The organism is Devosia sp. Root436, from assembly GCF_001426345.1.
GTDB lineage: Bacteria > Pseudomonadota > Alphaproteobacteria > Rhizobiales > Devosiaceae > Devosia.
This window is the reverse complement of record NZ_LMEM01000016.1, coordinates 1-57,671: the sequence shown is the minus strand read 5'-3', so window position 1 is coordinate 57,671 and position 57,671 is coordinate 1. Positions and strand designations below refer to the sequence as shown.

Annotated in this window: 42 protein-coding genes and 2 pseudogenes (1 of these 44 running past the window's edge); 12 read left to right on the top strand and 32 right to left on the bottom strand. The window is 61.0% G+C overall.

Annotated elements, in window-relative coordinates; genetic code table 11:
- The 6 genes from ASD04_RS18460 to ASD04_RS18435 all read right to left on the bottom strand — a co-directional run.
- Positions 1-173, bottom strand: partial view of a hypothetical protein gene (locus tag ASD04_RS18460; protein ID WP_056260188.1) — the 5' portion only. Its footprint begins 82 nt before the window's first position; 173 of the gene's 255 nt are visible here — the first part of the coding sequence; it begins with the start codon at positions 171-173; the stop codon falls past the left edge of the window.
- Complete coding sequence (parA, locus tag ASD04_RS18455; protein ID WP_056260186.1) at positions 170-823, bottom strand: ParA family partition ATPase; 654 nt, start codon at positions 821-823, stop codon at positions 170-172. The genes ASD04_RS18460 and parA overlap by 4 nt, the downstream gene beginning before the upstream one ends.
- Positions 820-1,875: a replication initiator protein A gene (locus ASD04_RS18450; protein WP_056260184.1), complete on the bottom strand. Its 1,056-nt coding sequence runs from the start codon at positions 1,873-1,875 to the stop codon at positions 820-822. Before ASD04_RS18450 ends, parA begins: the two co-directional genes overlap by 4 nt.
- A 12-nt stretch (positions 1,876-1,887) precedes the next feature.
- Complete coding sequence (locus ASD04_RS18445; protein ID WP_056260181.1) at positions 1,888-2,142, bottom strand: helix-turn-helix domain-containing protein; 255 nt, start codon at positions 2,140-2,142, stop codon at positions 1,888-1,890.
- A 137-nt stretch (positions 2,143-2,279) separates the two neighbouring features.
- Positions 2,280-2,786, bottom strand: a complete 507-nt coding sequence (locus ASD04_RS18440) for a DUF2285 domain-containing protein (RefSeq protein WP_056260404.1) — start codon at positions 2,784-2,786, stop codon at positions 2,280-2,282.
- A 356-nt stretch (positions 2,787-3,142) separates the two neighbouring features.
- Positions 3,143-3,406, bottom strand: a complete 264-nt coding sequence (locus tag ASD04_RS18435) for a DUF2285 domain-containing protein (protein WP_056260180.1) — start codon at positions 3,404-3,406, stop codon at positions 3,143-3,145.
- A 152-nt stretch (positions 3,407-3,558) separates the two neighbouring features.
- On the opposite strand from ASD04_RS18435, the gene ASD04_RS18430 reads away from it, so the two are divergent.
- Entirely contained in the window at positions 3,559-3,780 is a 222-nt protein-coding gene (locus ASD04_RS18430) for a helix-turn-helix transcriptional regulator (protein WP_056260178.1), read from the top strand.
- A gap of 110 nt (positions 3,781-3,890) precedes the next feature.
- On the opposite strand, the gene ASD04_RS18425 is transcribed toward ASD04_RS18430, so the two are convergent.
- The 6 genes and pseudogenes from ASD04_RS18425 to ASD04_RS18400 form a co-directional block, all read right to left on the bottom strand.
- Positions 3,891-4,217 carry a DUF736 domain-containing protein gene (locus ASD04_RS18425; protein WP_056260176.1) on the bottom strand — a complete coding sequence of 109 codons (327 nt, stop codon included), beginning with the start codon at positions 4,215-4,217 and terminating at the stop codon, positions 3,891-3,893.
- Between the two features lie 572 nt (positions 4,218-4,789).
- Complete coding sequence (locus tag ASD04_RS18420) at positions 4,790-5,350, bottom strand: hypothetical protein (protein ID WP_348271033.1); 561 nt, start codon at positions 5,348-5,350, stop codon at positions 4,790-4,792.
- 28 nt (positions 5,351-5,378) lie between these two features.
- Positions 5,379-6,311: a DUF2493 domain-containing protein gene (locus ASD04_RS18415; RefSeq protein WP_056260174.1), complete on the bottom strand. Its 933-nt coding sequence runs from the start codon at positions 6,309-6,311 to the stop codon at positions 5,379-5,381.
- 316 nt (positions 6,312-6,627) lie between these two features.
- A complete protein-coding gene (locus ASD04_RS18410) occupies positions 6,628-7,665 on the bottom strand; it encodes a toprim domain-containing protein (protein ID WP_056260172.1) in 1,038 nt (345 codons plus the stop codon).
- Between the two features lie 62 nt (positions 7,666-7,727).
- Positions 7,728-9,833: a ParB/RepB/Spo0J family partition protein gene (locus ASD04_RS18405; RefSeq protein ID WP_056260170.1), complete on the bottom strand. Its 2,106-nt coding sequence runs from the start codon at positions 9,831-9,833 to the stop codon at positions 7,728-7,730.
- Positions 9,834-9,997: 164 nt separating this feature from the next.
- A pseudogene (locus tag ASD04_RS18400) lies at positions 9,998-11,193 on the bottom strand (DUF932 domain-containing protein).
- Between the two features lie 432 nt (positions 11,194-11,625).
- On the opposite strand from ASD04_RS18400, the gene ASD04_RS18395 reads away from it, so the two are divergent.
- Both ASD04_RS18395 and ASD04_RS18390 read left to right on the top strand, forming a co-directional pair.
- Complete coding sequence (locus tag ASD04_RS18395) at positions 11,626-12,279, top strand: hypothetical protein (RefSeq protein ID WP_056260168.1); 654 nt, start codon at positions 11,626-11,628, stop codon at positions 12,277-12,279.
- Entirely contained in the window at positions 12,279-13,358 is a 1,080-nt protein-coding gene (locus ASD04_RS18390; protein WP_056260166.1) for an ImmA/IrrE family metallo-endopeptidase, read from the top strand. The genes ASD04_RS18395 and ASD04_RS18390 overlap by 1 nt, the downstream gene beginning before the upstream one ends.
- Positions 13,359-13,428: 70 nt before the next feature.
- Here ASD04_RS18390 and ASD04_RS18385 read toward each other — a convergent pair whose 3' ends face one another.
- The 3 genes from ASD04_RS18385 to ASD04_RS18375 all read right to left on the bottom strand — a co-directional run bounded on the left by ASD04_RS18385 (position 13,429) and on the right by ASD04_RS18375 (position 21,458).
- Positions 13,429-16,221, bottom strand: a complete 2,793-nt coding sequence (locus ASD04_RS18385) for a DEAD/DEAH box helicase family protein (RefSeq protein ID WP_056260164.1) — start codon at positions 16,219-16,221, stop codon at positions 13,429-13,431.
- A 4-nt stretch (positions 16,222-16,225) separates the two neighbouring features.
- Positions 16,226-19,471 (bottom strand): site-specific DNA-methyltransferase, encoded by a 3,246-nt coding sequence (locus ASD04_RS18380; RefSeq protein ID WP_056260163.1) that lies wholly within the window; start codon positions 19,469-19,471, stop codon positions 16,226-16,228.
- Between the two features lie 277 nt (positions 19,472-19,748).
- Entirely contained in the window at positions 19,749-21,458 is a 1,710-nt protein-coding gene (locus ASD04_RS18375) for an RNA-directed DNA polymerase (RefSeq protein WP_056260161.1), read from the bottom strand.
- Positions 21,459-21,664: 206 nt separating this feature from the next.
- Between ASD04_RS18375 and ASD04_RS18370 the strand changes: the two genes are divergently transcribed.
- Together ASD04_RS18370 and ASD04_RS18365 are read left to right on the top strand one after the other, a co-directional pair.
- The gene (locus ASD04_RS18370) at positions 21,665-24,277 is read left to right on the top strand and encodes a PD-(D/E)XK nuclease family protein (RefSeq protein ID WP_056260400.1); all 2,613 of its coding nucleotides are present in this window, start codon (positions 21,665-21,667) and stop codon (positions 24,275-24,277) included.
- Positions 24,274-27,624 (top strand): UvrD-helicase domain-containing protein, encoded by a 3,351-nt coding sequence (locus ASD04_RS18365; RefSeq protein ID WP_244488362.1) that lies wholly within the window; start codon positions 24,274-24,276, stop codon positions 27,622-27,624. The genes ASD04_RS18370 and ASD04_RS18365 overlap by 4 nt, the downstream gene beginning before the upstream one ends.
- On the opposite strand, the gene ASD04_RS18360 is transcribed toward ASD04_RS18365, so the two are convergent.
- The 6 genes from ASD04_RS18360 to ASD04_RS18335 all read right to left on the bottom strand — a co-directional run bounded on the left by ASD04_RS18360 (position 27,603) and on the right by ASD04_RS18335 (position 35,814).
- The gene (locus tag ASD04_RS18360) at positions 27,603-29,396 is read right to left on the bottom strand and encodes an ATP-dependent helicase (RefSeq protein ID WP_056260160.1); all 1,794 of its coding nucleotides are present in this window, start codon (positions 29,394-29,396) and stop codon (positions 27,603-27,605) included. The genes ASD04_RS18365 and ASD04_RS18360 overlap by 22 nt on opposite strands.
- Positions 29,393-31,528 carry an AAA family ATPase gene (locus tag ASD04_RS18355; protein ID WP_056260157.1) on the bottom strand — a complete coding sequence of 712 codons (2,136 nt, stop codon included), beginning with the start codon at positions 31,526-31,528 and terminating at the stop codon, positions 29,393-29,395. Before ASD04_RS18355 ends, ASD04_RS18360 begins: the two co-directional genes overlap by 4 nt.
- Before the next feature lie 276 nt (positions 31,529-31,804).
- On the bottom strand, positions 31,805-32,929 hold the full coding sequence (locus ASD04_RS18350; protein WP_156461334.1) for a hypothetical protein: 1,125 nt from the start codon (positions 32,927-32,929) through the stop codon (positions 31,805-31,807).
- The gene (locus ASD04_RS18345; protein WP_056260156.1) at positions 32,926-34,173 is read right to left on the bottom strand and encodes a HipA domain-containing protein; all 1,248 of its coding nucleotides are present in this window, start codon (positions 34,171-34,173) and stop codon (positions 32,926-32,928) included. Before ASD04_RS18345 ends, ASD04_RS18350 begins: the two co-directional genes overlap by 4 nt.
- Positions 34,166-34,501 carry a helix-turn-helix transcriptional regulator gene (locus tag ASD04_RS18340; protein WP_056260153.1) on the bottom strand — a complete coding sequence of 112 codons (336 nt, stop codon included), beginning with the start codon at positions 34,499-34,501 and terminating at the stop codon, positions 34,166-34,168. The genes ASD04_RS18345 and ASD04_RS18340 overlap by 8 nt, the downstream gene beginning before the upstream one ends.
- 242 nt (positions 34,502-34,743) lie before the next feature.
- Positions 34,744-35,814: a site-specific integrase gene (locus ASD04_RS18335; RefSeq protein WP_056260151.1), complete on the bottom strand. Its 1,071-nt coding sequence runs from the start codon at positions 35,812-35,814 to the stop codon at positions 34,744-34,746.
- A 1,212-nt stretch (positions 35,815-37,026) separates the two neighbouring features.
- Between ASD04_RS18335 and ASD04_RS18330 the strand changes: the two genes are divergently transcribed.
- Positions 37,027-38,178: an MFS transporter gene (locus tag ASD04_RS18330; protein WP_162245161.1), complete on the top strand. Its 1,152-nt coding sequence runs from the start codon at positions 37,027-37,029 to the stop codon at positions 38,176-38,178.
- Positions 38,179-38,468: 290 nt separating this feature from the next.
- On the opposite strand, the gene ASD04_RS18325 is transcribed toward ASD04_RS18330, so the two are convergent.
- The 8 genes from ASD04_RS18325 to bhcR form a co-directional block, all read right to left on the bottom strand.
- Complete coding sequence (locus tag ASD04_RS18325) at positions 38,469-40,748, bottom strand: NADP-dependent malic enzyme (RefSeq protein WP_056260147.1); 2,280 nt, start codon at positions 40,746-40,748, stop codon at positions 38,469-38,471.
- 440 nt (positions 40,749-41,188) lie between these two features.
- On the bottom strand, positions 41,189-41,632 hold the full coding sequence (gene ribH / locus ASD04_RS18320) for a 6,7-dimethyl-8-ribityllumazine synthase (protein ID WP_056260145.1): 444 nt from the start codon (positions 41,630-41,632) through the stop codon (positions 41,189-41,191).
- Positions 41,625-42,587, bottom strand: coding sequence for a GTP cyclohydrolase II (gene ribA / locus ASD04_RS18315; protein ID WP_082531346.1), 963 nt, complete (start codon positions 42,585-42,587; stop codon positions 41,625-41,627). Before ribA ends, ribH begins: the two co-directional genes overlap by 8 nt.
- A 580-nt stretch (positions 42,588-43,167) precedes the next feature.
- Positions 43,168-44,370 carry an IS256 family transposase gene (locus ASD04_RS18310; protein WP_056260141.1) on the bottom strand — a complete coding sequence of 401 codons (1,203 nt, stop codon included), beginning with the start codon at positions 44,368-44,370 and terminating at the stop codon, positions 43,168-43,170.
- 185 nt (positions 44,371-44,555) lie between these two features.
- A complete protein-coding gene (locus tag ASD04_RS18305) occupies positions 44,556-45,413 on the bottom strand; it encodes a GNAT family N-acetyltransferase (protein ID WP_200940298.1) in 858 nt (285 codons plus the stop codon).
- Complete coding sequence (locus ASD04_RS18300; protein WP_056260136.1) at positions 45,410-45,817, bottom strand: RidA family protein; 408 nt, start codon at positions 45,815-45,817, stop codon at positions 45,410-45,412. Before ASD04_RS18300 ends, ASD04_RS18305 begins: the two co-directional genes overlap by 4 nt.
- A 534-nt stretch (positions 45,818-46,351) precedes the next feature.
- Positions 46,352-47,224, bottom strand: a complete 873-nt coding sequence (locus tag ASD04_RS18295; RefSeq protein WP_056260134.1) for a GNAT family N-acetyltransferase — start codon at positions 47,222-47,224, stop codon at positions 46,352-46,354.
- Positions 47,225-47,606: 382 nt separating this feature from the next.
- Positions 47,607-48,419: an HTH-type transcriptional regulator BhcR gene (gene bhcR, locus ASD04_RS18290; protein ID WP_056260132.1), complete on the bottom strand. Its 813-nt coding sequence runs from the start codon at positions 48,417-48,419 to the stop codon at positions 47,607-47,609.
- A 292-nt stretch (positions 48,420-48,711) separates the two neighbouring features.
- Between bhcR and bhcB the strand changes: the two genes are divergently transcribed.
- The 4 genes from bhcB (at position 48,712) to ASD04_RS18270 (ending at position 53,140) form a co-directional block, all read left to right on the top strand.
- Positions 48,712-49,659, top strand: coding sequence for a beta-hydroxyaspartate dehydratase BhcB (gene bhcB, locus ASD04_RS18285; RefSeq protein WP_056260131.1), 948 nt, complete (start codon positions 48,712-48,714; stop codon positions 49,657-49,659).
- Between the two features lie 11 nt (positions 49,660-49,670).
- Positions 49,671-50,834, top strand: a complete 1,164-nt coding sequence (bhcC, locus tag ASD04_RS18280) for a 3-hydroxy-D-aspartate aldolase BhcC (protein WP_056260129.1) — start codon at positions 49,671-49,673, stop codon at positions 50,832-50,834.
- Between the two features lie 412 nt (positions 50,835-51,246).
- On the top strand, positions 51,247-52,356 hold the full coding sequence (locus ASD04_RS18275) for an aldo/keto reductase (RefSeq protein ID WP_082531345.1): 1,110 nt from the start codon (positions 51,247-51,249) through the stop codon (positions 52,354-52,356).
- Between the two features lie 307 nt (positions 52,357-52,663).
- Positions 52,664-53,140 (top strand): Lrp/AsnC family transcriptional regulator, encoded by a 477-nt coding sequence (locus tag ASD04_RS18270; RefSeq protein ID WP_056260394.1) that lies wholly within the window; start codon positions 52,664-52,666, stop codon positions 53,138-53,140.
- A gap of 46 nt (positions 53,141-53,186) precedes the next feature.
- Here ASD04_RS18270 and ASD04_RS18265 read toward each other — a convergent pair whose 3' ends face one another.
- From ASD04_RS18265 to ASD04_RS18255, 3 genes are all read right to left on the bottom strand, one after another.
- Complete coding sequence (locus ASD04_RS18265; RefSeq protein ID WP_082531344.1) at positions 53,187-54,164, bottom strand: glyoxylate/hydroxypyruvate reductase A; 978 nt, start codon at positions 54,162-54,164, stop codon at positions 53,187-53,189.
- Positions 54,165-54,180: 16 nt separating this feature from the next.
- Positions 54,181-55,008 (bottom strand): GNAT family N-acetyltransferase, encoded by an 828-nt coding sequence (locus ASD04_RS18260; protein ID WP_056260127.1) that lies wholly within the window; start codon positions 55,006-55,008, stop codon positions 54,181-54,183.
- Positions 55,009-55,470: 462 nt separating this feature from the next.
- Positions 55,471-55,824, bottom strand: coding sequence for a cupin domain-containing protein (locus ASD04_RS18255; protein ID WP_056260124.1), 354 nt, complete (start codon positions 55,822-55,824; stop codon positions 55,471-55,473).
- A gap of 737 nt (positions 55,825-56,561) precedes the next feature.
- Between ASD04_RS18255 and ASD04_RS19930 the strand changes: the two are divergent.
- Together ASD04_RS19930 and ASD04_RS19925 are read left to right on the top strand one after the other, a co-directional pair.
- Positions 56,562-57,008 (top strand): annotated as a pseudogene (locus ASD04_RS19930) (ATP-binding cassette domain-containing protein); the annotation flags it as partial.
- A 1-nt stretch (position 57,009) separates the two neighbouring features.
- Positions 57,010-57,671 (top strand): ATP-binding cassette domain-containing protein (locus tag ASD04_RS19925; protein ID WP_244488361.1); only part of this gene is annotated, 662 nt, incomplete at both ends.

Sequence of the window (57,671 nt, the reverse complement as noted above, 5' to 3'; positions counted from 1 at the left end):
AAGGCGACCACCTTGATGCGGCCACGCAGTTCCGGCGTGACATCGATGGTGAGGCGCGCGGTGAAGCCGGATGCGGCTTGCCCTCGCGCTGCAGACCCATCGGCGGATTTGATCCACCGATCGGGATCGCCGGGGCGGGCGGCGAAGCTCTGCTTCGTGCTCGGCCCACTCATGGCAACACCGTTTCGATGCGCAGCCGCTCGATCTCGGTGACGAGCGCCGCGATCTCGCGCGCTGCCGGGCTGTCGTCATCCAACTCGCCAGCGAGCCGGCCGGTCTGTGCCGCCTCGGCGAAGACCACACGCTGGCCGATGGTCGTGGCAAGTACGCTCGGATCGTGGTCGGCGAGGGTTTCGGCGGTCTCCCGCGCAATAACCGTTCGGGCGCCACAGCGGTTGAGGACAAAGCGCGCGGCGAGCTGCGGGCGATAGATGCGCGCTTCGTTCAGCAGCGCCAGCATCTCAGCCGAGGCCCAACCGTCGAGCGGCGACGGTTGCACGGGGATCAGCACCAGGTCGGCGGCGAGCAGCGCGGAACGCATGAGCCCCGCAACACGTGGCGGTCCGTCGATGACGAGGTGATCGACATCACGGGCAAGCTCGGGCGCTTCGCGATGCAGCGTATCTCGGGCGAGGCCGACGACGCCAAACAGACGCGGCGCGCCACTTCGGCTGCGCTGCTGCGACCAATCGAGCGCCGACCCTTGGGGATCGGCATCGATCAGCGTGACGCGCTTGCCCCGGCGGGCCCATTCCCCGGCGAGGTGCAGTGCCAGCGTCGTCTTGCCGACGCCGCCCTTTTGGTTGAGGAGCGCGACGATCATCGGGCTTTCTCCCGGCGGGAGGGGCCGAGAAGGGATGAGTTATCCCCGGAACGCGCTTCCAAATAATAAGATTTAGATTCTTCTTTAGAGTCTTTACGGGAGCGATTCCGCTCGTCGGACCAAAGGCTTAACTGCGATCCGTGCGCCTGATGTACAGTTAGGTTTGCGCCTGATGTACGGATATCGTTTGCGCCTGATGTACGGATGTCTGGCGAAGTTACGCACAGGTTTTCCACAGGGCGGATGTGGACAAGTTCGGCAGCATCCACGCCGCGTTCGATGGCGAGCAGGTAGCCGGGAATCGGCTGACGCCGTGCGATGGCGCGTACGTCGATGGCAAAGTCTGAGTATCGCGCTTGCGAGCCGCTCTTGGCATGGAGGTGCCGCAGCTCAAACCGCCAACCGTGCCTCTGGCGCCCCGCATGCTTGCGCGCGATGCGGTAGAGCCAGCGCTCGATGCCACCGGTGAGGCGGAAGTAGTCAGGATCGATCGCGAGGACCAGGCGACGGTCGATGATGCCCTGGTAGAGCCATTCGGGCAGGACGAACTCCATGCCTTCGACACGGCCGCTGCGCGCGGCGAGCTCTTCCCACTCGTTGATCCAGGAGAACTGTTGGCGCCGCCAGTGCTCGCCGTGCCGGATATTGGTGCGGATGACGGTCGACTGGAGCCGGGTGAGGGCGCCCTTGATGAGGAAGTAGCTGCGCGCGCCGGTGCTGCGGCCGATGGCGTTGAGGAGCTGATAGGGCGTGAAACGGAAGAAGCGCGAGGTAGGAAGGCCGCGGTCCTGGGCGGCGAGAATCTGGCTGGCTGCCCAGATCAGGACGTCGGCGTCCCAGATGGTGGCCATGCCGTGTTCGGCGACGGCATAGACCTGCAATTCGACGTCACCGGCCTTGTAGTGGATCGGCGCAACCCGGCGCGACTTGGAGAGGGAAAAGAAGGGGTGCGCCATCAGATCCCGCTGGTCGCGGTGCGGCACGAAGCCGCTGATCGCATGAAACGGATCGAGTTGGGCGCGTTCGCCACGTTGGTGCGGTGATGTGGTCATGGGGCTCACCGGTCAGCGCGCAATCAGACGGCGGGCGGGATGGACGGTCCCGACGCCCGGGTCAGAGGTCGAGGTCTTGGTGCCCCGGTCGGCCCAGGCCTGGAGGTCTTCGAGGGAATAGACGACGCGCCCGCCGAGCTTTCGGTAGGCGGGACCGGTGCCATAGGTGCGGTGCTTTTCGAGCGTTCGATCTGACAGGCCGAGGAAGCGTGCAGCCTCGGGGGTTCTGAGGTAGCGCGGCGGCAAGCCGGCGGTATTGGAAGTCATGGTCGGGCCTCCGGACCTTCATTGGGGCCGCCGGATGCTGGCGGCGAATGAAGATCACGGTGGCGAAGATTGGAGATCGGAGTGGATGGGGAATTCCGGGTGGCCGAAATCCCCACCCCAAGCCGAGCTGTATTCGGCTATCTTTGCCGGCGATGACGCAGCAATTGACGATAGCCGCCGGCGATCATGGCAAGGCCGCCCTCCACGAGGCCAATGACGCTGTCGCGCAGGGCAGAGGTTTTCCAATGCTCGGCGCGAATGCGCTCAATGCCGTAAAGGACATCGGCGATTTGGCGATAGGAGGCGCCGTTCAGATGTCCATCGGTCGCCTGGAGCATGTGGCGATGGCGCCGCTTCTGCTGTTGCGTCAAACGGCGATCAGCCGGCATCGTTCGCCCCTGCAAGGCGCGCAGAAGACGGTCGATGGCGTCGATTCTGCCGTGCCCATTGGGGTCAAGCGGCACGAGCGCGGCGAGTGGGATGTCGGCTGCGACGCCAGCAAGCCGCACCAGACGAATTGTCTGGCCGCCGGCTTTGAGCAGGAAATGCACGCCTTGCTCGTCCGAGAGCGCGGTTGTTTCGCGCAACTCGGTGAAGAGGTTGTCGGCCGTCGGCAGAATGGTTGGCGCGTGCGTAAGCAGCACGGTGCTGGTATCCGCCTCGGCAGACCACAACACAGTATGCTCGCCAGCACTCAACGACGGCGAGACGAAAAAACTGCAAGCCCCATTTCCGATGGAGCTCGTGCTTCAGGGGAGGACTGTCGGCATGCTCCCAATCCGCCTGGTATTCGGGGTTGCGCCTGAGCCATTCCCAGGCGAGATCGGGAGAGTCGAGGGCGTCCAGATAGTCGTAAGCCTCCGAGGACCGCCAGCGGGAGGTGTCGGGCGTCATCTTTGTTTCCTCGTGCCGCAACGTGGGGTGACAACGTCCCCAAGAATCAACCGGCTGGGAAGACCTTGCGGAGACGCCAGGCGATGCTTCTGGCGCATTGCCCGTGCTAGCGGCGACCTTCGTGGAGGAGGTGGCGATAGCCGTGTTCGGCCATCCAGCGGGCGCGGGCAAGATGGCTGTCGTGAACACGCCGGGCCCGTTCGGGGTCGGTGCTGGGGTCGATTTCAAAAATCACCGCGACGGCTTCGCGCCAATCTGCGCCATCGGTCGCCGCGTCGAGCACGCGCATGTAGAGCTTCATATGCTCATGATCGTAGTCTGACAGCTCTCGGCTGTCCGGCGGAGCGTCTAGAAAATCCGATGGCGCCATCTTCGTATCCCCTAACAGCGGACATATATCGACAGGTCAGGGCCTTGTTAATCTCGAACGTGCCGATGAGAGCCGGACAAATATCACATGTTCGAACGAATCGGAACGATCGTTCCTAGAACGATCGTTCCGACATTGGTTCGGATGCCGTCATGGACCTCAAGGAGGTCATGGCGGTCAATCTGCGTCGGCTGCGCCATGACAAGCAAATGACGCAGGAAGATCTGGCGGAGCGCTCGGGCCTAAGTGCGCGCTATATCGGCGCGATCGAGCGCGCCGACGTAGCTGCCAGCGTGACGGTGTTGGGACAGATTGCCGAAGCGCTTGACGTTGAACCGGGGGAGCTTTTGGTGAAGCAAGTCCCAGAGGTTTGAATCTCGTCGCAGCAACGGGACGCGACCGCCCTCCGTCACCATCGCGATAAGGACATGCAGAGAGGCGAAGGCCCCGCCCGGACCAGCCGGGCGGAGCGCTTGCGGTTGCTTCAGTCGCCGTTGCGGCGGGTTGGGCGGGACCAGATCAGGCTGTAGCCCTCGCCTTCCTCATCGTCGAAGAGGTTGGCGTAGATCGGGGCGGTGAGGCTCGGGTCGTCGAGCTTGAGGCCCAGGTAGGCGCGGCCCTCGTTGGACTGCTTGGCCCAGGCGGCGCCGATCTCGATGCGGCCGACGAAGACGCGGTGGCTGGGGGCGTTCTCGCCGGTGGCGCGGGTGTCCACAGCAATGCGGACGTTCTTGGCTTGGAGGGAAAGGGTGACGATCTCGCCGGTGAATTCGTTGGTGCCGGACTTCTTGAAGGTGCCGATGGTGGCCATGGTAGTTCTCCTTGGTTTCTGGTTCGAGCCCGCACCATTGCGGCCTCGATGGCGATCGGTAAGCCGAAGGCGATCGACGGCGCACCCCGCAGGGGTCCACAGCAAGGAGGACTATCTTGTCTCGCGAGGAACCCGGCCTTGGCCGGGAGGGGAAGATAGTTTTGACGGCGCTGTTGCGCCTTAGGCGATCGAGGCGAAGCCGGTCTTCGGACAGATCAAGCCAAGAGAGAGGCCGTATTGGAGCGGGCTTGCACCCGCTTGAAACCGGGAAGAACGTGGCCATCGCGCACGCTGCACGGCCGGCTGACAGGCTAAGATGACAACCCGCTTCTCAACCGAGGGATCCGACGGTTGCGCGCTCCGATACCCCAGGGAAGAGGTCAACACCCCTGTCATTCGTCTCCGCCCAATATTGAGATCAGCTCTGACGCGGGGCAGGGCACAACGCCGGACACTCGCTCTTCCCGGCACGCTCCACACCGCGGTTCCTCGCCGCCGTCTTCTTGCCAACCACTACGAGGAAGGGGACTTGTGGTGTCCTGCCTCTGGTCCGCTCGGCCAGTGTTTGCAGGTTAGGACGCCCGCGCGATGCCCTGCTCGGCGGGTCCGGGCGGGACCATCAAAGTCAGGCGCATGAACGCCGTGATGCCGACGGCGATGGCGCCCGCCATAGCAAAGACCACCTGCCAGGTTTCGGACGGCATGGTCAGCTTCACGATGCCGAAGGTGGCGTGGTAGCCGGCGACAACCGCGGGTGCCACGAACACGAGCAGGATGAGCAGCTTCAGCCAGGCGGGCCGAACGAACAGGAGCAGGAGCTGGAACAGGCCGAAGGTCACGGCCGCAGCAAAAGCGCCGACAATGACTCCACCGAGTATGCCGGCCCCGGTGCCATGGGCCCAAAGGCCGAGGGTAACGCCGGCGAAGAACGGCAACGCAAATACTGCAAGCGTGAAGAGCAACCAGCACAGGACGGCGATGGCGCCTAGCGATGCGACAATAGCGAGAATGATCATGGTGATGGTCTCCGTGACAATGTCGGACGGTTGCGCCTCCACCACCACCACGGCGCGGGTGCTAGAATAGCGCAAGTCGTGGGCGCAAGGAATCGTGATTTCGGCGCAGTGGTTCACCGGAGCCTCAATGGCGTCGGACGGCGCCCTAGGCGCCGCTCCGATTGCGGAAATCGTAGGCATTGATGCCGAGCTTCCTGGCCTTGTCGGCGAAGTTGTCCTGGATGCCCGTGCCCGGAAACACGATGACCCCGATGGGTAGCAGGTCCAGCATGGCGTCGTTTCGCTTGAAGGGTGCGGACCGGCCGTGCTTGTCCCAGTTCGGGGCGAAGCCGACCTGAGGAACCTTGCGGCTGTCGGCCCATTTGGCCGCGATCAATTCGGCACCTTTGGGCGACTTCCCGTGGATCAGCACCATGTCACTGTGCTTGGCGTGGACCTTGTCGAGTGCGTCCCAGATCAGGTTGTGATCGTTGAAGTCCAGCCCACCCGTCAGGGCGATCTTCGGACCGGCGGGCAACATTACCTCGGTGTCGGCCTTGCGCCGGGCGGCGAGGAAATCGCGGCTATCGATCATCGCGGCGGTGAGATGGCGGTGGTTGACCATTGATCCGGTGCGCGGGCGCCATGCTGATCCGGTGTGCTGCTCGTAGTGTTCGGCGGACTGGTCGCGCATCAGCTCGAAAGCGTCGCGCCGCTCGATCATGGTCTGGCCCTGGGCGGTGAGGTTTTCGAGTTCCACCGCCTTGATCTCGCTGCCGTCCTGTTCCCGCTGCAGACGGCGCTGGGCCTGCTCATTGTCATCCAGTTGCCGCTCGATCCGCAGCACGGCGCGGTGGAAGACATTGGTGACGGACCAGAGCAGATCATCGAGGTCGGGTTCGAGGCGCGTGTCGCCCAGGGTGGCAATGAGGGCGTCGAAGATGTCAGCCACTGCGCCGGCAACGTGGACGCCCTCGGGAAGTGGCCGCGGATCGGGTTCGTCGGCATAGGGGCGCCAGCCATAGAGCTGAAGTTCGGTCAGGACGTGCTCGGTTGGAGATGCGGCGTGGTGCGGCTCGGTATCGTTATGCTCGCTCATGGGATGCTCCCGTCATTTGGACCGCGACCCTCGCGGCCTTCGTGGCGACGAAAGCCCACGGGCGGGACGGCTCGACACCCGGAGCGAAGCAGAGGGTCGGAGCGGAAGCGGAGGATGGCAGAGGCCGACCATTTTGCCTCGCGATGGAAAGGCGGCGCGGCCGCCGCCGGAAAATAGTCGGACGTCGCCATTGTCTGGCCGGCGCGTTTGTGGGCCCGATCGCCCTCTCGAAGACAGGGTCGCGGCTCTCTCGGAGGGGTCACGCCACCTGTGCGGATGCAGACGACACCGAACGGCCCTCACCACCACTTCCGGCTCAGGCCGCCAGCTTCAGATAGCGGACGCGATCCCGTCGAAGAAGTTGATCCGCGATCGATGTGCGAAGCGGTTCCAGGCCGAGATAGTGGAGATCCTCGTTGAAGTCCTCCATCCTCGGCGACAGGACAATTGCCTCGATCCCGGCCTCTATCGCCCGCTCGAACAGCCTGTCACGCGCACCGTCACCAGCCGGATCGTTGTCGTGGATGATATAGAGCCGTCGTAATGTCGGTGGGAACAGAATGGCGGCGAGATGGGCGGCGGATAGGGCTGCCGCCATCGCCATACCGGGCAGGGCACATCGTAGCGAGAGCGTGGTCTCGATACCTTCTCCAGCCGCCATGACGCTGCAGGGGACACCGAAACGGACGGCGTTGCCCAACAGATCGCCCATGGCCCGTCGCGGAGTGTCTATGGGCGCCTTTCCCGTGCCGTCCTGCGCGAGCCAGGTGCGGTGCACTCCGGTCAATCGGCCTCCTAGATCAGTGACTGCGGCGATCAATGCCGGCCAGGTTTCGGTCGGTCCAAGATCGTCGGGTCGATAGTAGCAACGCGGGTGGAAGCGCAGTGCTCCGGTTCCGTGCAAACTCGTAATGCCGCGTCCGCGCAGATAAGTTTCCACGACGGTTCCGTTGATCGGCTGCGACATGCGGAAAAGCCGACGCCCCGCCCCAATCGACCCGGCTGGGGCGCGTGTTCTGAGATGGACCGGAGTAGGGGAGCGCACTTCTATATGCGGCGCGCCAAGGAAGGCTCGGGCCTCTTTCGCGACATCTCCAAATGCGATGAGGCCAAGCGCCTCGCGCACGACATCGAGTAGATCGCCATGCTCGCCAGTTGCAGCGTCGGTCCAGCGGCCTGCTGAGCCCTTTGCGGTATCCTTGAGCCGGACGAACATGGAGCGACCGGGCGTGTTGCGCACATCGCCGACCATCCAATAATTGCCCTGGCGCCGACCGTTGGAGAGATAGTGCCGACACACTGCCTCTGCTCGATCCGCGAGACGGCGTGCCAGGTCATGCGGCGGTTCTGCCATGTTGGTCTCCTGCAAAGGAAAAGGCCCGCCGTTGCCGGCGGGCCAGTTGGGGTCATGGGAGGCTATTCGGCCGCGATGGTCATTGCCGCCACGGCCGTATCGTCATCATCGGTGACGCCGTCATCTTCGGCCACGGCCGTTTCTCCCTCTGCGCCCGCCGTTTCTTCGACAGCAGGGGCGGAATCGACGGCGACCTCGGCGGCCGTCTGACCCGGCCTGCGGAGCGGGTCGGGCAGCCAGCCGGTATCGACCAGCAGCGTCTCGGCTTCTGTCGCCATCTCGCCCTTCTTGAGGTGGGCGATGCGGTCGGCGGCACGCTGGCCCTTTGCCTCGCCAACCGCCTGCAGGATGCGAGCCTTGGTCACCCGGCCAAGGAAGGTATCGACGGTGGGCTTCCAGCGCGGGGCCATGTCGAGGTCGACGGCATCGGCCAGCTGATCGGCATGGACGAGGGCCCGTGGGCGCCGGTTCCAGGCCTCATGGACCGCGTTGACCGACAGGCTGACGACATGGGCGAAGAGCGCCCCACGGCTGTCGCTGTCCCAGTCACCCAGCGCGTCCCAAAGGTCAGCCGAGTCTTTTGGCAGCGCCTTGGCCCAGCTTTCGTGGCGTGCGCGGATCGCCTCGGCAGAGAGACTGTCGTTGAGGCCCGGCGCCTGAGCCCCGAAGCTGACAGTCTTTAGGTCCAGTTCGAGGCAGCTATCCGAGCCGTAGTGATAGAAGACCTTGAGCGTCAAAGCGTGCAGCGCCGCGCGGAAGGCAACATCGGGATGTTCGCCCAGGGCGTGCCGAAGTCCGAGTGTCCGATGCGCCGTCAACTCCGTCATCAGCCGGTCCGAGATGGGCGAAAGACCTTCGTCCTCCTCGGAATCGGTGGTGGCATCACCAGCGGGAACATCGACGCCTGAGACGTGGTCCTCGCCCGCCGACGCTTCTCCGCCAGTGGCTTCGCCATCCGACGCCTCGGCCTCCGGCTCGACCGACGCTTCATCCTCGGGCCGGACATAGCCCCGATCGACGCGCAGGCAACCGTTCCCGGCGATGCTGATGAAGGCGCCGGCGCGGGCGATTTCTTCGGCATCGAAGGACAGCGGCCGTTCCACGAAAGCCTCGAGCGCGGTCTCAAGCTCGCCGAGCCGCTCGTCGACCGCGTCCGGAAGCTCGTCAGCGCTTTCGTGCTGCTCCTCCAGACGGTCGAACTCGGCCTTGAGGGCGTCGCGGGTAGCTTCCTCCTCGGCGGTGAGTGGCACGGGTTCACCGCGCAACTGGCGGAGACCATATGTATGGCCATAGGCGAAGTCGGGCGCCACCTCGGTCCATTTCCAGCCTTCGGCGGCGATGGCCTTGGATTCGGCCGTCAGCTTGTCGGCCAGCATCTGGTCGACTAGGGCGACATCCCGCAGCCACCCGCCATCGTCACCCTCGAACAGGTCACGCAGCACGGTGCCGCCGGCTTCGACATAGGCGTCGACGCCGATGAACTGCGCCCGCTTGTCGGAGGCGCGAACGGCGCCTTCGGTCAGCATGCGCCGGATGGCATAGGCCGACTTGTCGTAGGACGCCCCGAGGCGTTCGAACACCTGCTCTTGGCGGGCGTGGTCGCCCGAGACGGTGAAGGCCTCAAGTTGGGCGAGCGTCATGCCGTCTTCGGCATAGATATCGAGCAGCACCGGAGACACGGATGCGAGCTTCAGGCGCTGCTTGACCACATTGACCGAGATGAAGAACGTCGCGGCGATTTCCTCCTCGGCCTGCCCCTTCTCCCGCAGCGTGAGGAAGGCCCGGAACTGATCGAGCGGATGCAGCGGCGCGCGCTGAACGTTCTCGGCCAGCGAGTCTTCCTCGGCGATGCCACCCTCGCGGACAACGCAGGGGACTGGCGCGGTCCTGGCCAGGCGCTTCTGCTTGACGAGCAGCTCCAGCGCTCGGAAACGCCTGCCGCCGGCTGGCACCTCGAACATGCTGGTCTCCTTGCCACTTTCATCAATGACAGGGCGGACGGTGAGGCCCTGAAGGATGCCGCGGCGGGCAATGTCCTCGGCCAGTTCTTCAACCGAGACCCCGGCCTTGATGCGCCGGACGTTCGACTGGCTCAGCACGAGCTGGTTGAAAGGAATGTCGCGCGATGGCGACAGGACGATGGTGGGCTTCTTCTTTGCAGTAGCCATGGGATTTACTCCGCGACGGGCGGCCGAGAGCCTCTCTCTCGACCTCCAACCCGTCACAAAGATGGGCGCCGCCCTCTCACTCTGAGGACGGCGCCGCGCACCCGGCCATCCGGAAAGGCACAGAGCCGGCGACACGGAAATCCGTATCGCCGACTTTGCGGAACTCAGGCTGCCCGATCGAGCAGCTTCTTGGCCTTGGCCTCAAGGTCCGGCCGCGCGTCCTGATGCGGTTTGTTGCGGGCCACGGCGGTGATGCCCTGGACGAAGTCGAAAACGCTTTCGGGCTTGTGACCCTCTTCGGTCAGCACGATGTCGATGATCTTCGCCGTCTCAGTCTTGGAAAATCCGCGCTTGCGCAGGAAGTCCGTCCGATCGTCATCGGTGCGGGCGACGATCTTCTCCCGCGCCGCTCGGATGCCGTTGACGAAGGGCAGGGGTGAGGAATTGGCGAAGCGGGTCAGGGCCGGCGCTACCTGGTGCGCGAAGCGCGAGGCAGCGTATTTGAATGCCGGATAGTAATCTCCTCGAAGTCCTCGACGCCCCAGAGATTGCGGTTCTGGCACACAGCGCGCAGATAGAAGCTTGCGATGCCGAGCGTCTTCGCGCCGACCTCGGAATTCCAGCAATAGAAGCCGCGGAAATAGAGGTCGGGCGAACCGTCCGGCAGCCGACCGGCCTCAATGGGATTGAGATCGTCGACCAGGAAGAGGAAGACGTCCCGATCAGAGGCGTACAGCGTGGTGGTGTCTGACGTGATGTCGACACGCGGATTGTACATGCCGGTCGACCAGTCGAGCACGCCTGGGATCTTCCAACGTGTGTCGCCGGTGCCATTGCCGGCGATCTTCTGCACAGCGGCAACCAGTTCATGGTCATAGATGCGGCCATAGTCTGGACCGGTGACGGCACGCAGCTCGACGCGCCCATTCTCGCTTTCGAGCGTCTTTACTTGTTCGGCACGGTGCGAGCTGAGGCCATATTGCAGGTTGATGCCGGCGAGCGGTGCCGGAAGTTGGCGCAGGTATGTGGCCGGCGCGCCGACGATGCTCGCGAGTTGGCCAAAACTCCAATGTGTCGGCGCGACGGGCCTGTCGGCACTAGGCAGAACAAGGGTTAGCCGCTCTGCATCGTCGCGGCTTGCCTCCACCCGGATCGCGGCGCTCTCCACGGTACGGGTTCGGCTGCGTTCGGCCCGGCTTTGTACGGACGCCATGAGGTCCGATAGGGACAGGTAGCGCTCGTCAGCCGGGCGGTTGAACCACTCCGACGACACGCGGCCGACCCGCTGGCCTCGGCTGGCATCCACCTTGTAGCCACTGCGTCCGTTGTGGCCTGCATCGATCGTCACTGCATTGGTCATGGGATTTCTCCATGACGGGCGCCTGGAGCCTCTCTCCCTGACTTCAACCCGTCATAGCCCCCAAACCGCCCTCTCACTCTCGCCACGGGGCAGACCGACACGGAGGAGCGTCGGCGCGGGCAGGGCTCTCACCGCGTCAGGGATCGAAGCCCACAGGGTGAAGACGCGCGCAGCGGGGCTTCGGCGAGAGCCGAGAGCCGGGCCCGAAGGGCGACGCCCACCTCGAATCGGATCCGTTTCGGGATAAGCTGACGCATGTGCAACGCCTGCGAACAGCAGGTGAAGTGGGTCGCGTACGTCAAGATGATGAAGGCGTTGGAGTTGAACAGTCCGACGCAGCAGACCGAGTGTAGTACCGGTGTGAGGAAGCGGGGTGGACTTCATTTTTGTTACCTGCTAGAAGGTTAAAAAAATGAAGTTGAGCGGTGTGCCATGACGATGTCGGCGACTATTGTCCATCAGCATCCATTCGACGCGAAGCGCCGACTGGCTGAGTTGAACGTCTCGGTGGAGGCCGTGACGAGAGCGGTCCTAGCCGGCCACACGGCCAGGCTCAACTGTACGGATAATGATCCACCGTTCATTCCGGGCACCGAGGCCTGGCGGTTTGTGGTGCGTACCCTGCGTGACGAGTTGTTGCCTCTGGGGTGGCGCAAGGATGATCCAAGCAACTACTCACTGGTGATCAATGATTCTACACAAATTAACATCGTCGTTGCCAGTGCAGATGGTCTGACTTGTTCCCCGTTTGGGTCACCGAGGACTAAGTCCCTAAAGGGACTTTTCACGGAAGCGGCTGTTCTCAAAAACAACCTCGAAACAGACATGTTCCCAGAGACCATCGAGGCGGAACTCCGTAAGGCGGCCACGATATTGAGCTACCCCACCTGGATGTTATTAATTCATATCGATGATGAGGACTGCCGTGCGGAGCTTTCGCTGCCATCGGCCTATGATGAACGCAACATAACTGACTGGGCAGAGCGCATCTTCATTCCCTTGCCCGGAGTGGATGGTGGGGTGCCGGTCGAAGAGCCGATGGAAAACGCGGATATCGATGTGCCGGTGAAGCGCAAGGCGGCATAATGTTTAATCGATCACGGCTTACCGTGGCTCGTCAGCGTGCCGGGCTGACGATGAAGGAGCTCGCTGCAAAGACAGGTATCGAGCCACGTACGGTCACGGGCTATGAAGCTGGCGAGTATCTTCCCAGCGATGATGTCGCCAAGAAGCTTGCTCGCACCTTGGGGTTTCCGCTTTCCTTTTTTCTGTCTGACGACGTGGATATTCCGCGGGCCGAAGGTGTCAGCTTCCGATCGATGAGCAAAATGACGGCGCGCCAGCGAGACGGGGCGATCGCCGCAGGGGCAATCGCGTTCTTGATGTCTGATTGGTTGGACAGCGAGTTTGATCTGCCCGCCTCCGTTGTACCCGATATGCGAGAGGATACCCCTCAAAGCGCTGCGGCTGGCCTTCGCGATTTTTGGGGCATTGGCAACCGGCCCATCAAGAACATGGTTCATCTTCTGGAGTTGAAGGGTGTTCGCGTCTTTTCCTTAGGCGAGGATGGAAAGGAGGTTGACGCCTTTTCAGTCTGGCGCGGACAGAGACCTTACGCATTTCTCAATTCGCAAAAGTCTGCCGAGCGAAGCCGTTTCGACGCTGCTCATGAGTTGGGGCATCTCGTCCTGCATAAGCACGCGGCGCCAAATGGTCTTGAGGCCGAAAAGCAAGCAAACGAGTTCGCCGCCGCCTTCCTTATGCCAGAAGCTCCTCTACGGGCGGTTGGCCGCATCACCGGCCTGCCGAAAGTTGTCGAACTTAAGCGAGCGTGGTCGGTTTCGGTGGCGGCAATGACCTATCGGCTTCATGAGCTGGGTTTGGTGTCGAAATGGACCTATCAGCAGTTGTTTATGGAGATTTCTCGGCGGGGTTGGCGAACGGATGAACCAACGCCGATGCGCCGTGAGCAGTCGCAGGTGTGGAAGAAGGTCCTTGACGATCTCCGTCAGAACGGCGCCGGTCTGGAGCGAATTTCGGCTATCCTGTCAGTTCCTGAATCAGAAGCTGTGAAACTTCTTTTCGGCCTTGTGACTGTGGGCGTGCCATCAACGCCAAATGCTTTGACAACTCCCCGAAGGGGAAATTTGCGTCTGGTGAAATGAGGCGGTCATCTCAGTAGGGCAGCCATCGTCGTGGCGGCTGTTCGGCGATGCGGCAGGGGCACCGCGTGCGTTAAGCAACCGTGACAGAATTGGCGTGCTTAGAGACAATGTCCTGCAGCTCGCCGGGCTTGAAGGCGACGTCCCAGGCCCATTGGCCAAAACCGCCGGCCCCATTGACTGCCGCCACCCATTCGCCCAGTGCGTCGCGCTTGGCCTTGTTCTGCGGGCTATCCGTTCCTTTGATTTCGAGCGCGAGCATCTTGCCGCTCGACAGTCGTACAAGGAAATCCGGCACGTATCGGCGACGCGAACCGGCCCACATGTACTGAATCTGGAAGCCCAGATGATCGTTTTTGGCATAGGCTACGACATCGTCACGGCTCTCGAAGACATTCGCCGCGTGACCTTCCCATGAGGAATCGCCAACGAGGTGGCTGATGTGCGACTTGATCGCCGGAAAACACGGTTTGGTCGTGTACCAGGTGCGCATTTGACCGGTAGCCCCTATTGGGTTTTCTTCATCGAAGACCGGCGTGAGGCGCTCCGTATTGTGCTCGCTGACGTAGCGCATGACATGTTGAACAATGAGATCGATGTTCAATGCGATGAGGATCCGTCGACGAAGAGGGTCGGAATGGAAGAGCGACGGAATATCCAGCAACTTTGACTTCAGGAAGTGCTCGACTATGCGAACCAATTGCGCGGCAAGATACTCTTCCGTTCCCGAGAAGCTGTGGCGCAGTTCAGCAAAGCCCTTGCGGGCGGCCTGAAAGATCAATCTCTGCAGCCGGAAGCCATCCGGAAGGCGTTCGAGATCGATCGCGGTGACCATGCCCATGTCCGTTGCACCACCCAGGGCGGGCGCCAGTTCGGCGCTGATGGGGGTCGAGGCTGGGTCAAGCACCAAGGCTGGTACCTCGTCCCATGCGATGGCTAACTGAGGCTTCACCACCGTTTCGATGCGCAACACGTTGGGCCACTTTGTTTCCAAGTGTGCCCTTTCAGGGATGACTTCAATCTGAGTGGTTGGCCTGGGAGGCGGAGGCGCGTCCCCACTTTCTCCCGTCTCGGAAATGGACAGCGGAACCCCAAAGACGTTCACATACTCCGGCAGGAATAGACCATTCTCATCGGTGTCGTAGGAAACCCTGCGCAGCCCACGGCCGACGACCTGCTCACACAGCAACTGCGAGGTGAACGCGCGTAAACCCATGATGTGGGTTACGTTCTTGGCATCCCAGCCCTCGGACAACATTGCGACGGAGATGACGTTCTGCAGGTCTTGGCCCGCTGCCCCGCGCTTGCCGACATTATCCACGATCTCCCGAAGCAGCGCTTCCTTCTTCATGTCGAGAAGCTGCTGCTTTCGGGTCTCCGGTAGGTTCGTCGCCTCGATGATGCTCTTCAGCCTGGCCTCATAGTCCTTGTCGGATGTGGCGGCTTCGCCGATCTCCGCCTTCTCAAGCACTTTTGAATCAACGCGCAACGTCTTGTTCGGGGCGTGCAGCTCGGGCCAATGCGAGTCGCCCTTGTTGAAATAGTGCTCGACCCGCGCGGCCGTCTCGGTGCGGTTGCAGACCGTCAGCATCACCGGCGGGGTATGATGCCCGGCATCTCGCCACTGCCTCTGCGTCTCGCGCCAGTCGGCGCCGAGAAGCGTATAGGCGTCCTGCACCAGTTTCGGCAGCGCCTCGTGCGGCTCGGCCTTGGCCCTGTTCAGATCCTCGGACACCGATGGATCTCGGTAGATGTGATAGAGTTTTGACCGCAGCGTCCGGGCGTCTGGCAGGGCATCGTCCCGAACCACGACGCGCGGCGTCTTGACCAGCCCGGCCTCGATCGCATCGTTTAGCCCGAAATCGGAGATGATCCAGTCGAACAGCGCCGTATCCGTGCTCTTTTTGCCGGTCGGGGCAAAGGGCGTGGCCGAAAGGTCGAAGCAGCGCTGAATGCGCCGTGTTTTGTGGATACGGTCTAGCCCGTCGATCCAGCGCGTCGCCTCGTCGAGATCGATCCCCTGTTCAGCCGCCTGCTTCTTGCTGATCTTCACCTCGGGCGGTTTGCGGTAGGCATGATGTGCCTCGTCGTTGATGACGGTGATATCCTTGTGCGCGGCCAGCTTGCCCAGAACGCGGCGTGTGAACGCCTCGTCCGACTCCCGGCCCTTCTTCACCACGGACCGCTCCTGTTCCTTAAGCGGCATCAGTGTGTGCCAGTTTTCAATCAACACTTCGGCCTGGTTCAGTTTCTGCCTCAGGGCCTCCGAGGGGCAGAGATTGAACTCATCGTAGTAGCTGCCTTCGCTGGGCAGCAGCACTTGCAGGCGTTCTTTCACTGTTAGGCCGGGCGCCACGATGAACACGGCGCGGCTGAAATCCTTGTTCCGCTTCGGGTAGGTCAGCGCGTTCAGCACCTGCCAGGTGATGATCATCGCCATCACCGTTGTCTTGCCGGCACCCGTCGCCATCTTGTTGCAGAGCCGTTCCCAGGTCCCGCCGTCGCCGGGGATCGAGATACCCTGTCTGAAGGCCTCGGTCCCTTCGACCCACCAGATCAGGGTCTCGATCGCCTCGAGTTGGCAGAAGTAGAACGGATGCTGCCGCGCGTCGCGGTCATGCCAATGTTCCAGCAGCTTGCGGGTGACAATTGTTACGCCGGGCCAACCAGCCTCGCGCCAAGCATCGACGCGTGTCCGAATCGTATTTACGAGACCCAGCACCTCGGTGCGCTTTGTGTTGTTGCGGGCGTCGAAGACTTCGTAGCTCGCCGGGCGACGCTCTGGCTTGATCTCGAGCTTGCCGCCCTTGCCTTCGACCCAATGCTGGGCCGGGCAGACGAACGGTGTATTGATGATGAGGGACATGGGCTCAGTCCTCAAGCGGCATGATCTTGAGGGATTCGATCCCCCGATCATCAACGATTTTCACCGCAATCCGCCGGTTGTCACCTGCCGGGAAGGGCAGCGACACCGTTCCGTGGAACTGCTCCAACAAGTTATCGTCGAGTTCGGAGCGCACCGTTGCCCTCAGTCGGTTCCAACCACCCTTGGCGTCAGCCATTGGGAAGAAAACCTGGTGTGGCATGAGTGATCGCTGGTCATAATCGACGTCAAGCGACCACATAGCGATCTGTTTCTTGCCGCCGGACACGAGGTCGCCGACCTTGGGATCGAAATAGTCGAAGCCATTGACCTCGACCTCCCACATCCCGTCGTCAAGTTTTCGCAGCTCTACATCGGGCTGGCCCATCAGCCAGAAGGATTGGTTGGATGACCGCGCCTTTTTTAGATCTTCGGTTAAAAGGTCGGTGTTCATCTGGGCCTTGAGTAGGGTCACACCAGGCCAGTTCACCTCATCTATGTCTTTGGCCGCCTCTGGATCGAAGGCAAAAGCACAGAACAGGATGTACTTTGGCGCCGGACGCAAAGTTTCTGCTTCAGAGAGAGCTAGTTCGACCTGGCGCTGTTCCAGAGCCGCATGCTCTGGGCCAAAGCTAACGACGACCCGTTCGCCCGTCTCGGCCAGTGAGCCGCTCCCATGTATGAATTTCAGGCCCGGCAGGGTCTCGAATTCCGCGAAAGTGAGCATTGCGCCGCCCTTGCCGCGGACGCCGGTCTTCAAGAGCTCATCGCGCCAAAGGGATTGGCGCGAGGTCTCTCCCGACCGGGCAACACTGTCGTCCGCCTCGGCGAGGGGGAGGCTATCGTCGAGTGACAGGACCGTTGCCGCCGGTACCGCCTCTACCGAGAACGGACCGGTAATCCGCAGGCGATTCTTATCAATGCGAGGCTTGTCGTAGAGCGTTTCCGGCTCGGCATGGTCGGCGATGGATTGGTCTATGCGGCGCTGCTTGGTTTGACGGGCAGTGTGGAAGGCATCGAAGTCCGCGCGCGCGGTTTGGGGCCACGTCTCGGGCCAGTCGAACGGCACTTCCCATTCTTGCAAAGCGCCGCCGTTGCGGAAACTGACGACTTGGCCCTTGCGCACACCTTGGCTGGGCTTGAAGGATGCCACGGGCGCGTTTGTCAGAGCAGAGTTCAGGGATACCAACGACGCTTGAATCTTTGGGTGAACCTCGTCGTAGATCGAGTCGATGTCTGGGTTGTTGGCAATGCTCTTCAGGGTGATGTGCGGCACTGTTTCGTAGTCGAAGCCGCCCTTCAGACCCTCATGCGGGTAACGCAGCGCGTAATAGTCGAAACTCGCGGTCATCAGCCGTTGCTTAGCCAATGTAATGGCGACGCGGGAGGTGTCGCACGTGACCCAGCGGCGCCCCCATTTCTCGGCAACGAAGGCAGTGGTACCCGAGCCGCAGGTCGGGTCGAGCACTAGGTCGCCGGGATCGGTGGTCATAAGGAGGCAGCGTTCGAGGACTTTTGTGTTGGTCTGAACGACGTAGTCCTTGCTTGCGGTAAACGCTCCAGTTTGCGTATCCCCCCAGACATTGGAAAGACCGACAAACGGAAAGTCGTCTATGAACCGAACATAGTTGACTGAATCGGGTGTGGGCGCAGCCAAACGCCATGCGCGATCCAGCCTTACGATGCCGGTTGGGTTACTCTTCCAGAAGCCTTTTCCAGGTCTGAACTCCATTCCTTGATGAGCAATGGGAAATTCAGCTGCTTCCGACCCGCTTTGCGATTTTAAGTTGTCGTGCCGATATACCCTTGCGCCCTGGGGCAACGCCTCGGGATTGGACTTCTCAGCCTTTGACATTGGTCGCCGGAAGAAGCCTGGGAGCTCACATCGGGTGTACCGACCGCCAACATCATCTTCGATCCCTCGGGATGAAAAAAGGTCGTGAGATTTGGTCTTGGCCTTTTCGCGCCCATACCACAGCAAATAGTCAAAGCTTTTGCCAATGAAGTCACCGCCCAAACTGGACGTCGTGCGGAAGGCAATCTCAGATATGAAGTTCGCTCCGCCAAAAATCTCGTCCAGGATTTCGCGGACATGATGCACATTGTCGTCGGAAATCTGTACGAACACCGACCCGCTCTCGTGGAGCAAGTCTCTCGCCAGCATCAAACGATCGCGCAAATAGGTGAGGTAGGAGTGGATGCCCAGCTCCCAAGTGTCCCGGAACGCCTTAATCATTTCGGGTTCCTGGGTCAGGTCCGCATCTGACCGATCCTTGACGTCGCGCTTGTTTGTAAATGGCTGGAAGTTCGACCCATACTTGATGCCATAGGGCGGGTCGATGTAGATCATCTGCACCTTTCCCGCCATGCTCTCCTTGGTCAGGAGCGAGTTCATCACCAGCAGGCTGTCGCCCGCCACCAAGCGATTCGACCAGCCTTTCTCATGGCTGTAGAAATCGAGTGCTTGCCGCAGCGGAAGGTTCTCGAATGGCGCAGCGAAGAGGTCCGGCTGCCGCCATTGCGTGCCCGCGTCCTTGCCCTTCAGCCGTTTGGCCGCGTTGGCCAGGATCGTCGCGGGGTCGACCCGCTCATGGACATGAAGGGAGACAGTGTCTATTTCGAGAGACGTCCGCTCAGCTTTGCCCGTCCAGTTGAGATACGGCTGCTGAAGCCGCTTGAGCTCGGTCAGAGCGTCCTTCATGCGCTGCGGGTCTTCACTGGATAGCGCGTCGTCGATCAGCTTTTCGATCCCTCTGCGAGCGCTGTCGAAGTTTAGTACGGGGTCCAGATGCGGGTCATATGCCCACGCAGTCTTGTCGCCGTCAGGGTCCGTCCCAGCATGGACCATCCCGACCTCTGGATTGTTTACCCGCATCTCGCGATGTCGGTAGCTGAGCACCTGGATTGGTTCTCCAGACCTACGAGCGCTCTTTTTCGTGGATTTCGTCTTTTGCGTTGATATGGATTCCACGGTGGGGATCAGCTCGAACCCGTCCTCGTCGCCATCCAAATCTTCCGCACCATCCTCATTTTCATCCAACGCCTGTTCGACGATCCGGAATATTGATCCACCGCGCCCGCGCCCTCGGCCGAGGATACCTTCGTCTAGTAGAAGATCGCGCGCGCCGACATAGTCATTCTCCGACAAGCTCGGCATGTGCTCGCGCAGCAGGGCCAACATTGCACCATTGCCGATGGATGACCCGTCTTCGGGTGTCAACGTCAGGATCAGGTCGGCCAGGCTGTCGGACATGCGCGACTCATCAGGATTGGCGGAAACAGCTTGTTTTTCATGACCCTATCGCGCGAGTCTTGTGTTTGCACGCTCGAATATCCCGTCATACTCAGCTGCGCTGAACCAAGCTCGCCAGACCATACCGTTCGATCAGAGAGGCGTCGCTTCTTCGCCATGGCACGTCTAGCTCTGGCAGCTCCGAAGGCAGGTGATGTCACGATCCGTCGACGGGACTGGACAACTCTGGTTGGGGCAGGCGGAACGTTCCAGCTTGGTTTTGCGAGGTCTGTAGACATCAATAGAAGTCAAATGCACCGTCTGGCTCGCCTTCGCTCGCATCCTCGAAATCAACGAACTCGTCGGCAAGGTCCTCCTGAACCGCTGCTTGCTGCAGCTGCTGACGTACCCGCTCAAGGCGCAACCTCAAGAGAAACGTGCCTCGATTCAAATGGGACGAACCCGATCGGTAGAACTCAACATCCTGGGCGAGCAGGGGGCCAAAGTATGGGTCCGATGTGACGTGGGCCGTGGTCCCGGCCGCGTTCAGGCCCTTCAGCGCGCTCTCGTATGAATAGAGCCACATTGAACTGCGCAGGCCCTCCTTAGTCAGGCTGGCGTCCCAGGTGCGTTGATCGATCGCGCCTTGTACTAAGCCGAGCCGCTTGGCGTCGGCTATCAGGATAGCAACGGCGCTGTCCTCGGCTGCGAACAGTTCGGCGATTGCCGCGCTTCGAATCGATGTCTGAAGGCAAATGCAGAGATAGAGGAGCCAGCAGACTTCTCCCCGCTTTTGCAGAAGGGCCAGTGCTGCAAATCGGGCGGAGACAAAGGAGCTGATGCGCTCGATGGCGACGTCTTTTCGGTCGAGGTGTCGCAAGATCAGTATCTCGACCACCGTCGGAAGAACCGCGGCATTTTGCCGGTAACTGGACAGAAGATAGTCCTCGACCAGGGGCCAATCGTGGGTCTCGAGGAAAAGTCTCCGGGCGTTCTGAAGTGCGAACTTTGCGACGTTTGCCTCCGGGTGCGCCCGAACCGCTGCCTCTATTCCATAGAAGTACCGAAGTAGGCTGCCCTTGTCCGAACCGATGGCTGGGAGAAGACCCCTCACGTGTTCTTTCCACGCTGCAGCGAAAAACGGGCCCGTGGGTGAGATGCGTGTTTTGGAGTTGTTCAACTCGAGTTCAAAATCGTTGGCGCACCGCCTGAGCGTGGCCAAGACGATCTCCGCCTCTTGATGTGACGAGCAGCCAAAGACGTAGTCATCCACGAAGCGCATCGCACCGCGCTCGCGAGCACTCCACTTTCGCTTCCCTTTGAGCGAAGTCTGGATCGACTTGTCGATAGCCGTTCCAATAAGTTCGGCGATGAGACGCGATGTGTCCGGACCGACTGGTAGTCCGATGGTCTGCCCATCTTGAGCGTTGCGCACAAGAAGATCCAGGACGTTGCCGTAGAGCCCAAAGTCCTGCTTCCGCCGTTTCGCAACGGCCTTACCGTGGACCGCCCACGGAATTACGTGGGTATAGATCGAATGGAAGAAGGCCGCGATATCGCCTTCGGCGAGAAACTCGAATCCGGCGTTGAGGGTGACATGTTGCGAGTCCCGTGCATCGAATGCTGGGCGGATCAGCGCTCGCTCGCCGGCCCAATCGAATATAGTGGGCGCGACGGACATTCTCGAGCGCCTATTGAGCTTGCGTATGCTGACGTAGTTCTCGGCCAAGACCTTCGACAGGTAGAAGTACGAGATTGGGTTGATATAGGAGTGACGGCGATCCTCCCGACCGAACCGAGGGAAGCTAAAGATCGCGCGCTCACCCTTAAGCAGATGAAAGTGCGGAGGGCCATTCTTCTTCGAGGGTATTTGATCAAACGACTTGAGGATCGGCTCCCGCTTGCGTCCGAGACGCTCGCTGTAGAAGCAATCAGGCATCTCGGGCGGAAAGAAGCCGCTGGACAGCAACCGCACATGCCTCGCTTTGGGATTTTTGCTCTTGCTCATCGGCGGATGGCGCTCACGAGTAGACTCCAAAAGCAAAAAGGACGGGATGACGTTGGGGGTATATCCCATCGAGTCAAGCCGTCGCTATCAGTACAACGGGACTCACTAGAGTTCGGTGAACCCGAAAACGATGAGGCTCTGGAGCTCCGCCACCAGGCGGTTGAGTATCTTGGTAGATGGAAGGATCGGGAGAACGGGAGGGTCTTGTGCTGATTAACACGGTGGTAGTCGAGGGTCCGCTTGCGCTGAGGATGCGGAGGCTCGATGCCGCTCGAGAGGGCGCAATTGGTCGTCAAATCCTGACGCTCCCTCTATTGGCAGCACGCCTCGCGGGAGGTTTCATTACGCCCGCGACACACGACGCGCTCTATCCGGCAATCCGGCAGGTCCTGGCGAACGAGAAATTCGAGGACATCGCCCACGTTGCTGAGTTACCCGGGATGCCGGCTGCGGTACTGGCTTCCCTGCGGGACTGGTGGGCCGCCGGTCACTCGCAAGTCCACCCCCATAACTCTCGCCTCAGAGATTTTGTCCTTCTAGAACGTCACGTCCGCGATGCCCTACCACCAGGAAAGCTTGCTCCCTCCGATCTTGTGGCGGCCGCACTCAAGCGGCTGACCTTCGCACCCAAGGTGCTTGGGCCCGTCACGCTTCGGGACATCGTCGATGTTCATCCTGTCTGGCGCCCCCTGATCCTGGCGCTATGCGACGTCGTACCAGTACAATGGATTTTGCCGCCCGAGGGCCGTGGGTTCTGGTTTACGGGATCGATCAAGGCCCGCGAGCGCAAGGTTAGTTCCATCTTGACGGCCGACGTGTGCGCCGATCCGCGGAGCGAAGCCAGAGAGGCGCTGCGTTGGGCGCGCGACCTCGTCGCAAGGGGGGTGGCTGCGCCCCATGAGATTGCCGTCGTTGCGGCTTCGCCTGGGGCTTGGGACGACGCGTTTCTCGTTCTTTCACGGGAAGCAACTCTGCCCGTACATTTTACCCATGGCGTTCCGGCGCTCGCTACCCGCGAGGGTCAGACTTGCGCTGCGCTTGCCGACATCCTTTTGCGCGGCCTGACGCAGGAGCGGGTGCGTTTGCTCTTTGTCCGGCTTCCTAACTCATCGGCAAAATATCGCATCCCAGACGATTGGGCCAAAGGGATCCGTCGAAACGCTGCACTCACCTCTCCGGAGCGCTGGCGTCATGCCCTCGAAGAGGCACGGACCCAACGCGCTGGCGGCAATATCGCTGAACAGGTGTTGCTTCCCATTCTGGATGAACTCGCAATAGGAATTTCCTCTGCGGAGTCCATCGGCGACCGGTTGCTGAGTGGTCCGACGCTGGCGTTGTGGCAGGACGCTGTGCAGATGGCGCCGGTGCAAGCCATCGAGTTGTCCCTTCGAGCGCTTCGCGTCGACGACGGTCGCGATCCTGGCAATTCCATCGCCTGGGCCCCTGCGAGGCATGTCGCTGCTGCTCCTCGCCGCTATGTCCGTCTCATTGGTCTTGCCGCAAACGCTTGGCCGAGGCCAGCGAGTGAAGACCCGCTGCTGCCTGATCACCTTCTCGGCGATCTGCGGCTGCCGTCTTCAGCGGTCGCGGATAATGACCTGTTGAACTACAACATCATCATCAGTCAGTCGGAAGGGCACGCTCTCTCGCGAAACCATCGAAGCGCCGCGGGCTCGATACAGGCGCCAAGTTCGCTCTGGCGACGTGATCGGGAGCGTTTGGTTGGCCGAAGTATGATTCCTGCCCACGCGTTTAGCGAGAGCGATCGCCTGTATGCGCGACCCGCGGACGCCGGGAAGAACGCGCAGGTGCGATCGAGCCGGGTCTGTTGGAACGCCTGGCAGGACGGTGAGCGTCACACTGCGCACGATGGGCGAGTCCGTAGCAACCATCCTCTCCTCGTAGAGGCACTCACCGCTGTTCAATCGACGACTTCGCTGCAGCGTCTTCTTTGCGATCCCCTGGGTTTCGTCTGGGAGCATGCGCTGTTCTGGCGTGAGGCGGGTATGGATGCCGAACCGCTGTCGCTTCACCCGCGGGCCTTTGGTGAGCTCGTTCATGCGCTGATCAGCGGGGTCCTCCGTGAAGGCACGCCTAGAGACCAGGACGCTCTCAACAACGCGCTGATGCGCGAAGCTGACAAGCTGATCCAAGAGTGGCCAATCGTTCGCCCCGCCCCTCCGCATGTCCTTTGGCACCATACGATGGACGTTGCTCGCGAACGAGCGTTTCGGGCCCTCATCGACAGTTTCGGTGAAGCGGGAGGAAGAACTTGGACTGAACTGTCGTTCGGCGAGGCCGTAGGTGGAGAGCACCCGTGGAACACTCTCGCGCCAGTGCCGATTGGAGAGACGGGGCTTGTCTTTCGTGGGCGTATCGACCGGCTCGACCATGAAGTCTCGACGGGTGCTGCAATTGTCACCGATTACAAGGTGGGTTCGGCACCAGCTAGAAAGCGGCCCGTCGTGTTCGATCGAGGAGCGGAGCTTCAACGCGTCTTTTACGCGTTAGCCGTTCGAGCGCTTCTCCCCGATGTTCGCGACGTGAGTTCGAGGCTCACATACTTGAAAGACGATCCGGCACGTTCCGCGATCCTGTCCGGTGAGGAACTCAACAAGGCCCTGGAGCAAGCAATCTTGTTTGCTGCGGCAGGGGCGGAGCTCCAGCAGGTCGGGGCAATCGCGCCGGGGCCGCCGCGAGAGTTCTTCGACCCGCTCGCGATTGCGCTTCCGGCCGATGGCGAGGCCTACCGACGCATCAAGCGCCGTGCCTTCGCCCAGGTCAACTCTCCTCTCGACAAGCTATGGGGGAGTTCGTGACCAAGCCTGACTTAGGTGCGCGCATGCGCGCGTTAACGGATTTCCAGAGCAACATTCTTGTCGAAGCTGCTGCTGGCACGGGGAAGACGTCGCTGATGGCGGGCCGCGTGGCGATGATGCTCGCTGGTGGCATCGATCCGGCCTCCATTGCGGCCATCACCTTCACAGAGCTGGCAGCAAGCGAGCTTGAGGCTCGCATCAGATGGACGGTCGATGAGCTCCGTTCCGATCGCCTTCCGCCGGCTCTCTCGGGTGTCATCCGCTTTCCCCTGAGCGATCGACAACGCGACTGCCTTGACGCGGCAGCGGCGCGTGTCGGCGAAATTGCGGCCACCACGATCCACGGTTTCTGCCAAGGCATCCTCCGCTCGCATGGCCTTAACGCGGGACTGGATCCAGGCGCGCGAGTGGTCGACCAGACGATTGCCGATGCATTGTTCGACGAGGTTCTCGCCAACTGGTTGAAAGCGAAGCTCGACCACGATGCAGATGACAACGATCCGATCGCAGTACTCGCGAAGGATGACCCCCTCAGGATCGTTGAGCGCATCCGTGAACTTGCCTTCCTGCGGCGCGCACACCCTGACGCCACGGCGCCGGCCCCGGATGGCGACGACCGTACTGAAGTGTCATTTGCGCACGCCGTCTCCGAGTTCGCGCGCTGGTACGCCACTCATCCGGGGGATAGCTGGACAGGGGACCTGATCAGTTCTTTGGAGCGTCTCGCCGCCTTCTTCGTGACCGGTGTCGAGCAAACAGGGTTTGCCGGTCTGTGGCGGCTGACACAGCCACCACGTATCGACGAAATCATGCGCCGCGCGAGCATTGACCTTCTGCCGTACGAGCGCGGGGCAGCGTGGCGGCGTGCGATTGGGGCCGCCGAGGGAGCGCAACGGTCGCGTGAGGCGGCTGTCTTCTTTGAGCGTGTTGCCACAGCATACCGCTTGATGATGGGCCTGATCGCGCAGCGATTGGTCCATGATCTTGCCAGCGTACTGGGCGAGGTTGTCGCCGCGTACGACCAGCGTAAACGTGAGGCCGCAGTCCTCGACTTTGATGATCTCCTCCGGGAAGCCCGTATCCTCGTCTGCGAGCATCCTGACATTCGCGAGTCAGTCGCAAAGCGCTTCGCGCACCTTTTAGTGGACGAGTTCCAAGACACCGACCCAACTCAAGCTGAGATCGTGTTCTGCCTCGCGGCGGAGACCCACACTACAGTGTGGAGTGAATCCAACCTGCGTCCCGGCGCGCTGTTTCTCGTGGGCGATCCGAAGCAGGCGATCTACCGTTTCCGCGGTGCCGATATCGAAGCCTACACGCTGGCAAAGTCCGTCATCGCGCGAGCGCCCAATGGGTGCGTGCTCGAGGTCACCGCAAACTTCCGTTCTCGGCCGGAAATCATCGCGCACATCAACACGGTTTTTCGCGACGTCCTCGGTAAGAAGGGCCAGCCGGGCTTTGTGCCGCTGACTGCGACTCTGGAGCCCACACCGTTACCATTTCCCTCGGCCGCCAAACTGACGGTGGAGGTCCCCCGCGACGCGTCTGCCGAGGAGCAACGGGAAGCGGAGGCGGAAGCCGTTGCCACCTTGTGCACACGGTTGATTGGCGCGCTCAGCATCGCCGATCCAAGAGGGAAGACACGGCTTCTTCGAGCGGGGGATATCGCCCTGCTTGCGCCGACGCACACCGATCTGTGGCGATACGAACGCGCGCTGGAAAGCCGGCGCATCTCGGTGGCGTCGCAAGCAGGGCAGGCTCTATTTCGACGACAAGAACTCCAAGACGTCCTTGCGCTGGTTCGCACACTGGCCGATCCGTTGGACACGCTGGCTTTCGGCGCGCTCATGCGGGGGCCGACGGTTGGCCTGCGCGACGAGGATCTCCTTGATATCACCGCGGCGCTCTCGCCGGACATGGACGGAAGGCGCCGTTTCCAACTGCGTACGCCAATCGAACAAGTCCAGCATCCGGTTGCCAGAAGCGTTCTGACCGAGCTGAAGAAACTTTACCGGCTCGCCGCCGAAGCAACCCCCATGCAACTCGTCGCCTTCGCGATCGAACGGCTGAACCTCCGCGTGGTCATGGCAGCACGGCACGGGCAACGCAACGCGCGTGCGCTAGCGAACCTCGATGCCGTCATCGAACTTGCCCGACCCTATGACGTGGCAGGACTTCGGGCGTTCGCGCTGGACCTCCAACGTGGATGGGAAGGCAAACGACGGCACCCAGAAGGACGCGTTGATGCCTCTGACGATTCCGTCGAGATCGTGACCATGCACAGCGCGAAAGGGCTGGAATGGCCGGTTGTCATTCCCGTCAACTCTTCAACGCGATTCAAACCGCAAGATCAGTTCGTATACCGTCAGTCCGACCAAACGCTGCATTGGATCGTTGGAGGAGTCGAGCCTCCGGATCTCGCGGCTGCGCGGGAGGAAGAGGAGACGCGGGAGGGGCGACAGCGCGAACGGATATGGTACGTTGCGACTACTCGCGCTCGCGATCTTTTGGTTATTCCCGAGCTGCCGGGTGCTCCGGCGCGCTCCTGGTCGCGCGTGATGGATCTTGGACAGGCGACGTTACCCGAAATTCAGGTGGAACTGCTGCCGAAGCCGACCTCCGCCCCGCAGTCACAAGGCGAAAACGAACAGACCGAATCTGTTTTCGCCGGCGAGCGTGAGCGCATCGACGCTGCCTCCCCCCCGATTGCCTGGGATCGGCCGAGCGAGCGGGATGCAGATCGGAGTGCCGACCTTGCCGATGCCTTCGTGATCGATGCTGCCTCTGGTGACGTGCAGCCTATTCGAGGCGCTGGCTCACTACGGGGGACGATCCTTCACAAGCTCATGGAGGAATTGCTCACCGGGGAACTGGCGCCCGTCGAAGGTGAGGCGGAGATACGGGCAACGGGTCTCTTAACGCAGCTCGTGCTCGCTACCGATGAAGTGTCGACCGCTCTGCCCGAGGCAAGAGAGATGGCACATACGGCTCTGCGAACCTACCAACTGCCAGAACTCGAACCCATCTTGGCAAGCCTCGTCCCTGAGCTCCCTCTGTGGAGCGCGGCACCGCCGCGCTATCTCGCCGGCCGTGCAGATGCTGTAGCGACGGACGGCGATGGAATGTCCGTCGTGGTCGATTGGAAGTCGGACGTGAAGCCGACGTCCCTGATGCACAGCGCCCACGCGGCTCAACTCCGTGACTATCTCCGTGTCACGGGCGCCTCGAGGGGCGCGCTTGTCTACATGTCTGCGGGCCAAGTTGTCTGGGTTACTGCTCCTAGCGTGGACGCAGCCTCGAGCGCGGCGGCAAATCAAATCGCTGTTCAATCAGGAACGTCGTCGTAGTTGAAAGCGTAACTTGCGAGGACTTCGGTCGGTAGGTATGGGCCGCCGCGATTCATGCGACCGGTTTCGGAGATCAGGTGAAGATTTTTCCGGGCCCGCGAGCAGATGACATAGAGGAGCTTCTTGGCACTCTCAACCTGGAGGTCACCAAAGTGTGGCACCATGCCTTGCAGGAGCGCAAACGCAATCACGACGTCGAACTCCGCGCCTTTGACATTGTGGATGCTGGAAATGGTTATGCCAGAACGGCTCGCAAACACGCGACGGAACATCGCGATGTCGGAGATTCCTTGAAGCCCGTCTTCCTGGAGACGGTTAATTCGTGCCTGGGAATCCCCAAAGAACGTCTCGTGGTGATTAGCAAGTGCGGGGTAATCAGCGAGGACAATCCCTAGCCCCGTCAAGAACTCGTCAAAGAACAGCCTCAGGTGGTTGAGGCCATCCTCTTCGTCGATCGCGATCGCATTGCACATGCTAAGCAGGCCCCGGGGCGATACCCCACGAAGGTGAACCTCAGCCCGCTCAAGTTCGAGCATGATGTCACCGGCCCATCGCAGGCGCCGAACGAAGAGCTGGGGTGAAGGCTCGGTTAGTGCCAGGCGCGCGACCTTGTAGAAGAAGTTGTCAATGTTCCGGGCGAAGGGCGCGATTCCAGGTCCGTCAAAGCTGTACTCCGGCATGGCCACCACGAGCCTCCGGGTGATATCGGCGAGGGCCACCCACTGAGGGGCAATGACGCAGACTTCCCGGGGAGAGATCCCGACGGTCTCGATGTTGTACCGGAGCAGTCGAACAAGCTCATCTTCGAGTTGCCGGCTCGGGGTCGTGTGGTCATAGGAGATCGCGCTTTCGAACAATCGGTTCTTGCCCTCCGCGCTGATCGCGGCTGGGATGACATGGTAGTTCGTGAAGTAGTCAACGATGCGCGTCGAGGAGCGATAGTTGATGGACAGGCTTTTCGGGGTGAACGGCGCCTGGCAGTCCTGCGCGAACTGCTCACGAGTGATCGCGTACCCACCGAGCGAACCAAAGATGGCTTGGTTGGCGTCGCCGACAAGGAAGGCATTGGTTCGTCCGGCGCCCGCCCGCATCACATGGGCGATGATGCCGTACTGTATCTCCTTAGTATCCTGATACTCGTCAACCAGGATGAAGCGGAACAGTTGGCTTAGAAGGATGGCAATCGACGGCACGGTTGCGATCAGCTCGTAGGCGAATTGCAGGATCATCTCGAAATCGATCTGGCGCTTCGCTTCTAGGTCCGCCCAATAGCGGTTGAGGACACTCCCAACCGCCTGCTGCGACCTCCCGTGGGTATCTCGCAGTTCGCATCCCCGAGTTGAGTAGCTGTAGCTGCAGTCGAATGGCCTGACCCCGTTGCGCAAGGCGCGGCAATGTTCCTCCAGGCGGCGTTCGGTCCCGTGAGCGTCAATCACTCGAAAGCCGTGTCGAAGGGCTGGATGATAGATCGCGTAAGGCCGTAGGATCCAATCTATACAAAAGCTATGAATGGTCCCGATCCACAGGTGCTCGGTTCCAACGCCTAGGGCCTCGATCCGCTCATGAATCTCCTCCGCAGCCCGATGGGTGTAGGTGATCGCAACGACCCGTTGCTTCGTGGTTGCCAGCCGCGATAGTTCGAGCGCGGCCTTGTAGGTCAAGGCGCGCGTCTTTCCGCTGCCGGGGCAGGCGGTCAGGAAGACATTGCCAGGGATAGTTATGGCGTCGACCTGCTCGTCATTCAGGTCGCCTTTCGGCCAAACAAAGGTCATGTGAGGTGGTTCAGGACTCGGCTGATCTGATCGGCGGGGAACGCCGCAGCCATTTCGAGAAGCAGCGCATCGAGTTCTATTTGACCCGCGCTGAATCGTTCAACATGCGCGAACATCACCGCAAGCGTATCTGGGTTTCCCCGTCTGTCTATCTCCAGGCGCTTGAGGCGGTAGAGGATGATGTTGGCGATCATCGCGCGGGACGGGGAGTGCGCTGCGAATAGGGCTTGGGCGACATAGTCGGGCAGCTCTGTATCAGGATCGATCTTCTTGGCGACCTGAATCGCGAACCAGCCTTTGCCGGCGCCGTTAGCGACGGTCAGAACCCTGGTGCCAAACTGCGCTATGTCGCCCGAACCAAGCTCAGCGGTAGCAAGGGCGATGGTGGGAGCATGGACGTAGAAGTCGGGCAACGCTGCCACGACCGGGCGTTGATTGCCTGCTGCAACAAAGTCCACTTCGAAGGTGTGCGGTGCATAGTGGACCGTGACCCACGGGTTGCCCGCGACGAAGCCGTCGAGGCGAATTCGGCGAGCTATCCCGGAACGCTGCGAGCCCAAGACCTTAGCTTTTGCCTTCTGTGTCGCATCATTGTCGCCGGGGGCGGGCACGGTATCGATAAATGCTGCGTCGAGATCGGTGATAATTGCGCATCGTTTACGCAATCGAGTGTCGTGAAACACCACGGCCACATTCTCGAAGCCAGTGCTGCCGATGTTGATCAGGCTGATACCGAGTTCGTCGAGGCTGACGCCAAGGACATCTTTGACTAGCGCGGGGACAAGGATTTCCTCGGCATCGCCTTCGACCAGAACCACGCTCTTTGCGAACAGTAGATTGCTGCGCACCGCATCGAGATAGCGCTGGAGGCCCCGTACCTGACCGGGTGGGAGGCCGGCTGCCGGCTGATACGCCTCGCAGCGTCGGCCGACGCGGCCGAGTACGTTGACGTTCTCGATGTTGCTCACCTCGGAAATATGGGAGGAGTGGGTCGAGTAAATGACTTGGGTATCGGGGTAGTTCAGCCGATCAAACAATGTCCTCTGGATGTGCGTGTGAATGTGCGCCTCAGGTTCTTCGATGACCAGGAAGTTGGCACAAACCTGCTTCTCCTTCTGGTAGCGGAAATGGAGGAGCTTGAGCGTAAGGTAGATGAGATTGGCGCCGCCGAGGCTCAGCTCATGGATCGCCCCTTCGTAGCCATCATCGGACTCGCCGACGAACAGCCGGAGTGACTGGAAAAGGCGCTCGGCTTCTGCCGGAACGCCGGAGCGGATCCACAATCCCGCCGGTGAATAGGTCTCTCCTGCGGCGTCGCGAATGGTCTGCCGGATATCGCCGCGAATGGTGCCGACGTCCGGTAGCTCCTCGATTGCCGTGTTCAGGCCTTCGACCAAGGCGGTGATCGGCGCAAGCGCGGCCTGGTCGATCTCGCCGCTCTTGCTTCGCAATAGGCTCAACAAAGGATTGGTGCGGTTGTTCTGAAAATCCGTGACGACATCGCGAAGCGCTTGCACGAATGTGAACGAGATTTCCTTTGCAACGGAGAGAACCTTCGGCACCCGCCCGCCGATCTCGGACGGCTCCATCTCGTCGGGAAATCGGACAGCATCGAAGTCACCCACAAGAGCGCGATACTGGTCAGGGTCGGTGAAATCCGCCGTGCTCTTGCCGGTAAACACGACCTCATAGTCGTCCAGCGTAATCGCGTTGCGCAGCCGAACGAGGCCGTCGCGGTCGCCCTCACCGAGTTCCGCCAGGCGAAGCCGTATGGCTGTGTTTGGGCGGAAAATGAAGTTGTAGGTCGCGCGACCGACCTGGCCATCTTCGACATTGCCGACGCCGTGAAGGAATAGCGCCTGTAACGCCTCGTTCTGGGCGACCTCGTCGAATTCTAGGCTGATGACGATCCAATGTCCGCGCCAGTTATCAAGGCCCCGGTGAAAGTCGCTTTCATCGAGGCGGTAAGCCATCCGCAGCATGTCGTCATCAAGCAGCAAGCGCATCGCGCGGAACAAGTTTGTCTTGCCCGAGCCGTTCTCGCCAATGAGCGTGTTGATGCCCTTCTTGAAATAGACGTTCGCACTGCCGAAATTGCGGTAGTTGACGAGCTGTAGTCGTGAAATGTGCATGCGGCCCCGTTCGCGCACTCTGTTGCGGATGACAAGTATGAGGAACTTCGGGGGAACACACAACCAAGGCCAGCCCAAGCACAACCGGCAAGGTCCGGTTCTCAGGGCCTCCCTGCATTGCCGGTACAGCATTGCAAGGCGTTTCTAATTGGCGCTGTCAGTGCACTGCTAGGTGGCCTTGATCGTCTCAATTGATTGCTCAACTCGGCGAGATATGCGCGTGCCCCGTTTCGGGGGGCCCGCTCTTCTTGATGTTTTTCACGTCGCCGTGTCGCATCAGGCGCCCCCAACTATGCGTCGTTCCGTGCCGAGCGGGATGATCCAGCCGCCAGCGCGATCCGGTCGCGCGAACTCGTCGGGACTCACTTTTTCCGCCAGGCGTCCGCGAATGGTCTGCGCTTCGCCGTCGATTGCCGCGCGGATCAGATCCCGGTCTATTCCGACGAAAACCGGACGAAGGTTGAGCCGGGCCAGAGCCTCCTGATCGACGGTGCTGGCAATGGCATCGGTAATCGGGCCGGCCCGCGTGACGATTCCGCCCACTAGGCCGCCAATGTCGTGGGTCTTCTCGACTTGTCCTATCGGCGCGTTGTCGAGGGCGGCGCGGGCGCGAGCGGTGGCGTCCCGGAGCGGTCGCTGAAACGTTTGGCGTGTCAGAGAGCGCAGCGCTTGGGCGAGTTCAGCATGGCCGAGTGGTTCGATCATGCTGGCGACATGGAGGCGAAGCAAGCCGATGAAGGGAGCGTCCTTGTCTTGCGGATCGATAGGTTCGCCCTTGTCAACCGGATCGCGAACGGAGAGGTAGGCGTCGGCGGGGACGGAATTGGCCACGCCCCAGCGGGTGGCGACCGCGATCCGCTTCACAGTTACCTTCCGGCCCTTGACCGTTACGTCGATGCGTCCGGCCTGCGTCCAGGCTCGCGCGAGCGCTTTCGCTGGTCCGCCGGGGTCGTGACAGCCCTTGGCCTCCGCGATCGTGAGTGAGGTCAGTTCGGATTTGCATGCGATCCAATCGGGGAGGTCGCCTCGGGCGAGGCGCTTGATCCTTGCCTGCTTTCGACGGTCGAGATCGATCACGTGGTTGCCGAGATGGGCGAAGATGGAGAGATCGAAATAACGCTCGAGATACGCGCGGGCAACGAACCGTCCGAACAGGCCTGACAACGCGACCTTCACTTCGCGCGCCTGGCCAAGCGGTTGTCTGAAAATGAAGGACGTGCCCGCGCCGGTCGGCGCGAGCAGCGCATCTAGGATCGACCAAGCGCCATAGGCCGCGCCCGGCGTCTGAAGCACTTCGCGAATGCCTGCGTCTTCGATCTCGGAGACGTCCAGCGCGATGGTCGCGCCGGGGGAAGGGTCAAGGGATGGCGGCGTGAAGTTGTAGATGAAGGTTCGGGTCATAGTGCCATTGCCCGTTTTAGATCATCGTGCTCGAAGGCGCTGGCCATCCGGGTAATTTCGGCGGAGCGCGCACCGGCTGCCTTTGCGGTTTCGCGCCACGTCGCTGTCGCTGTCGCGACTTCTTTGATGATCGCGCGGGCGTGCACCAGTGTGAGGCCGAAGAACTCCGAAGCCGCCTCAAGCAGGTCGAGCGAGCAGGTGCCCTCGTCGAGGTCGATGTTCGTGGTCAGCACTCGCGCCTTGAGGTCGGTGGGCACAGGGTTGAGGTCATAGGCGGGAGAGAGAGACCATCCCGCCTTGCCGAGCCAAAGGAAGCCATGGTTGCGCAGGTGATCGTCGACATTGGAAATCAATACGTTGAAGACGACACGCCGATAGAGGGCATGAGCGTCGGTCTTCCCCCGCGCGCCGTGTTGCGCAAGAGCGTCGACGATCTCCGGGTAGCTGCCGCGCTCACCGTCCCTGGCACCCATCATCGCCATCGCAGACAGGAAAGGAATGCGGATCGCGCCGGAACGATCGAAGCGCCGGGACAGCATCACCGCCTTGCCGGCGACCTCGATCAGCTCATGGTGTGGGGTGGTGATACCGGCCTGGTCGGCCAGCCGCAGCGCGATCTCCTCCCATGTCTCCATGCTGTAGTCGTCGGTCTCCTTCGGAAACTTGGCGATGGAGAGGTGTCCGTGCTGGTCGATGACCGATGCTTTCGGCCGGGCACCGCCGAGGGAAGAGCCGGGGGCGAAGATGAGTTGAAGGTCCTCGTCCGTTTCCTCGTCCCGGAGGATCCGTTCGGTGATCTGGAGCAGCCGCCCGAGTTCGATTAGGGCGGGGACGCCGGCGCGGATAGGCGCCTGGAACATCTCTTCGCCTGCCCAGCGGAATCTGAGGGCACCCAGGCGGGTCTCGTCGGCGACGCCGAGCAGGTAATCGCTTTCCGCAAGGGTGCGAACGGCGCGGCCTTCGCGTTCGGCAAGACGGCGCTCGGCCCGTTGCATAAGACGGCGCCCCCATGTGTCGGGCGCGGAGTCTCCGATGGAGCCGAAAGTCGCCAGTCCGGCAGGAGGGGCGAAGGCGCCGCGGGTCAGGGCAAGAGCAGGCTCAAGCGAGAACCGGTCGGGGTCGACGAGCCACGCGCCATCATATTCGAAAAGGATAGTCTCTGTGCCTCGGACGCGATTACTCCTCGCGAGTCCAATTTGGCGTGTGCGGTCGTCCAGGTCGATATGCACCTCGAAGTCAGCCATCGCGAGACGATCCGGCTGGCCGCTTGAGGTGGACGTGCTTGGGCAATTCAGCGCTGGCCAGCGCCTGTCCAACAGAGTCGTTGCTGATGTCGGCGATTTGGCTCAGACCGTCGAGCAGGCCGAGCGCCTGAAGGACGCCCGCATAAATGCCTATGCTGACATTGGTGTCCCCAGCCTCGACCTTTTGTAGGGTCGATCGGGAGGTGAAGGCGCGCTGCGCCACGACGGCCATTGGTAGCCGCCGACGCCGACGGGCATCGTGGATGTCGGCTCCGAGCTTGCTAAGGGCGCGCCGCACAGCGGCAGGAGGATTGTGTGGTGTAGGCATTTGAAACCTTCGCACTACAGATTGGCTGGATATGTAGCACGAAGCTTACAATTTTCCAAGCTATTCGCGCGAAGGCTGTCCAGTAAGGGAGGGGATGGCGGACCGGGCCTGTGACGGCATGATTCGGGAGGCTGAATCGCGGCCCGCGTCGTCCAGCGTAGAGGCGGCGGTGCGGGCCACGCTGAGGCCGGAACGCCTCACGAGGGCCAATAGGCGCGCTCACGGCTAAAACCTCATCGACTTCATCTGTTGCTGATAGCGAGTTGCAGGCCGCGCCAGTCCACATACTTGTCGCCAGCTTCGCGAATGTGGGTGTAGCGCTTGAGGCTGACCCATGACCGGTGTCCACTGACCGTGGCAACCTTGGGAATGTTCCAGCCCATCTCGAATAGCCGAGAAATCCCCTCATGCCGCAGATCGTGGAAGCGCAGGTCCTCGATCCCGAGCAGTTTACAGGCCCGCGTGAAATTGGCGGTGATGGCATCGGGTGAGTAGGGGAAGATTTCCGGCTTGGTTTTGGGCATGCTTTCAATGACCTGAATAGCCTCGTCTGGCAGATCGACCCAGGTATCGTTTCCGATCTTCTCGCCCGGGTGTTTCATATCGCGCACGAGCACACGCTTGTGTTGTTTTTCAAAGTCATCCCATGTGATTTGCGTGATTTCTGCTTGCCGCCGGGTCGAGAAGAGCGCGAACACGATGACCTTGTGCATCGGCACGGCTTGAGGAACTTTCTTTCGCCGATCGACGAAGTGAGCCAGAAGTTTGTCGAGTTCTTCCAGCGTTGGCCGTCGGTCGCGCTGAACGGAGCGCGAGATGATGCCCATGCGGCGGGCGACTACAATCGCGTCCCTCATCTCGCGATCATTCAATCCATAATCCCACATCGGCCGCGCGATAGCGAAGATGGCCGCGAGGTGGCTGGCGTAATTGCCGACCGTCTGAGGCTGGCTTGTCAGCGACTGCAGGAACTCGATGATATCCTTCGACTTGATGGTGGAGCAGGGCATGTCGGCGATGGGATAGTTCTTGATCGCTCTGAGAACCTGAGCTTTTGTCCGGCCAATCTCCCTCAGAGACTCTTCGGTGTACCGGTCAATGGCTTTTGCCAGCGGGGGGTCCGCCGCCTTGTACTCGTCGATCACGCCTGGTTTCGCGAGTTCGCGCTCGCGCTTTTTGATCCACGACGTCGCGGTCGGACGCCTGTCAAAAGTTTCCGTCTCGTGATAGGCGAAACCATCACGCATGACCCGCACGCGCGCCATATAGGCAGCGCTGCCGTCCTTGCGCTTGCGCTCGGTGATAGTGCCCATGGTGGAATCCTCGTTTGGTACACGCGATTTCATTTGGTACATTGTACCAAAGTCAGGTGTCAAAATCGACGGATTTGGTACATGAACGAAGGAAACGGGACAAGGGCGAATGAGAAAGACAAGGCCTAACTGATGGAAAAAGAAAGGAAATCGCAGATTAGCGTAGCCCGGCGTTTTTCCGTTGCCCCGATGATGGACTGGACGGATCGCCACTGTCGGTTACGCGCCTGCGAACCCGCCGTAAGCTCCCGCCGAGTTTCCGTGCCCGGGCACCTTCGGATTGATATCTAGTTGGGCAGCATGTCCGCAGGTCGGCCGAGCTAACAGCGAGGCTTCAACTCAGTATCTGTTGGAAAGAGTGGGGTCGGCGCTTGGGATCTGAAGGGCTTTGGGGGCATTAAAATACACCGAACTTTGACGCTAACTTGTTACAGCGTTTGAAAGAATCGACAATTAATGGGCGCGACAAGCCTGATCCCTTAAGCACGGACGATTGTGGATTGCGGTCGATCACGTTCCGGGAAGTTCGGCGGCTCACGAGCCGGGAACGAGGGTTGACGTAGGGTAGGGGGTCTTCGGCTACATTAGGTCGGGTCGGAGTAGGGTGCCCCCGGATCATCCCAATTCATGCATTTCGGCAAGTTTGGGGCCGTTATCCGGAGCGTCAAGTTTCAACGCACATACTCCTGAAGCAGACCTAATTCCACCGGGAAACGTGGCAGGGTGTTCCCTGCCGGACTTTGTCGATTTTCTCCTGAGCCGGACCTTCCGTCATACCTTACAAGGGTCGTGAAGGAGCTTTTCAATGAATGAGCACATTGGAGAAGACGTGCTGAGCCCGCTGATCTTCCCATCTGGTTCGGCGGCCTCACCGCAGCGGCGCTTGAGCCGGGCGGCGGCGCAACACGCCTGTTAGTTGGTAACGGGAGGTTATGCCGAACAAGGGTGAGATGGCCTACTGTGCCGCCGACCTACCTCGCCAATGAAGCGGAGAAATCGTGTTGCTGCACACACCCGTGAGATACCGAAGTGGGGTGGCGTGCCTCGTGCGATGCCACCGGGTAAAGTGGAACGAACCAAACTCATAGTAGTCGGCGGTGGACTTGTCGGAGCGGCGGTTGCCTATGGTGAAGCCCGTCTTGACGTGCCAGTACTGCTGCTGATCTAGGCATGCCGCCGTCAACCTTTCCGCCGAACGCAAGCGAGCCCATCGTGACCAGTCTCTCCACGCCGCGTGCGCTCGCTTATTCGACAGCGATGATCGTTCTGTCGACGCTGGGGACCGGCTATTTCCTGGGCCTGTTCAGCCCATCGATCACCGCCGAGTTCGGCACTGATCAGTCGACCATTGGCTTTATCTTCGCGCTGTCCACGCTAGCTGCGGTCGTGCCGATGTTCTACCTTGGTGGACTGGTCGACCGCATCAGCCTCAGATCATATACCCTGATCCTCCTGGCCATTTTTTCCGTGGCCAGCCTGTGCGTGGCCTTCGCACCAAACCTGCTGGTTTTCGCTATCGGCATTCTGTTCGTGCGCCTCCTGGGCGACTGGCTCTTCACCCATGCCGCGCTCACCGCCTCTGTCCGCCTGCTGGACGGACGCAAGAAGGCGCTGGCCGGACTGCCCTCGCTGGGCTACGCGCTGGGGCCCTCCATCCTGCCCGCTCTCGCGGTGCTGCTGCTTGGAATTTATGGCTGGCGCGCCACCTGGCTCGGCATCGCCTTGGCCACGGCCGTGGTGGCCATCCCGGCCTTTTTGTGGCTCCTCGCAAGTGAGTGCAGAACCGGCATCGACGCCCCGGCAGTTGCCCGGCCGCGCCTCGCAATCGATCACGCTGTGCTACCATACCTGCCTGCGCTGATGTGCGTGCCATTGATCTTTTCCGGCATGCTTTTTCACCAGTCCGTCTGGCTCGATCAGCGGGGCGCCGCCGACTGGATCGCCATTGGCCTCGCCGCCTATGCCATCGCCCAGACCACCGCCATGCTAATATCCGGGGTACTTGTCGACCGCTTCTCCGCCCGGCGTGTCGTAGCGCTCTATGCCCTACCGGCCGCCCTGGGCATGGGCGTTGCGCTGGTCGGCTCGCCTGACTGGACCATTCTGGGCTATTTTGTCGGAGCAGGGTTCGCGACCGGCCTCTACTTTGCCTGCACGCCGCATCTGCTGGCCGAACTCTATGGCAAGGCTCGGCTGGGCTCCGCGCGTGCCGCTGTGCAATGCGTTACCCTGGTCTGTTCCGCCGCCTCCACCATCGGCCTCGGTGTGTGGACTGATGCGGGCCTGTCGATATCCATCGTGCTGGTCGCCGGCATCGTGGTCATAGCCGTCACTTCACTGATCGCTTTGCTGGCATCGCATTGATAGGGTCAGGATTGAAACCGCTTTCCGGCTCACAACGGAAAAATTCGAGGCGTTCAAGTAGCGCCATCTCTCGCCTCGAAAAGTAAACGGCGCCGGGAAATTGCAACCCGCGGCAGACACCCTCTTCAAGGAGGTCCGGCGCGGCATTCTCGCACTGCGTCAGCTCTCCGAGGCGGCGCACCGTATCCAGCGCCCCGGGCCGTGGCATCCTGCGTCTTGGCGCCGTATAGTCCCATTCGCTGTCAGTGCCCTGGGCCGTAAATCTGTTCTCGCAGGGCCAATCAGGGAGCTCACGCCAATGTTGGGGCCAGCGCCTCGGCCGCGGCGATTGCAGCCATATTGACAATGCCTCTGGAGGTCACAGATGGCGCCAGGATATGCGCCGGCTGCCGCGTTCCCATCAGGATAGGCCCCACCGGCAGGGCATTGTTGAGCTCCTTGAGCAGCGTCATCGACAGGTTTGCTGCTTCAAGGTTCGGAAAGATAAGCAAGTTCGCCTCGCCCCTCAGCACCGAATTGGGCACGTAGCGCTCTCGCAACTCAGTATTGATCGCTAAGTCGCCCTGCATTTCGCCTTCCGCCGCCAAATCCGGCGCAACCTGCTTGAGGGTCTCATAGACGAGCCGCATCTTCTCGCTGGTCGCGCCCTCGCGCGAACCGAAGTTCGAGTAGCTTAGCAAAGCTGCCTTGGCATCAATGTTGAAGCGCTTGAGGTGGTCGCGCGCCTGCAGCGTGATCGAGACGATCTCGTCGGCACTGGGATCGATATTCACGTAGGTGTCGGCGAGGAAGAACACGCCGCGGGTCATCACCAGCATCGAAAGCGCCGAAAGCTGCTGGGAATCCTCGGCCAGCCCGATCACCGATTGGATATTGCGGGCATGCTTGATGAACCGGCCCTGCAGCCCGCAGATCAACGCATCCGCCTCGCCGCGTTTCACCGCTAGCGCCCCGATCACTGTTGTATTGGTACGCACGATCGTCCGCGCGGTGTCCGGCGTCACCCCCTTACGCCCGACCAGTGAATGGAACAGCTCCACATAGTCGCGATAGCGCGGATCGTCCTCGGGATTAATGACGTCGAAATCGCGCCCCGCCTTCAGGGTCAGCCCGAAGCGCTCGATGCGTTGTTCAATGACGGATGGGCGGCCAATGAGAATGGACCGCCCTATGCCGTCTTCCAGCATCACCTGGGTGGCGCGCAGCACGCGTTCGTCCTCGCCATCGGCAAAGGCGATGCGCTTGCCCTCTCCCAGTGCCCGTTCGAACATCGGCTTCATCACGAATCCCGAGCGGAATACAAAGCGATTGAGCTGGTCGCGATAGGCGGCGAAATCGTCAATCGGCCGGCGGGCCACGCCGCTTTCCATGGCCGCCTTGGCCACGGCCGGCGCAATGCGCAGGATCAGTCGCTGATCGAACGGATTGGGAATGAGATAATCCGAGCCGAAGATGGCCGGCACGCCATGCGCGGAAGCCTCCAGCCCCGGCTCATGCGCTAGCTTGGCGATGGCATGGGCGGCGGCGGCCTTCATCTCTTCGTTGATCACCGTGGCGCCGCAGTCGAGCGCGCCGCGGAAGAGGAAAGGGAAGCAGAGGACATTGTTGACCTGGTTGGGATAATCCGATCGTCCCGTGCAAATCATGGCGTCCGGCCGCGCTTCTCGCGCCAGTTCCGGCATGATTTCGGGAGTAGGATTGGAAAGCGCCAGGATAAGCGGATTGGGCGCCATGTCCTTCATCATTTCGGGCTTCAGCGCCCCGGCCTTGGACAGCCCAACATAGATATCGGCGCCGGCCATAACTTCGCTGAGCTCGGTCTTGTCGGTGTTCTGAGCAAAGGCGCCGCGCCAGCGATCGACCGAGTTATGCCGCACCTTGGTGACTAGGCCCTTGGAGTCGGCGATCCAGATGTTCTCGCGCGTCGCTCCCACCGCGATCAGCATATTCATGCAGGCGATCGCCGCCGCACCGGCGCCCGAGGTGCAGATCTTAACCTTGGCAATGTCCTTGCCGACCAGTTGCATGGCATTGAGCACGGCAGCGGCGACGATGATGGCGGTGCCATGCTGGTCGTCGTGGAACACCGGAATATTCATCCGCTCGCGCAAAGCTTCCTCGATCTCGAAGCATTCCGGCGCCTTGATATCTTCGAGGTTGATGCCGCCAAAGCTGGGTTCCAGCGGCGCCACGATCTCGATGAAGCGCTTGGGATCCTGTTCATTAACCTCGATATCGATCGAATCTATGCCGGCGAACTTCTTGAACAGGACCGCCTTGCCTTCCATCACCGGCTTGGATGCCAGCGCGCCGATATTGCCCAGGCCCAGCACGGCCGTGCCATTGGAGATGACCGCCACTAGGTTGCCCTTGGAGGTATACTTGTAAACGGCTTCCGGATCGGCGGCGATTTCCTCGCAGGGAATGGCGACCCCGGGCGAATAGGCGAGCGAAAGGTCGCGCGCATTTGCCAGTGGCTTGGTCGCCACGATCTCAAGCTTGCCCGGCTTGGGGAACTGGTGAAAGTGAAGGGCGCCCTCACGAAGGCTTGCCGCCTTGTTCTCAGCCATGTCGTCTTCTCCGATTCAGGCTAAAGCCAGTTGAGATTGTTTTGCTGGGCAAAACGGTGTGCAGGAGGCGTTTCGGCTAGTGCAGCCTTAGGGGCATGGGGGGAGGCGGGTGCGAACGCTACATGGATCTCCAGCCTGGTAGCCATAGGACGATAGGAGGGGTCGACGGCACTGCAGGGGGCGATCGCGATGCAACGGAGCTCTCCTCGAAGTCGCGTGCCCGGCTGAGCCATCGGCAGGCCGTCGCCGCACATTGGGGCCCAGCTTCCTTTCGGCCGCCGATCGGCTGTTTTCAAAGGCCAGTCCAGAAAGTGTCGCGTCCGCAGTGCTTCTGGCGCTGGTGGGCTCAGCGCTGATCACGCGCACGATGGACGGAGCGGGCCAGGTGCCAGCGCTCGAACAACCAGCCGGCTTCTATTGCTAGATCCTCACTGAGAACTTCAACTGCCCAAAGTGCTGAATATGCGTAGGACTTTCAGACAAGCGGCAGCGGCTTCGCGGCCCTTGTTGTGCTCGTCGTCACGACTGCGCACAATGGCCTGTTCGTCCGTGTAGGTCGTCAAAATGCCGAAGGTGATGGGTTTGCCGGTTTCGAGCCCGGCTTGCATCAGGCCATGGGCGGCGGCTTCGCTGATATATTCGAAATGGGCCGTATCGCCTTTGATGACGCAGCCCAGGCAAATCACTCCGTCGAAGCCGGATTGCGCCAACCGCTTCGCAATAAGCGGGATTTCGAAGGCGCCGGGGGCCGAGTAGATATTGTCTGGCGCAATCGGGATTCCCTTCCTGCTCAGATATTTCAGTGCTCCGTCGCGCAGGCCATGCGTGACCTCGGGATTGAACTGGCTGACAACAATGGCGAGGCGTGGCGAAGTATCAGACATTCTGGTTCTCTTGTTCCTGGTGGGTAAAGGTGTGCCCGAACTTGTCCCGCTTGGTTGCGAGATAGCGCCAGTTGTAGGGATTTGCTGGGATCTGGATGGGCAAGCGCTCGGCGACATGGATGCCGAACTGCTCCAGCGACAGCGCCTTGCCCGGATTGTTCGACAACAGCCGCAGACGTTCGATGCCGAGCGCCCGCAGGATCTGCCCGGCAATGCCGTAGTCGCGGGCGTCCGGAGCGAAACCCAGTGCCGTATTGGCTTCCACCGTGTCGTGTCCCTGGTCTTGTAGTGCATAGGCCCGGATCTTGTTGGCGAGACCAATACCGCGCCCCTCCTGCCCGCGTAGATAGATCAGCGCACCGCCATCGCCGGTAGCGATCTGGCGCAGGGCCTCCTGCAATTGCGGTCCGCAGTCGCAACGTAGCGAGCCCAACGCATCCCCAGTGAGACACTCGGAATGCAAGCGCACCAGTGGGAAGCCGGCCAAAGGGTTTCGGATCAGCGCCAGATGCTCTGTGCCGTCCAGGCGGCTGCGGAAGGCGCGAACTTCGAGCGGGATCGGTGAGTGTTGGGTTGGCAGTTCGGACCGCGCCACTTCATCGACCAGCGTCTCGCTGGCAAGCCGATGCGCGATGATGTCCCGAATGGTCAGGATTGGCAGCTTATGTTGCCGGGCAAATATCTCGAGATCGGGTCGCCGCGCCATCTGCCCGTCGTCCCGCATAATCTCGCAAATTACGCCGGCGGGCGGGAGCCCAGCCAGCCGCATCAGGTCAACGGCGCCCTCAGTATGACCATCGCGCGCCAGCACGCCATTTTCGGCCGCCCGCAGTGGAAAGACGTGACCGGGGGAGGCAATTCTTGCGGGCGTGACATCAGGGTCGGTCGCGACCAGCACCGTTCTGGCCCGGTCATGGGCCGATATTCCCGTCGTGATCCCCTCGGCGGCCTCAATGGAGACCGTAGCGGATCAAGTGGGCACAAAGGCGTAAACCGTGAAGCCCCTGCCATCCGACGAGCTCGATGACGCTGATGTCGAGATCCTCTTGAGTGCGATCCTAAATACCGGTGGCGGGTAGGTTCACGGAATCGACTCTCCGTCTCCCCGGCTGCGCTCAGCGCCGCTACTCTTCGTTCTGGCGCCGCGATTGCGGCCCCTTTCTGTGCCGGTGTCCTGACGGAAGTTACTAGTCAACTGTTGCCTTCGTTCTAAGGTAAATCTAACTTCGTGCTGCAGGAGATCCGCCCCTACGAGAGGCGGCAGCCGGGCTATGTAGACGTACTTGTCGACAATCCAGAATCTACTCTTGCTGACGGTTACTTTGCTATCCCCCAAGGCGTGGGCTTATGTGCGACCCTAAACGAAATCGCACTCGCCGACTTCGTTACGTGGCGCGGTCAGGCAGATTGAATTCACAATCCATAACCGCCCGAAGTGTATCATTCGGATCCGCCGGCCCTTCTCCTTGATCGTGTCCCACAGCGTGGTGTAACTGAGGCTTGGCCTCCACGCATTTCCGGCTTGGCCGGGTTGGTCAGCGTGCGGGGACTGCCGGCAAGCTGACGAGGGGATCATCGCTCAATGGGGCGACGGATTCCAGCGTCATATATCTGGCGCGCTGGACGGCCCATTCATCGTTCTGTTCGAGCAGGATGGCGCCCACCAGGCGCACGATGGCGTCCTCGTTGGGGAAGATGCCGACGACCTCGGTCCGACGCTTCACCTCGCCGTTGACGCGCTCGATTGGGTTGTTGCTGTGCAGCTTGGTCCGATGCTCCTTGGGGAAGCTCATATAGGCCAGTACATCGTGCTCGGCCTCGTCCATGATGGTGGCGAGCTTGGGCACCCGGGGGCGGATCTGATCGGCGACGGCGCGCCATTGCGCACTGGCTGCCTCGGCCGTTTCCTGAGCGAAGGCCGTGGCGATGAAGGCGCTGGCCACCCGGCGGCCGCTCTTGCCGGCATGGGCCAGAACATTGCGCATGAAGTGCACCCGACAGCGTTGCCAGGTCGCGCACAGCACCTTGGTGACAGCCACCTTGATACCTTCGTGAGCATCGGAGATGACCAGCTTCACCCCACGGAGGCCGCGGCGGGTCAGCTTGCGCAGGAACTCGGTCCAGATCGCCTCGGCTTCCGAGGTGCCGATCTCCATGCCGAGCACTTCGCGCCGGCCATCGGCATTGACGCCCACGGCCATGATGGCAGCCACCGATACGATGCGGCCACCCCGGCGCACCTTGAGGTAGGTGGCGTCGATCCAAAGATACGGCCAGTCGCCCTCGATTGGCCGCTCGAGGAACGCCTTCACCTTGCCGTCGATCTCCTCGCACAATCGGCTGACCTGGCTCTTGGAGATGCCACTCATGCCCATGGCCTTGACCAGCTCATCCACCGAGCGGGTGGAGATGCCCTGGATGTAAGCCTCCTGGATCACTGCGGTCAGCGCCTTCTCGGCCATGCGCCGGGGCTCAAGGAAGCCGGGGAAGTAGCTGCCTTTGCGCAGCTTGGGGATGCGCAGCTCGACGGTGCCGGCCCGGGTCTGCCAGTCCCGATCACGGTAGCCATTGCGCTGCGCCAGGCGCTCGGCGCTCTTCTCGCCATAGCCGGCGCCGGTGGCAGCACCCACCTCCAGCTCCATCAGGCGTTCCGCGGCAATGCCGATCATCTCACGCAGAATATCGGCGTCAGGGGTCTTCTCTACCAGCGTGCGCAGGTTCATCATCGCATCGGTCATCGGTGGTCCTTCCAGTATCAGGTTGGTGTGAGCAACCCGACCCTACCGGAAATCCGTCGATGACCACCCAGCCGCTCGCTCGCTACGGCGCTCGTGATGGCGCGCTCGCGAGCGGCTTGACCACCTCAGTTACACCACGTCCCGGGACACGACCTTCTCCTTAGCGGAATAGCAGCTATCCGCCCTCAACCAAAGGATTGGCTGGCGAGAGCAAATATCCTGTGCGGCCCCGTAATCTGAGGCCGATGACCGCGGATCATTGTTGTGACACTGCTAACCTCTAACAGACCTTGGGCCGTTAGCCAGTCACGGAGCCCGCTGTCCCCGCCAGTGTCTATGCGCAAGATTTGTCCGGCGTTCACCCTCAGGAAATGTTCAATCAGCAGCTTCGCATCCTCTGCCCCGCATGCGATGACCGGGCCGACCACCTGACCAAGGCCGAAGGGACGACAGATGGCATAGCCTTGAATGTCACCAGCTCGTTCAATCACGGCGATAGAGCCAATCAAGTTGAACTCCTCGATCATCCGGCGTCGGTCGGCCCCGAAGGCCTGCCGGTCCATCTGGAGCAATGTCTGCAAATCCTCAGCGTTAGCCTTGCGGACCCAGCGGCCTCTCTCGGCATCCGCAGTGCCTGCTGAGACTTGCCCCAAATGCTGGTGAACGGTGCCGGTAGCTTCGAAACCGAAGCTCTCGTAAAGCCTCATTCCCACTGCCGTAGAGTTCAGCATGACGGCGCGGCTGCCGGTTGATTGCAACAGGTGCGCCAGTAGCGATCGACCCAGTCCGCGACCTTGCATCGCGGGCGCGACAATGATGCTGCCGCAGGTTGCGAAAGCATCGCCATAAGGCCAACAAATAGCAGAGGCGATTACCTGGCCATTCTCCTCGGCCAGAATACCCTGGCCAAGCGACTGGGCGACGCGCCAGTCGTCAAGCCGATACGCCCAGCCCACTGCGCGGGATAGCTCCAGCGCACTTTCCAAATCACCCGCTTCGCCCGTCATCGGGCGTAGTGTGACAGATGGCTGGATAGAATTCATGTGCTCTCCTCCTGACATGCCGCTATGGCGTCAAGTTCCACAAGATAGCCGTAGTGCAGCTCGGGCACCGGAACGACCGTCCGCGCGGGATGCGCCGCGCCCAGCATCTCTTCATAGACGGCGTTGAAACGCGGCCAATTGGCGACGCCGACGACGTAGACGGTCACCTTCAAGAGGCTGCCGACCGAAGCCCCGGCGGCCTCGGCCACCGCGATCAAATTGCGGATCGCCTGGCGCGCCTGATCGTCGAAATCGGCCTCCGCGAGATGGGTGCCGTCTGGGGCAATGGGCAGCTGGCCGGAGATATAAAGAAGCCCCGCATGCTTGATCGCCTGAGCATAATGGCCGCCAGGGGCAGGGGCGCTCGCGGTAGAGAATGGAGTGATTTTCACGGCGTCATTCATCGGAGCCTCCCCATCATGGTCGAACTGACTCGGACCTTCGGTACCCCACCCTGCGGTTGGTGAGATGCGCCGTCGCCCGGGTTCGTCGCATCGGAGGCAGCGACAGAGCGTCCGGCCCGTCCCCACGCCAGACCAGGGGACAACTCGGCACAGCCTGCGCCGACGATCACTACATCATGCTTTTTTACGAGCGATTGTGGCGTTAGCAGCATGACAGGATCCGCTCCCCTCCAATAAGGCGTGTCCTTGTCGGCGACCTTAGGCTGTGGCACTTGCATACCTTCCGCTGGGTTTTCAGATTGGCCGTGCCGGCGGACGCGAGGCAGCCTTTTCTTGCATGAGAATGGCCGCTTGTGGGCAGCAGTATTCCCCGCTTCCGCAGCGATTGGCGGCATCTTATTGCGAACAAGCGCTAAAAACCGCAGGCCAGTGTTCGAGCGTCGCCCGAGGTGATGACGCTGCACTCAAGCTAGCCCGTCGTGCCCGGACTCGACCAAAATCCGTCATGCCGGGGCATACCCTCAGCAACGTCGGTCAGTTCAAGGCGTGCGCAGCCAGCCCGTAGACCCAAGGGGAGGCATCGCTGCGGTTCAAGAACCTACGCCCCTTGGACATCGTCATTGTCGTGGAGGTCGTGGGAAGGCCTATCTGTGTCAGGAATTCCGCGAAGGGACTGGTATCCTCGCGCGTATCGATCCGCACATAACCATCCTTCAACGCGGGCAGATGCCATCCGACGAGAAGAATTGCGTCCTCGTCGTTACTGGCCACTATCGGTCCAATCACGTGCCCCCTCCCGAACTGGCGGCGCATGGCATAGCCGACCACCTTGTCGCTCCGTCGCAGAACGCAGGTCACAGATCTTTTGGACAGTTGTACTAACACCGCCGAGCGGTTGACGCCAAAAGCTTCCGTATCGTAGTCAGCGAGTTCCTCAATTTGGGTCGTGGGTAACTCGTCCAGGCCATGGTCCCGGGCCGCTGCTGGCAGCGTTGAGAGTATGCCCCCGTGTAGGAAAACGGTCGCCTCCTTTTCGAACCCGAGTGACAGGTAGAGGGGATAGGCGGCCTTCGTTGAATTCAGCGTCAGGTTGCGGCCTTTGCAGCGTTCCATTACCTCTTCCATCAGCCAACGGCCGGCTCCTTGCGCCTGCGCGCGCGGCGTGGTGATCACAAGCCCAATCGTGGCCAAATCTTCGCCCTGCAGAAACCACATCGCACTGCAGAAGACGCGCCCAATGTCGTCGACCGCGACGATCCCTTGCCCCACTTGCCGCAGGAACTCCCAATCGGCGGGACGATGCGGCCAGCCTACACCTATCGAGAGGACATGCAGCAGATGAACGTCAACATCGGCGATATCCCGCGCAATCAGTTGGAAGGACTTCACGCGAACGGTTTTTGCCATCGAGACTTGTCCTCTACCGGTGATCGGCAAGCGCCCGGTCTCATTCCGGTGTCGAGCTGGCGCGAACCCATTGGGTCTTGCCATACTGTGGCGCAGAGACGCCAGCAGGATTTGCCGCACTTGGCCCCTCCGCAAAATCTTCTGCCGAACTGATGGTACATGCATCTCATTCTCACCCTCGCCGGTCCTGCACCTTTCTGAGTAAGCATCGCGCATTCCGACTAAAAGCGATCGAACCGGCAAAGCCATCCGTGCGCCTGAGCAGTTCGCCAACTGCGGACCAAAGAACCGACGTGATTGCGGCCGAAGGTCGGCTGCCCCCGTTCATATACGCAAAGCGCCTGGTACCCGAGTCGATGCTAAGCGTTTGCGGCGGGCAAATTTACAATCTGGCACCGAGCGTTCGCGACGCTTCGGCGGCGGCCTTGACGACCCAACTTCCCAGCTCGAGCACCCTGGCATCAGGCATCCTAATCGTCGGACCCGAGACGGATATGCCAGCCACTGCATCACCGTATCCATTGAAGATTGTGGCGCCGACGCATCGCATCCCAATGATGCGCTCTTCATCATCGAGCGAGTATCCCCGCTCGCGGATTTGTTTTACCGCGTCGCGCAATTCGCTGGCTGTGGTTATTGTTCTTTCGGTAAAGCCAGCCAAGGCTGCTGTTCTGAGGAACACCTCCAGCCGCTCGTCATCAAATGCGCTTAAAAGAGCCTTGCCAATGCCCGATGCGTGAAGCGGGGCGCGCGTTCCTGGCGGGAAGAACGCGCGAATAGACTCGTGCGTCTCGACTTGGCTGACAAACAGAACATCCCCATCCCGCTCGATTCCGAGATTTGACGTCTCACCCGACGAGGCCATTAAATCCCGCATTACAGAGCGGGTGCTTTCCACGATGTTGGTGCGCCGCAGGAAAGCTGAGCCCAAGCGGAATGCCTCTGCACCCACGAACCACTCCTGCCGTTCCCCACTGCTTTCGACATAGTTACGTCGTTCAAGGGCGGCCAAAACCCGATGCATTGTTGCTATCGACTGTTCAAGATGAGCGGCGAGCTCAGATAATGTCATGCCCTGGTGGGACGCCAGCGCTTCGAGCACATCAATCGCGCGGTCGAGCGCCTGGATGGTCGGTGGCTGTTGGAGCGTCTTGGTGCCCCTAGGGCGGCCGCGTCGTCGGATTGGCTGCTGCATCAACGCTTCTCACTATTTCGCGACAAGATAGGCAATTGGTCTAATGGAATCAACTTCTGCAGAATGGAAAATTCTAACCCTTTCTATTTGAACATATTTTTGTACATTTTTCGTCTGATAAAAATGATTTTCAGTAAAGTTTACCACACAGTCGGGCCGTGCTACTCCTCTTGCGAGCCAGAAGCCACTGCCATGAAGCACTCGGTAATCGATCTTCACTCACGGCGCGGCAACGCTGCCGCGCAAGCGCTTGCAGCGACTATTGAAGCAGACGCCTGAACGGGAAGCGCTTATGTACATTCCGACTCTCGAAGACATGCTCGCAGCACGCGAACGCATCGAACCTTACATTCACCGCACCCCCATCATGACTTCGCAAGCCCTGAACCGGCTGACGGGTGCCGAATTGTTCTTCAAATGCGAGAACCTGCAGAAGGCCGGGGCCTTTAAGGCTCGTGGCGCCGCGAACGCCGTTTTCGGACTTTCGGACGAGCAGGCAGAGAGGGGCGTGGCTACCCATTCCAGTGGCAATCATGGCACCTGCCTGAGCTATGCCGCCGGCCGGCGCGGCATAAGCTGCACTGTTGTCATGCCGCGCACGGCTCCCCAGGTGAAGAAGGACGCAGTACGTGGCTATGGGGGGAGAGTCATCGAGTGCGAGCCCTCAACGACGTCCCGTGAGGCCGTTTTCGCTGAGGTTATGGCTGAAACCGGCGCGGAATTCGTGCACCCCTACAACGATCATCGAGTTATTGCCGGGCAGGCGACTTGCTCGGCGGAACTGCTTGAACAGGTAGACAACCTGGATGCAGTGATCGCGCCGATCGGGGGCGGCGGCATGATTTCCGGCACCTGCCTTACGCTGTCAAATCTCGCGCCTGGGCTAAGCATCTATGCCGCCGAACCCGAGCAGGCCGACGATGCCTTTCGTAGCTTCAAAGCGGGCCATATCATTGCTGACGACGCCCCGCAAACCGTGGCCGACGGGCTCAAGGTGCCGCTAAAGGATCTGACTTGGCACTTCGTTCAACGCAACGTCACAGACATCCTGACGACGGCTGAGCACGAGATAATCGACGCCATGCGGGTGACTTGGCTGCGGCTGAAACTCGTGATGGAACCGTCCAGCGCGGTGCCCCTGGCTGCCATCCTGAAAAACCCCCAGGTCTTCGCCGGCAAGCGTGTCGGTGTCATCATCACCGGCGGTAATGTCGATGTCGACATGCTGCCCTGGAACTGAGAGCGGACAACATGAACGTACATGACAAATTTGCGGGCCTCGAAGTCGGGTACGACGTGCCAGCCTTGCCGGGGATGGACGAGAAAGACATTCAGACGCCCTGCTTGATCCTCGACCTCGACGCCTTGGAGCGCAACATCCGGAAAATGGGTGCGTACGCGAAAGCGCACAACATGCGCCACCGGGCGCACGGCAAGATGCACAAGTCGGTAGACGTTATGAAACTGCAGGAGTCGCTGGGCGCGGCGACCGGCGTATGCTGCCAAAAGGTGTCCGAAGCAGAAGTCTTCGTGCGAGCCGGGATCAAGGACGTTCTTGTCTCGAACCAGGTACGCGACCCGGCCAAGATCGATAGGCTTGCGCGCCTGCCGAAACTTGGCAGCCGAATTATTGTCTGCGTCGACGACGTGGAAAACGTAGCCGATCTGTCGGCAGCGGCGCAAAGGCACAGCACCATTCTTGAGTGTCTGGTGGAGATTGATTGCGGCGCCGGGCGCTGCGGCGTCAAAACCACTCCCGAAGTTATGGCAATCGCAATGGCTGTCGACGCGGCCCTGGGACTCAAGTTCACCGGGATCCAAGCCTATCAAGGCGCTATGCAGCATCTCGATGATTATGAGGACCGCAAGGCCAAGGTCGACAGTGCCATCGCTCAGGTCAAAGATGCGGCCACGGCACTGGACGCCGCTGGTTTGAAACCCGCTTTAGTGTCGGGCGGTGGCACAGGATCCTACTACTTCGAGGCGAACTCGGGCGTCTACAACGAGTTGCAATGCGGGTCCTACGCCTTCATGGATGCCGACTATGGCCGGATTCGCGACAAGGACGGCAAGCGCATCGACCAAGGCGAATGGGAAAACGCACTGTTCATCCTGACCAGCGTGATGAGCCACGCCAAGCCACATCTTGCGGTGGTGGATGCTGGGTTGAAGGCGCAATCGGTCGACAGTGGACTGCCAGTCGTCTTCGGGCGAGAGGACGTGAAGTATGTCAAGTGCTCAGATGAGCATGGCAATGTGGAAGACCTGAACGGCGTGCTCAGGATAAACGACAAACTGCGCTTAGTGCCCGGCCATTGCGACCCGACCTGCAATGTGCACGACTGGTACGTTGGGGTGCGCAACGGCAAGGTTGAAACCCTCTGGCCAGTGTCAGCCCGCGGCAAGGTGTATTGATACGGTCCGCTTGTTTCCCAGTTCTGTTTAAGCAGCTTCACAATCGAAGTTCCACACCTCCGCGACGGCGGCCTGGCCTCGGCTGCCGTCCGCTCGCGTGACGTCTAGGTCATAGAGGTGACTGCACAGGTTGTTCTCAAACCCAGCCTTGTCCAGCTTGATGGTCGTGGCCAAAAAAATACGATCCGACCGGTAGCTATGAGATGCTCGGTGTAGGTCGCGGCGGGTCTGAGGTCGAGAGCAACCACCGGACCCGATCACCTCCAGCAGGTTGAATTAATGCATGGCATCTCTAGGGCCATGCGCCTTTGCGTACCCAACCGCGTTGTTCCTCTCAGCTACGACGGTGTTGAAGTGGCGGACGCCATGGTCATTAGCCGCAGAGCCCTCAAGTAAGACAGAAAGCTCGAATATGCAGTATCGAAGACTCGGCAACACAGGCGTCCCCGTTTCAAACTTGACGCTGGGAACCATGGGCTTCGGAACGGAGACTTCGGAGGATGAAGCCTTTTCCATAATAGACGCCTTCCTTGAAGCCGGCGGCAATATGCTGGACACCGCCGATGTCAATGGCGGCGGTGCATCCGAGGAACTTTTGGGTCGCTGGCGGGCCAGCCGTCCACAGAATCTGGTCAATAGCGTGGTGCTCGCGACCAAGGCGCACATTTTTACAGGCAAGGACGTAAATGATGTGGGAACCTTCCGTCGGCATCTGCGTCGCGCCTTAGATGCATCACTCCTTCGTCTCGGGATAGAGGCCATAGATCTCTACCAGATGCATGCTTGGGATCCGCTGATTCCGATCGAAGAGACGCTGTCCTTCCTGGACGCCGCAGTGCGCGCTGGCAAGGTGCACTATGTAGGCTTGTCCAACTTCTCGGGCTGGCAGTTGCAGCTCGCACTATCGACGGCCAAAGCAATGGGCATGCAGTTGCCTGTCACGCTGCAACAGCAGTATAGCCTTGCCTGCCGGGAGATCGAGTACGAGGTTATTCCCGCTGCCCTCGCAAACAATGTCGGGTTGCTCGCCCGGTCCCCTCTCGCGTCGGGTTTCTTGAGCGGAAACTACACTCGGGGAGGGGGTGCCGAGCAAGGAACACGTCTCGGTTCTGAAAGCGCGATGTTTGGGCAAATCGGAAATAGCTTTTTCGCCTCGGAGCAGAATTGGGCGACCCTGGAAGTTGTTACCCAAATCGCCGACGAGGCTGGTGTCACACCGAGCCAAGTGGCGTTGAGCTGGGTCACGAACCGCCCTTCGGTGACGTCGACCATCTTTAGTGCGCGCACGCTTACGCAGCTGGAAAGCAATCTACCGGCGGGCGATCTCCACCTGGGGGAGGAGGCCACCGCCAGGCTCAATGCGGTGAGTGCACCGACTCCCAACGACGATCCCCATGGCCCTCCGGCGTTCTCCAGCGTCACCGCTATGTCGACTCCAGCGAGCCGGAACACCGCGAATTCCCTACCCAGTGAGCCGGGTGGCGGGGTTCAACTCTTAGTCGTGAAAGAAAAAGGTTCATGACCGAGCTTTCTCAGGGCCCACCGCCGCGGAGCGGATGGGTTTAGCCAATCGCTGTTTGGCGCGTGCCGAGGCCAGGCACTTGCATCGCAGTGTCAGGCGAGCCTGGTGTGGCGGGTCAGGCTGTGTGTCGTGCGAGTGACTGGAGGGGTCTGGCGCTCACGCATCCGGGTGAGCAGTTCTGGGGTACCAAGTCGCGCTCAGCCCTTACGGGGCATGCAAGACGTGCCGACGGCGGATGGCATAAGTGAATTGAAACCATCGGCACATGCTGCCTAAGCTGGGTGGGAGGGAACAGAGGGATGGGCCCGTGAAGCTTGACCGGATCGACATCCGCATCTTGCACGAACTACAACGGAACGGACGCGTCACCAATGTGGTGCTTGCCGAACTCGTTCATCTGTCGCCCAGCCCCTGCCTGATGCGGGTCAAGCGGCTCCAGGCCGAGGGCTATATCATTGGCTATTCAGCGCTAATCGACATTGCGAGACTGGGGCCGACCATCACCGTGTTTACAGAGGTGACCTTGAAGAGCCATCGCCAGATCGACTTCGAACGTTTCCAGCAGGCGGCTGAAAAGGCCGAGGAGGTGATCGAGTGCCACTTGATCGCCGGAGGCTATGATTACCTATTGAAATTCGTCACCGCGGGGGTCAGCGAGTACCAATCAGTCATAGAGAGGCTGAGAGACATGGATATCGGCATCGACAAGTATTTCAGCTACGTCGTGATGAAATCGCCATTCATAAAGGCTCATTTGCCGCTGAAGACCATCTTTCCAATGTGAGTCCGACCCCATGCCGCCAAGCTGCGCCGCTGCCTCCCTCCCGCGCTCAGTAACCCCGCGCTCGGTCGACCAATCCCGGTATCGTCGTCCCCGACAGGTCGGCCTGAATTGCCTCTATTACATGGCGGGCGCCATCGCCGGGCCGGGTTTGACAGGCGATATGCGGTGTCAGAATGACCCGAGGATGCGACCAGAGTGTATGCGTCTGCGGTAGCGGCTCTGGGGCAGTGACGTCTAAAACCGCAGCTGAGATCTGCCCGGAATCCAGCGCTGCGACCAGCGCCGAATGGTCCAGCTGTCGCCCACGCCCGGCATGGACCAGCCGCGCGCCCCGGGGCAGGCGGCCCAAAAGACTGGCGTCGAGAATGTTTTCGGTTTCTGTGGTGAGGGGCAGCAAGCATATTAGGAGATCGGTACGCGCTAGAAAGGCGTCAAGATCCGTGAAGCATTCCACTCCGTCGATTTGTCGCGGGCTCCTCGCCCAGCCGGCTAGGGGAAAGCCGAAGGGCCGCAGCGCCGCCAAGGCGGCCTGTCCCAACTGGCCAAGGCCCATCACGCCGATCCGTCGTTCGCCCGCCGGCAGGTTGCGCGCTGCCTGCCATAGTCCGGCGCGCTGTTGTCCGATATAGGCTGGCAGGTCGCGATGCAGGGCAAGCGTGGCCAGGGTGATATACTCCTGCATCTGTTGAGGAATGCCTGGTTCGAGCATTCTCACCACGCCGACATGGGGGGGCAGAGCTGCAAGGTCGAGCTGATCCACACCCGCACCCACCGAAAAGATCAGCCGCAAGTTGCGGTAACGGGCGAGATCGGCAGGCACTTTCCAAGTCACCAGCCAGCGCACCGCCATCGGATCGGGGGCCTCTCCGATGTGGAATTCGAGTTCTGGAAGTGACGCTTCGAAGGCGCTGCGGAATACCGCCCCGCGCGCCGCATCAGAAAGATACAACACCGAACGGCTCACCGTTGGTTCGGTTTCTCCTGAGTGGGTGGGGTCGAGTTGGGCGATCGAACTGTTACGCATGGGTCTCTCCTGAAAGTTATCCGAGGGCATGCGCCGCGAGCGCGAACCGCCGGAGGGGGTTAGCGAGTGTCGTGGTACCGCCGCGCTGCATGGATATGCCGCCGCCCACGGGCGCGAGCCCCTGCGCGGTCAGCCAGGGGGCCAGACCCGCGGATTCCGTGGTGTCAACGCGCATGAAGCCGCGGGGGGCTTTCGCGAATAGAAATCCAAGCAAAAGGTGCGCCGTCTCCACGGTTTCGGCGACCACCGGTCCCACCAGTTGGCCCCGACCAAAGCGTCTCAGGCACGCATATCCGACGACGCCCGCGCCTTCGCGGACCACCGCGATACGGTCTTCATGCATCAAGAGCGTAATCAATGCCGCGCGGTTAGCGCCAGTGGCCTGGCGGTCTAGCGCCTGGATTGCGGGCCGATCGGCGGCGCCCGCCCAGTCCACGCCACCCGACAAGACCTGCGCCACTGGTAGCCCCTGATGCTGGAGGACGCGGTCAGTGGCGATAAAGCCAAGCTTTTCAAAAAGCGGCAAGCCGTCTTTTGTTGCGGTCAGCCGCCATTCTGGCACGTCCACCCAGTCCATAGCGCGCGTCAACAGTTGCCGACCCAGCCCGCGCCCGCGCATCCGGGCATCGACGATAATCATGTTGGCCATGGCGACAGCGCCAAACCGCGTAGCGAGTGCAGTGCCGACCACCGCCCCCCTGGACAGGGCGACCACCCCGCGGCCTAGCCGCAACAAAAGATGCCAGTCCTCGCGGCGGTGCGGCCATACTGCCTCACGCGACAAGCGTAACGCTCCGTCCAGATGAGCGGCTGTGAAGGCTTCGAAAGTGATCGTATCGGTCATCGAATGCCTGCTGACTGAGTAGTTTGAAATTAGGCGAGGTCGTGGCGCAGGTGCATCGGCAGGACGCGTCCCAGCGGAATGTTCCGCTGTTAAGGTCTCGGCAACCGCAGGAAATTCCATGCTCAGTAGCTGCCGCTCAGCAAGTCCAGCCGCCGCAGGCTCAAGTCTAGGCCGCAGGTCGGAGATTTGCGATATCTCGTCCGGCATATGGCGTGGGTGGGCTATTAGCGGGTGGACAGCCTTGCTAGCGGGTGGACTGCTTGCGCCGTCCACAATGCGCATGTCGTGGAGTTACCAAACCCAGGGCCGCATTCCGCTGTGCCCACCGCCTGGCCGAGGATGTCCACTAGATGATCCTGTTGACGGTGATGCCGGAGGGTTGGGCATAGCCATCGGCCAGGTATTCCTCGTCACGCGGGGCGGCGGGCAGACGCTGCCGCCCCACGTCACTCTTGGCTCGGGTCAACGTACCGTGATGTAGATCTTGCGGACCGTCTCGATGGTCCGCCAGGTGCCGACGTAGCCGGGCTTCATCACAAAACTATCACCAGCCCGGTATGTCACCGGCGGCTGGCCGTTCTCGGTGAGTTCGACCACACCTTCGAGAATGTGGCAGAATTCGAAAACCTCGCCCTTGATAGAATGAGTGAGGCCCGGAGTAGCTTGCCAGACGCCGGATTTGATCTTGCCGTCGCGAGCCTCATCCATCGCCCAGGTGCTGAATTCCGGCGTGCCTTCAATCAGGCGTTCGGGACCGGGCAGGGCATGGGTGGGGGTGAAGGTGGGGTTGTGGTCAATGGTCTTCAGCAAGGTCATCGTTCTCTCCTGGTTGCCGGTCTCGCCGGTTCGGCCGGTAGAGTAGCCGCGGCAAGCAAAGCACCACTGCTGATGTCAAGGACGCGAGCGCAGATTGTGCCAAAGAGCGGGAGGAGAAAGCTGAAAGTTCTGTGAGGAGCATCCAGGGACGGTTTGGTGAAATGACGGACTCAAGTTCAAAATGCATCTCAGCACATTCGCGCACAGAGCCTCTGGGGGCGTTGAACATAGTGTGTTGGCGTGCCTAGTCTCTGCGAGAGCATCTTGCCGCATCCCTCTAGCCTCAAATTCCTGGGGGCGGGAAGCTCGCGGGTGGGCACGGTCTAGGCGGCGAGCGTTCGTTACTCTCGGGGTAGGATCCCTGTGTACTTCGCCGCACGCCGCAGTTGGTGGGGTGGGCCGCATTCAGTCCTCCGGATGGCGGTCTCGACAACCTGGTCCCACAAAGTTGAGAACTCCCGGTGCACTATTCTCGCACGTGGGTCGGTGCATCGCATCGCCAGGGAAGCCGAGCCGCGATCCCCTGTCTGAGCACCGTTCCGCGCTCGCCGGGGCCCCGTCCGTGCTTTTCCTCTAATCAGGGGGGGGCTGGAATTTAATGCTTAACTGGCCGGTCATTCAGCCAATCCTGCCGTCAAGGGCTGAGGTTCAGTGACTCTGTGGCTCAAAAACCGTCAATCTCTTGGACCAGGCCGCATGGGCCGGATTGCCGAGAAGCGCGAAAGGGAGGCTAGCCAATGCTAGCACGCATCGATGCGGTTGCGACCACGGACGTGGCGCTCTCAGTGAGCGATCTCACCGTCAGCCTGCCGTTGGACATGGAGCGGCAATATGCGGTCGAGAACCTGTCCTTTGATCTCAAGCGTGGTCAGATCCTTTGTATTATCGGGGAGTCCGGCTCGGGCAAGTCGGTCACCGCCAATGCCATCATGGGCCTCCTGCCCAAGGTGATCCGCGTTACCGGCGGCGCTATCGATCTTGAGGGCCGCAGCATAATGGGTCTGCCGGCCGGCGAACTCCGCAGTCTGCGCGGTCGCGTCGTGTCGATGATCTTTCAGGATCCGCTATCGGCACTCAACCCGCTCATGACCGTGGGAGATCAGATCACGGAAGTCATGGCCGCCCATGGCATCGGAACGTCTGAATCCCGACGAAGCCGCGCCATGGAAATGCTGGCCGAAGTCNATGACCGTGGGAGATCAGATCACGGAAGTCATGGCCGCCCATGGCATCGGAACGTCTGAATCCCGACGAAGCCGCGCCATGGAAATGCTGGCCGAAGTCGGACTGCCTGATCCGCCGCTGATGTACCTGCAATACCCGTTCCGCCTCTCTGGCGGGCAGCGGCAGCGCGTGATGATCGCCATGGCGCTGGTGCTGGAACCCACGATCCTGATCGCAGACGAACCGACTACCGCGCTTGACGTAACCACCCAGGCGCAAATCCTGAAGCTGATCCGCGACATCCAGCGTCGCAAGGGCATGAGCGTCATGTTCATCACCCACGATTTCGGTGTCGTGGCCGAGATTGCTGACAGCGTCGTGGTGATGGAAAAGGGCCACATTGTCGAACAGGGCAGCAGCGACCAGGTTCTGAAGTCGCCGACCCACCCATACACCAAGCGTCTCATAGCCGCCGTTCCCCGTCTTGCAGGGGCCGACCGCACCCACACAAAGGCGGCCGACAAGGAGCCGATCCTCAAAGTGGAGGGTTTGGTCAAAACCTATCGCAGTGGCAGCGCTATGTTCCGCACGCAGCGCATCGTGCCTGCCGTGAACGATGTCTCGTTCAGCCTCATGCCGGGCCGGACCCTCGGAATTGTTGGCGAAAGCGGGTCTGGCAAGTC

Bases quoted from the DNA above. Each gene is read 5' to 3' on its own strand.
- parA (WP_056260186.1), bottom strand. From the start codon at position 823: ATGATCGTCGCGCTCCTCAACCAAAAGGGCGGCGTCGGCAAGACGACG.
- ASD04_RS18450 (WP_056260184.1), bottom strand. From the start codon at position 1,875: ATGACCACATCACCGCACCAACGTGGCGAACGCGCCCAACTCGATCCG.
- ASD04_RS18445 (WP_056260181.1), bottom strand. From the start codon at position 2,142: ATGACTTCCAATACCGCCGGCTTGCCGCCGCGCTACCTCAGAACCCCC.
- ASD04_RS18435 (WP_056260180.1), bottom strand. From the start codon at position 3,406: ATGGCGCCATCGGATTTTCTAGACGCTCCGCCGGACAGCCGAGAGCTG.
- ASD04_RS18430 (WP_056260178.1), top strand. From the start codon at position 3,559: ATGGACCTCAAGGAGGTCATGGCGGTCAATCTGCGTCGGCTGCGCCAT.
- ASD04_RS18425 (WP_056260176.1), bottom strand. From the start codon at position 4,217: ATGGCCACCATCGGCACCTTCAAGAAGTCCGGCACCAACGAATTCACC.
- ASD04_RS18415 (WP_056260174.1), bottom strand. From the start codon at position 6,311: ATGAGCGAGCATAACGATACCGAGCCGCACCACGCCGCATCTCCAACC.
- ASD04_RS18410 (WP_056260172.1), bottom strand. From the start codon at position 7,665: ATGGCAGAACCGCCGCATGACCTGGCACGCCGTCTCGCGGATCGAGCA.
- ASD04_RS18405 (WP_056260170.1), bottom strand. From the start codon at position 9,833: ATGGCTACTGCAAAGAAGAAGCCCACCATCGTCCTGTCGCCATCGCGC.
- ASD04_RS18395 (WP_056260168.1), top strand. From the start codon at position 11,626: ATGACGATGTCGGCGACTATTGTCCATCAGCATCCATTCGACGCGAAG.
- ASD04_RS18390 (WP_056260166.1), top strand. From the start codon at position 12,279: ATGTTTAATCGATCACGGCTTACCGTGGCTCGTCAGCGTGCCGGGCTG.
- ASD04_RS18385 (WP_056260164.1), bottom strand. From the start codon at position 16,221: ATGTCCCTCATCATCAATACACCGTTCGTCTGCCCGGCCCAGCATTGG.
- ASD04_RS18380 (WP_056260163.1), bottom strand. From the start codon at position 19,471: ATGTCCGACAGCCTGGCCGACCTGATCCTGACGTTGACACCCGAAGAC.
- ASD04_RS18375 (WP_056260161.1), bottom strand. From the start codon at position 21,458: ATGAGCAAGAGCAAAAATCCCAAAGCGAGGCATGTGCGGTTGCTGTCC.
- ASD04_RS18360 (WP_056260160.1), bottom strand. From the start codon at position 29,396: ATGACCTTTGTTTGGCCGAAAGGCGACCTGAATGACGAGCAGGTCGAC.
- ASD04_RS18355 (WP_056260157.1), bottom strand. From the start codon at position 31,528: ATGCACATTTCACGACTACAGCTCGTCAACTACCGCAATTTCGGCAGT.
- ASD04_RS18350 (WP_156461334.1), bottom strand. From the start codon at position 32,929: ATGACCCGAACCTTCATCTACAACTTCACGCCGCCATCCCTTGACCCT.
- ASD04_RS18345 (WP_056260156.1), bottom strand. From the start codon at position 34,173: ATGGCTGACTTCGAGGTGCATATCGACCTGGACGACCGCACACGCCAA.
- ASD04_RS18340 (WP_056260153.1), bottom strand. From the start codon at position 34,501: ATGCCTACACCACACAATCCTCCTGCCGCTGTGCGGCGCGCCCTTAGC.
- ASD04_RS18335 (WP_056260151.1), bottom strand. From the start codon at position 35,814: ATGGGCACTATCACCGAGCGCAAGCGCAAGGACGGCAGCGCTGCCTAT.
- ASD04_RS18325 (WP_056260147.1), bottom strand. From the start codon at position 40,748: ATGGCTGAGAACAAGGCGGCAAGCCTTCGTGAGGGCGCCCTTCACTTT.
- ribH (WP_056260145.1), bottom strand. From the start codon at position 41,632: ATGTCTGATACTTCGCCACGCCTCGCCATTGTTGTCAGCCAGTTCAAT.
- ASD04_RS18310 (WP_056260141.1), bottom strand. From the start codon at position 44,370: ATGACCGATGCGATGATGAACCTGCGCACGCTGGTAGAGAAGACCCCT.
- ASD04_RS18305 (WP_200940298.1), bottom strand. From the start codon at position 45,413: ATGAATTCTATCCAGCCATCTGTCACACTACGCCCGATGACGGGCGAA.
- ASD04_RS18300 (WP_056260136.1), bottom strand. From the start codon at position 45,817: ATGAATGACGCCGTGAAAATCACTCCATTCTCTACCGCGAGCGCCCCT.
- ASD04_RS18295 (WP_056260134.1), bottom strand. From the start codon at position 47,224: ATGGCAAAAACCGTTCGCGTGAAGTCCTTCCAACTGATTGCGCGGGAT.
- bhcR (WP_056260132.1), bottom strand. From the start codon at position 48,419: ATGCAGCAGCCAATCCGACGACGCGGCCGCCCTAGGGGCACCAAGACG.
- bhcB (WP_056260131.1), top strand. From the start codon at position 48,712: ATGTACATTCCGACTCTCGAAGACATGCTCGCAGCACGCGAACGCATC.
- bhcC (WP_056260129.1), top strand. From the start codon at position 49,671: ATGAACGTACATGACAAATTTGCGGGCCTCGAAGTCGGGTACGACGTG.
- ASD04_RS18275 (WP_082531345.1), top strand. From the start codon at position 51,247: ATGCAGTATCGAAGACTCGGCAACACAGGCGTCCCCGTTTCAAACTTG.
- ASD04_RS18265 (WP_082531344.1), bottom strand. From the start codon at position 54,164: ATGCGTAACAGTTCGATCGCCCAACTCGACCCCACCCACTCAGGAGAA.
- ASD04_RS18260 (WP_056260127.1), bottom strand. From the start codon at position 55,008: ATGACCGATACGATCACTTTCGAAGCCTTCACAGCCGCTCATCTGGAC.
- ASD04_RS18255 (WP_056260124.1), bottom strand. From the start codon at position 55,824: ATGACCTTGCTGAAGACCATTGACCACAACCCCACCTTCACCCCCACC.